The following is a 57,671-nucleotide window of genomic DNA, read 5'->3' on the forward strand; positions in this document are numbered from 1 at the left end:
GTTCCAATTGCCCAGATCATCAAGCAGCTCGCGGACCCAGCCGGCCTGCTGCACCAGGTCGCCGGAGTCCAAGCGGACCCCGCCCAGCTCTGGGCCGGCAACCTCGACGGCGGTGCGCACGCCCTGCTCGACATCGTAGGTGTCCACCAGCAAGATGGTGTCCTTGCCCAGCGAGGCGATCTGCGCTTCGAATGCGGCGCGCTCGGTGTCGTGCAGCAAGGTGAAGGAGTGGGCCGAGGTGCCCACGGTCTTCAGGCCGTAGCGTGCTCCGGCCTCAAGGTTGGAGGTGGAGCTGAATCCGGCAATCATGGCGGCACGGGCAGCGGCTACCGCTGATTCCTCGTGGGTGCGGCGCGAGCCCATTTCAATGCAGGGGCGCTCGCCGGCCGAAGCGATCATGCGTGAAGCAGCCGAAGCGATGGCCGAGTCATGGTTCATGATCGACAGGAGGTAGGTTTCAATCACGCAGGCTTCAGCGAAGGTGGACTCCACGGTCAGCAGCGGCGAATTCGGGAAGTACAGCTCGCCTTCGGCATAGCCGGAGATGTTGCCGGTGAACCGGAAGTTCTCCAGGTACTTGATGGTTTCGGCGTTGACCACCTTGTTGTCGCTGAGGTAGCGCAGCTGCTGGTCATCGAAGCGGAAGTCCGCCAATCCTTCGAGCATGCGGCCAGTACCCGCGACCACGCCGTAGCGCCGGCCATCGGGCAAGCGGCGGGCGAACGCCTCGAAGACGGAAGGGCGATGCGCGGCACCGGATCCCAATGCTGCCTGAAGCATGGTCAGCTCATAATGGTCGGTGAAGAGACTGGTGCGCAATGTGACGCTCCTGGTGATCGAAAAGGCCTGAAGTGAGGCTGCTTGGGAAAGCAGACCGATTTTACTGTATAACGGCTCACGCTCAAGGTGATATTTACCCGGTTCGGTGTTGCATTCAGGTTCCGCGCGTAAAATGGAGCTCATGACCGCAATGCCCGATGTAATTTCCGAATTTGAAACCCTGGAATCCCAAGACAAGCCCTGGCGCTTGATCGTGTGGAATGATCCGGTGAACTTGATGAGCTATGTCGCCTACGTCTTCCGTTCCTACTTTGGTGTCAGCCCGGAAAAAGCCGAGAAGCTCATGCTGCAGGTGCACCATGACGGCTTCTGCACGGTGCGCAGCGGCAGCCGCGAAGCCATCGAATCCGATGTGCAGGCGATGCACGGGTTCGGCCTGAACGCAACGATGACCCAGGGGGCCTAAGCGTGGCGAAAGCCTTCAAGAATGGTTCCAAGGGCATTACCGGAACCCTGCACTCTGCCGAGCGCAAACTGATTCGCGAACTATTCAATGATGTCATTGCGATGCTCGACGAGCGCGCGCAGCTGCATCAGCTTCCCGAAGACCTGGATCCGCTCTACGCCCTGACCGGCATGCGGCCCGAGTCCATGGATCTGCCTGAAATCTCTGATCCTGCGCTGGCCAAGCTGCTGCCCAATGCCAGTGACGATGCCGCGGTGGCCGCCGAACACCGCCGCTTGAGCGAAGCGGATCTGATTGCGCAGAAGATCGGCCGCCTGCGCGAAGCCCAGCTGCTGCTGGAAACCGACAAGCTGGTTCTGGACCAGCACAGCGCGACCCGTTTCGCCCAGGCACTGAACGACGTGCGCCTGGTGCTTGCCGAACGTCTGGAGATCCGCGATGAAGCCGATTCGGCTCGCGTTGCGCAGGTGCTGGATGCTTCTGAGGTCCAGACTCCCGAAGAGTACATGTCTTTGGTGTACAACCTGATCTCATGGGTGCTCGATACCTTGATGAGCGCATTGATGGATGCGGAGTTCTAAGCACGTGAATTCCTATTTTGCTACCGGCCAGGTCTCGGCTCCGGAAGCCAATACACCCATTGGCATTTTCGACTCCGGCGTTGGCGGACTGACCGTAGCCCGCGCCATCATCGACCAGCTGCCAGGCGAATCCTTGGTCTATGTCGGGGATACCGCCAATTCTCCCTATGGCCCTTTGCCCATTGCCCAGGTGCGCGCCAACGCCCTGGGCGTGATGGATGAATTGGTGGATGGCGGGGTGAAGCTGCTGGTGATCGCCTGCAACTCGGCCTCTGCCGCCGTCTTGCGCGATGCCCGCGAACGCTACACCGCACGCTATGGCATCCCCGTGGTCGAGGTCATCCAGCCGGCAGTGCGCCGAGCGGTCGCCGGAACCAAGAACGGGAAAATCGGCATTATCGGCACGCAGGCAACTGTCGGCTCGCGTGCCTACGAGGATGCCTTCGCCGCAGCCCCGAATCTGCAGGTATCCACCGTGGCCTGCCCGCGATTTGTCGAGTTCGTGGAATCGGGCATTACCGCCGGTGCCGAGCTGCTGGAAATCGCGCAGGAATACCTGGCGCCGTTGCAGGCTGCGCAGGTGGACACATTGGTTCTGGGATGCACGCACTACCCGTTGCTGACCGGTGTCATCTCCTACGTCATGGGGGATTCGGTCACTTTGGTCTCCAGTGCCGAAGAAACCGCGAAGGACGTTTTCCGCGCGCTAACACGGCATTCATTGGTCCGCAACGACGGAGCCGCGGCGCGTCATGAGTTCCTAGCCACAGGCAACGCTGATAGTTTTGGTGTACTGGCGCGCCGATTCCTCGGACCAGAGGTGTTGCAGGTGCGTCACGTGGACCATGTAGCCGCCCACTATCCGACCGGAGCGATTGCGCGAATTACCCCGCAAATGATTGCCGCGTCGAAAGCGAGTAACGAATGAAGCTGACCATCATTGGATGCACCGGGTCATTCCCAGGTCCGGGATCACCCGCGTCCTGCTACTTGGTGACGGCCTTTGATGGCACCCGCGACTGGAAGATCCTGCTGGATCTGGGTTCCGGCGCGTTGGGCGTGCTTCAGCGTTACACCGATTTGAAAGACATCGATGGGATCATGATTTCCCATCTGCACCCGGATCACTGCATGGACTTGTGCGGCCTGCACGTGGCGATCCGCTGGGATCCCACTGGCTGGGGCCGGGATCGGATGCTGGTGCATGGTCCCGAAGATACCGCCGAGCGCATTGAGACGGCCTACTCCCTGCCTGATGGCGACACCATGGCCAAGGACTACGACTTCCAGGTCTGGAAATCGTTGAAGCCAGTGAATATCGGTCCATTCACCATCACCCCTTACCCGGTGCGCCATCCGATCAAGGAAGCCTACGCACTGCGCGTGGAAGCCCACGAGCCGGGCCCTGACGGGGAACTGCTCACCAGTGTGCTGACCTACTCGGGGGATACCGATTCCTGCGACAGCTTGGTCGAAGCTGCCCGCGGTGCGGACATGTTCCTGTGCGAAGCGGCCTTTGAAGAGGGCCGCGATGACCATATCGACGGGGTGCACCTGACCGGCAAGCGTGCCGGCGAAGCAGCGGCCGCGGCCGGTGCCGAGCGCATGCTGCTGACCCATATCCCGGTATGGACCGACATCAACAAGGTCGTCGAGGAAGCCAAGGAAGTCTACGACGGCGGAATTGCCGTAGCGGTTTCCGGGGTGACCTACGGGGTGTACTCGGGCAGCTTGAAGGACGAGAAGGATCCGGCCTTGTTCAAGGGGGAGCGCGGATCGGACTACCTGAAGACCTTGACCGGCACCATGCCGACCATCAAATACGAGAAGACCCGCAAATTCCCGCTGCTCAAGCGCAAGCGGTAGCACGCGGTAGTTGTGCATAGGACATCGGCCAGCAGTTTTGCTGGCCGATGTCCTTTTGTCCATGCCGTGCCTTGAGGGCGCCAAGCAAGAGTCAATACCTGGCCCCTTGCCGCCGGCCTATTGCAGCTCTGCCAGGGGAGTCGAGGCATCTGCAAGCTTGGACAGGTCAATGCGCTGGCCCAGGAAGAAGTGTCGGTGAGCTTGCCAGCGCGCAACTACCGCCTCTTAGGCAGCCTGCTGGCCAACGCGGCCAGCGCTGATGCCTCCGGGGTCGTGCTCAAGGCGCTGCACCAGGCCGCACGCGAAGAGGGGAAGAGCCTCGGACAGGGCAGCGGAGAACTGCTCCCGCTCCTCGATGAGTTGGGCTACGAGCCGCAAGCCGATGCCCAAGGCGAGATCACCATGGGAAACTGCCCCTTCCACATGGTCGCGCAGCACCAGACCCAATTGGTCTGCTCGATGAATTTGCAGCTGGTTTCCGGTGCCTTGGAAGGATGCCAGATGGACTGCGGCCTAGCTGAGCTGAGCCCGCGCCCTGGCCGCTGCTGCGTGGTAGTGCATCCGCACTAGCCTCCAGCGGTGCGCCGCGAGGCGTATTTCACCGTAACTCGCGGGCTCGCCCGTACGGATCGGGGTGCCCGCGTGGTTAGGATGGAAGCATGACTTTACGCGCTGACGGCCGAGGAGCCGCGCAACTTCGAGACATTACCATCACCCGCGGCTGGTCCGCCCAGGCCGAAGGTTCGGCACTGATCGAATTCGGCAATACCCGCGTGCTGTGCACCGCGTCCTTCACCGAAGGCGTGCCACGCTGGCTCAAGGGACAGGGCACCGGTTGGGTCACCGCAGAATACGCAATGCTGCCCCGTGCCACCAATACCCGGAACTCCCGCGAATCGGTCAAGGGCAAGCTCTCGGGCCGCACCCACGAGATCTCCCGCCTGATCGGCCGCTCGCTGCGTGCCGTGGTGGACACCAAGGCACTGGGCGAGAACACCATCGTGCTGGACTGCGACGTGCTGCAGGCCGACGGCGGTACCCGCACCGCAGCCATCACCGGTGCATACGTGGCACTGGCAGAAGCCATCGCCTGGGCGACCTCGCAGGGCATCGTGAAGCAGAACGCGAAGGTGCTCACCGATTCGGTCGCCGCGATCTCCGTTGGCATCATCGATGGCACCCCGATGCTGGATCTGCCGTACGAGGAAGATGTCCGCGCCGAGACCGACATGAACGTCGTGGTCACCGGCTCCGGCGACTTCGTCGAGGTCCAGGGCACCGCCGAAGGCGTTCCCTTCAAGCGCGCGGAACTGGATGCGCTGCTGGATCTGGCCCTGGGCGGAACCAGCGAGCTGGCCGAAATCCAGCGCGAAACCCTGGGCAGCACCAAATGAGCAAACCGGTCCTGGTCCTCGCTTCGCGCAACCAGGGAAAGCTGCGCGAGCTGCGTGAACTGCTGCGCGGGCAGGTGCCGGGCCTGGATGTCGACACCCAGGTCGTTGATGCGGCCACCGCAGGGGCCGGCGATCCGGTTGAAGACCAGGTCACCTTCCAAGGCAATGCACTGAAGAAGGCCCGGGAAATCTCGGCCTCCACCGGGTTGGTGGCCTTGGCTGACGACTCGGGCCTGAGCGTAGACGTGCTCGGGGGAGCGCCGGGGATCTTCTCCGCGCGCTGGTCCGGCGTGCACGGCAATGACGAAGCGAATATCGACCTGCTGCTTGGCCAGCTTGGCGATATCGCCGCAGAGCACCGCGGTGCGCAGTTCGTCTGCGCTGCCGCACTGGCTACCCCGCAGGGCGAGGAGCACGTGGAGCTGGGCAAGGTCCAGGGCGTGCTGCGCACCGAGCGTTCGGGCGAGCATGGCTTTGGCTATGACCCGATCTTCGAACCTGCCGGTGCCGGCAAGACGATGGCCGAGCACACTGCGGAAGAGAAGAACGCGATCTCGCATCGCGCTCGTGCCTTTGCAGCGCTTCTGCCGGCGATCATTGATGCCGTAGGCAAGGCCTTGGCCAAATAGCTTCCGAGCTCTGGACAGAACACGAATGCCAGCAAATCCTGAATTGGATTTGCTGGCATTCGTGGTTTCATCACCAGAAACTATTCGTGGTGCACCATCAGTTCCGGGTAGGCCAGCTCACCGGCATCGGCCACGAGGTATCGAGAGCTGCAGGCGCGGCATTCCCACTGCGCCATCGGCCCCATGGGCAGTACGCAGCCGGCCACCACGAAATCGTCGGGGTCGGGAATGAAGGCGGGCATGCCCCAGATGATCTGGCGCGGATTGCGTTCCCCGCACTTCGGGCACGCTGGCCTGGCATAGTTCCGGAGCTGCTGCAGAGTTGGCTGGTGGGCCATGTCGTGGCAGTCGCTGCACATCAGCACCGCCTCGTCGACATGCTCCTGGATCTCCCAGCGCAAGCCGTGCTGATCCACATGCGGCAGGTGGGCCTCGGGCTCATCGAGGATCTCCCGATCGCAGATTCGGCATTCCAGCTGTTCCCATGGCGAACCCTTCTGGAGCACGGCCAGAACTGAGAGAACCTCATTTGCCTGCGCAGACTGCAGTGCATCGCAAGGCCCGGCGGTGATGAAGATCGGGCGGGGATCGGCAATGAGCGCACCCATGCTCTCTAGCAGTTTTTCGGCCAAAGGCTGCTTCAGATACTGTGAGCGTCGCGGAAGCTGCGCTCCGATCAGGTGCTGGGCGTCAATCACTGAAATGGGATCCGAGAAGATCGCCAGGTTCCGATAGGTGATCTCCTCGTTCTCATCCTCTTCGATAACTTCCAGGCTCACGATCAACGGCGGAGAGCTTTCCAAAGCCGTCACGATCAGATCTCCTGGCTTCAGCGGATGGCGCAAACTCCACTCGAAGTCTTCATCGCCGCGCGCAAGCGCCGCCGCGGAAGCCAACGGGTTTTGCTGGCGGCACCAGTAAACCGCGTGATCGTTGGATCCAGCGAACAAGCCAGGGTTGATGACCTGAGGATGCCGGCGGCGCAACGGGTAACCCTGACCCTCGTATCCAGAAACCCGCCGGGCTCACGACGCGAATTGCGGATCAAGTCGATCAATTCGCGACGGGTTGCCTGCGCCACCTCTTCATCGGTGCAATCGGGGAAAAGCGCTTTGTGCAGTTCAAGCAGAACCAGGCGGTCAAGTGATCCGAGGACTGGATCTGGAGCGTCAAGGCTATTGAAAAAATCCTGTATGGTCCCTCCCATAAAGGACTGCGGCACGTGGGTTGCAGTGGATTCCGCGCGTGCGAGCAATATTTTTTTTGATCAGATCCGGCAAAATGTTCGCCTTCGGCACCTGCTGGTTCCAGGTTTCAAAAGCTCCTCGAATTGGCCTGGTCTGAAAGTTCCAATTCGGTGTTCACTGGTGTGAATGCAACATCCTCAGCGTGCTCGCGCAGCGGGCTTCGCTAATTAGTTTCAGCATAGGGGCGGTGGCGGACAGTTTGGTTTCCGGCTCTGCTGCGCAAATTGTTGGCATTCGGCTCTTGTGCGGAATCGCTCGTAGGTTCTATGGTTAGTTACATGAGTAACTAACTCACTAACTAACCAGTGGGCCTGAACCGGAGAGGAGCCAGCATGATTGATGATTCAAAACCGATCTTCTTGCAGATTGCTGAGCTGATTGAGAACGACATCATCTCTGGAGTTCTAGCTGAAGAAGCGCAAGTTCCATCAACCAATGAATTCGCGGCCTTCTACCGGATTAATCCGGCCACCGCAGCCAAGGGCATCAATCGGCTGGTGGAAGACGGGCTGCTCTACAAGAAGCGGGGGATCGGCATGTTCGTCACCAAAGACGCACCACGGCGGCTGCGGGAGCAACGCCGCCAGAAATTCCAACAGCAATTCATCACTCCACTGACCGCCGAAGCAACAAAGCTGGGCATTGGACTCGAAGAACTGGTCACCATGATCAAAACCGGTTCGGATTCTTGAAACATCTCAACTAAGCGGGGAGGAACGACATGTCACGAACGACAGCAATCGCGGTACGCGAGCTGAGCAAGACCTACAAGGATGTACGAGCGCTCGATAACGTCACCCTGGATCTGGAACCAGATCGGATCTATGGGCTACTTGGACGCAATGGAGCGGGCAAGACCACGCTCATGTCCATATTGACCGGTCAGAACTACGCAGACCACGGTACCGCCGAAATTTTCGGCCATGCCCCGTTCGAGCATGATCCGACCCTCTCGCGCATCTGCTTCATCCGCGAATCGCAGAAATATCCTGATGACTTCAAGGTGTTCCAGGCTTTCAAATCCGCAGCCCTGTTCTTCGAGAACTGGAATGAGCAGCTGGCCCAGGATCTGGTCCAGGCATTCGACTTGCCGACCAAGCGCAGGATCAAGAAGCTCTCCCGTGGACAGCTCTCGGCGGTCGGTGTGATCATCGGCATGGCATCGCGAGCCGATATCACCTTCTTCGATGAGCCCTATCTCGGCCTGGATGCGGTAGCGCGACAGATCTTCTATGACCGCCTGGTCGAGGACTTCGCGGAATATCCACGGACCATCGTGCTCTCCAGCCACCTGATCGATGAGGTAGCGAACCTGCTTGAGCACGTCATCGTGATCGACAAGGGGCGAATCGTCATTGACTCAGATGCCGAACAACTGCGTGGCACGGCGGTAACGGTGACCGGCGACGCCGCCAAGGTCCAGGAATTCGCCGGATCCGCCCCGGTGATCCATCGAGACGCACTTGGCGCCCTGTCCAGCGTCACTATCCGGGCGACACTGGATTCCGACCAGCGCGAACAAGCCAAGCTCATGGGCCTGGACCTGAGCCCAGTTTCGCTCCAGCAGCTGGTGGTCCGCAGCGCATTGAGCAATACCACCGAACGAGGGCTCGACGAACGGACGGAGGCAAGAAAATGAACCGCATTATCAAAGTTGCCCGCATGCAACTGATCAACAAGGCTACTTTCATTGGAATCCCGCTGATAATCCTGGGTGCATCATTCCTCTTCACCCTGATCATCTGGTGGCTGGTACGGCGCAACGGCGCCGAGGGGATCATGTACGGCGGCGGTGCCCAAGCACCCATGTGGTACTTCCTGGCCTTGGGCATCCAAGCGCTGACCTTGACCTTCCCGTTCTCCATGGCGATGAGCATTTCGCGCCGGTCCTTCTACCTGGGGACGGTGGCGCTGTTCTCGGTCTGCGCCCTGGTGCTCTCGGTCTTCTACTACCTCATGGGGCTGGTGGAGAAAGCTACCGGCGGATGGGGACTGGACGGACGATTCTTCGCCCTGCAGTGGGTTGCCGATAACAACTGGTTCATCCAGATCATGTTCTACTTCGTGCTCATGCTGCTGCTGTTCATGGTCGGATTCCTGGTAGCGACCATCTACATGAGGTGGCGCACCACAGGCATGGTGGTCTTCTTCGTCGCCCTGGGCGTGGTGGTGCTGGGAATAATCGCGCTGTTCACCTTCAGCGACTACTGGGATCAGTTCTGGAGCTGGGCGCTCACCTGGACCGCAGCCGGAGTCACGCTGTGGGGAGGGCTCGTTGCCCTGCTCATGGCCGGCGGATCCTATCTGACCCTGCGCCGGGCCACCGCTTAGCCGCAGTCGAATAGCCAAGCACGCAACGCAGCTCCTTCACCCTGCCAAGGGCCACGAGCTGCGTTGCGTCATGCCGCGGCAAAGAAATCGGTGAACGGACGGAAGCCTTTTGCTATTCTTCAGGGACTGCGATCCACGGTGCGTGAACCGCCGGCCACCAGCGAATAGCAGGAACAACAGGAGAGCAATCATGAGCGCCATAGCGACAGGAACCCGAACCGCACACGGAGCACTGGAATTGCGCCGCGAGTTCACCGAATCTCCGAGCAAGATCTGGCGCTATTTAGCCGACTCCGAGTACTTGGCGCTCTGGTACGGATCGTGGCAGGGCGACCCGGAACGCGGCGTCGTGGACGTGGTGCTGCTGGCCGAAGACGGGGCGCCTGCCGAGGAAGTCCAGATCCTGCATTGCGATGTGCGCAACCACCAGCTGCAGGTGCGCCTCGGCACCGATCAGACGGCCTGGCAATTGGAGCTGATGGTGGAAGCGGCCGGGATGGGGAGCCGCTTGGTTTTCCAGATGCTGGCACTGGACCCGCAACTGGCCGGTTCGGTCGGGCCGGGGTGGGACTACTACCTGGATCGCCTGGTGGCCGCGGTCAGCGGAAATGACCCCGCAAGCGTGGAGTTCGAACCCGACTACTATCCGGCACTGAGCCCGTACTACGAAGAGCTGTTCCGCAATTGAACCTTTGGCCACGGGCCCGACTCGCTCAATGGCACCGGCGCGCAGTGTGAGATGCCCTGCCCTGAAGGCGTCAGAGCTGGACCGCAGGGGAACCGATTGATGCAGGTCAAATCCGGGTACGTGGAAACAAGGTGCCACCGAAATACGCACGGCGCACACCGGAGGGACGTCACGGATGCCACCGCCGCAGTTTAAGCGAGTAAGCTATTGGGCGTGGCATTGGACTTCACAGCAATAGATTTTGAGACTGCAAACGGTTTTATCGGCTCCGCCTGCTCGGTGGGCCTGGTCAAGGTACGCTCGGGACAAATCGTGGAAACCGAGCAGTGGCTCATGCAGCCGCCAGCCGGTTTCGACCACTTCGACCCGCGCAACATCTCGATCCACCACATCACCTCCGACATGGTCAGTGATGCGCCACGAGTGAGCCAGAAGCTTCCGGACCTGCTTGAATTCATCGGATCCGACGTACTTGTCGCCCATAACTCGTCTTTCGACTCCGGTGTGATCCGCGCGGCTTCTGAAGCCAGCGAACTGCCAGTGCCGCAAATCGCGCACCTGTGCACCGTCAAGCTTTCCCGCAAGGCCTACGACCTGCCCAGCTACTCGCTGCCATTCGTCGCCGAAGAAGCCGGGCACCCAATTGAAAACCACCACGAAGCCTTGGCCGACTCGCTTGCCTGCGCGTGGGCGATGATCGACATCGCACAGCGCAGCGGACGCCAATCCGTGCTGGAGACCGCCGATCACTACGGTGTCCGCCTGAGCCTGACCCAGTCCTGGCAGCCAGGCGATGAGCTTTCCCGCGCCACGCGCGACGCCCAAGGCTGGTTGGCCGCTGGAAACCAGATGCCACCGCAGGACGCCTTCAACAACTGGCCGCAAGAAGGCCCGAATCCAGACCCGAACCAGAACGCGGATCCCAGCCACCCGCTGTTCGGGCAGACCATGGTCTTCACCGGCAACTTGTCCATGCCGCGGCCCAAGGCCAAGGAATTGGCGGCCGAGCATGGAGCCCAGACCGCATCGCGGGTCACCCGTGCCACCACCGCCCTGGTGGTAGGCGATGGCTTTGTGCCGCAGGACCTTGCCAACGGACGGCTGACCAACAAGGCCAAGCACGTGCTGCGCCTGCGTGAAAAGGGCCAACGGGTCAGCATCATCTCCGAAGGCGAATTCATGCAAATGGTTGGCGGTTTCGGGCTAACCGCCTGATCAAGCGGAAAAGAGTTCGACCCGCACAGATTGAATCTGTGCCGGCCGAACTCTTTTCGTTTTCGCGGGAGTACCGGTGCTTAGACCAGCAGGGCCATCCAGCGGTCATGCAGCTCGGAGATGATGTCATCCAACGCGCTGGCCGGGCGCTCGCCGACAGCTTCGGAGCCGTACACCGCTGCCAGCAGTGCTACCGCGTAGGCATCGACCTCTGGATCGCGGGCGCTTTCTTCCTCGATTGCAGCCGGTGCGGCTTCAATATCGGATTCTTCAGCCTGCTCCGGAGCGTTCTCGCCGAAGTAGGCGTTGTACGCATCTTCGGAGGACAGGGAGATATTCTCGCTGATCTTGGCCACGACTTCACGCAGGGCATCGGCCGAAGGGCCTTCCAGATCGGCAAGCAGCTCGGCCCACAGTCCGGCGGCTTCCTCGGAGCGTTCCATCGCCAGGCGGATGATCTTGGCTGCGGCGATGGTGGTCTTGGCGGCCTGGGCATCGTGGGTCAGGAACGCTGCGGCGCGAGCCAAGGTTTCGGTGGTGCCCATTGGGACACGGCCCAGCAGTGCGGCTACTGCTGCGCGCGGCAGCACACCGGTGGTGTCGGTGCCGGGGCCGGTGGGGCGTCCTGGCTGTCCCATGTCGGCGCTGTCCAGGCCGGTGAGGTTCTGCGGATCGCCGTCCTGGATCTTTTCGAAGATCTCGACATGGGCGAATTCCTTGTCGATCCAGCGGCCCAGGGGTTCTGGGGCGCGGTCCGGGAAGGAGCCGGTGATCTTGTTGTAGCCGCGCAAGGCCGCAAGCCACATGCAGGCTGCCTCGTCGCTGGCCACACCGTCATTGGCCCATTCCAGTGCTTCTAGAAGGCCATCGGCCAGATAGAGCGGGAGGATCTCGGTGGCACCGAGATCAATGTCGTCGCGGGCGTGGGTTGCGCCATCGGCTAGGCCGAGCAGGATCGCAAACACCTTGTCTGAGTAGTTCTCTGGCAGGAGTGCAGTTTCACCGGTTTCATTCACAACTCCATTCTAATGTCCAAGTTGTCCTGGGGATTGCATAAGGTTGGACACATGCGATTGCTTCACACCTCAGACTGGCATTTGGGACGCACCTTCCACGGCGCCTCCCTGATTGAAGCGCAGCGTGCCGTGCTGCAGGAAATCATTGACATCACCATCAACCAGCAGGTGGATGTGGTGCTCATTTCCGGAGATATCTATGACCGGGCGCTGCCGCATGTGGACGCAGTGCAGCTATGCAACTGGGTGCTGCGTGAATTGCGGGCCACCGGTGCAACGGTGGTCATCACCAGCGGCAACCACGACTCCGCCTCGCGCTTGGGCTTCGGCGCAGACCTGCTGGATAGCGCCGGGGTGCACATCATCGCGGATCTTGAGCGCATGCTGCGCCCGGTGATCTGCCAGGCCGAGGACCACCAAGTAGCCATCTACGGCATTCCCTACCTGGAACCGCGCATGGTGATGGAACGACTGGGCGCCACCCACGCCAGCCACGAGGCAGTAGTCAGTGCCGCCATCACGCGGATTCAGGAAAACTTGGAGCAGCAGCGCCAGGCCGGCACGCCGGTAGTTTCCATTGCCATGGCCCACCTCTTTGCTGCCGGTGGCATCGGCTCGGACTCCGAACGCGAACTGAGCACCGGCAACCTCGATGTGGTGAGTGCAGAACTCTTTGAGAACTTCGACTACTCCGCCCTGGGACACCTGCATGGCCGGCAGAAGGTCAAAGACAATGTGCGCTATTCCGGATCGCCGCTGGCGTACTCCTTCTCGGAAGCAAAGCAAATCAAGGGCGTGTGGGTTATCGACACCAGCGCGCAGGGCATTGAATCCATCCAAGAAGTCTTGCTGGCCGTGCCAAAGGACCTGGCGATCCTCAAAGGCAACCTCGAAGACCTTCTGGACGACGAGCAGTTCGAGTACGCAGTTGCGGCCTGGTGCCAAGTGACGCTGACCGATAGGGAGCGTCCGGCCGATGCCATGGCCCGGGTGCGAACCCGCTTCCCGGACACCGTGGTGCTGAATTTCGCACCAGAAGGCGGCGACGAAAACGAAGAGCCATCGACCTACGCCGAGCGCATGGCCAAGGCCACCAGCACCGAGCAGGTGGTCGGTGACTTCATGGAACATGTACGCGAACGCGCAGCCGATGAAGCAGAACGCGAAGTCATCACCTCCGTTATCCGCGCCACCCGAGAGGCAAAGGTCAGCCAGTGAGAATCCATAAGCTGCAGATCCAGGCCTTCGGTCCCTTTGCAGGCACCGAAGAGATCAACTTTGATGAATTAGCCGAAGGCGGCCTGTTTCTCCTGGATGGCCCCACCGGTGCAGGCAAGTCCAGCATCTTGGATGCGATTTGCTATGCACTGTACGGCGCGTTGCCCGGCAGCCGCACCGGCAGCAGGCAGATCCGTTCGGACCACGCACCAACAGGGTTGGCACCAGAAGTCAGCTGCGAATTGACCATCGGTGACCGCCGCTTCGAGGTCACCCGCTCACCGGCGTGGATGCGTCCATCCAAACGCGGCAAGGACAAGACCACTGAACAGAAGGCTTCCAGCCTGTTGCGGGAATTCACCGCTTCGGGTTGGAACGAACTGTCCACTCGCAACGACGAGGTGGGGCATGTTTTGGGCAGCCTGCTGGGTCTGGACCGCGAGCAATTCACCAAGGTCGTAATGCTGCCGCAGGGCGGCTTTGCCGACTTCCTGCGTGCCAAGGCCAAGGACCGCGAAGATCTGTTGGCGAATCTTTTCGATACCAGCGACTATGCGCAGATTGAAGAGGAATTCTCCGCCCGGCTGGCCGAAGAGCGCCAGAAAACCGAAAGCCTTGAAGCCCGGTTGAGCGCCAGTGAAGAAGCCATTCATGCCCAAGCACAGTCCTTCCTTGCCGGCCGTGAATCCAACGCGCAGGACGAAGCATCCGAAGACACCGAAGATAGTGCCCAGGCGGCGCACGCCACGGTGGCCGAGCAGTTCGCTGATTACCAGCGCCGGATCTCGGTGATTCATCAGCGTGCGGCCAGCGAAGCGGCGGCCTTGCGCGCGCAGCGGACCGGGTTGCGAGAACAGGTGCAGAGTGTTGAAGAGCGCCAGCGGATCTTTGCCCGGCTTGCCGAGCTGCGCAGCAAGCAGGCCGCCTATGCCCAGCAGCATGAGGCAGCCCTGAGCGCAGGGGCACGCCTGGAAAAAGATGCCAAGGCTGGCGCCGTACGCGCCTACCTGACCCAGCTGAATGAAGCAAAGGCCACTGAACAAAAGATAAAGGACACCTGGCTTGCCAGCCAGCAGTGGCTTGAAAAAGAGCAGGGGCTGGCTCCCCGCATCGATATCGCAGGTCTGGAATCCTTGCGCCGTCCGGCCCACGAGGCAGCTGAAGCATTGGCAATAGCCAAGGCAGCGCTGGAAGATGAGAAGCGCCGGGAGGTACTGGCCGCCCAAGGAGAAAAGGCCGCCGAGTTAGTTGGTGTCCATGCCAAGACCCGCACCGAGGCTGAAGAAGAAGTCCTGCGGCTCAAGACTGAACGCGAAGCGTTGGAAGCACAAGACCTCGACCAGGGCGCTGCCACCGAAAAGGTCCAGCAAGCCAAAGACCGAGTGCTGGGCCTGGAGACCAAGATCGGGCATGCAACCGAGCGCGATGGCCTTGAAAAGAAGGCCATGAGCGCACGGGAAAAAGCCAGTGCACAAGAGCTGAAGATTGTTGATGCCGCCAATTCCTTGCTGGATCTGCGCACCGAGCAGCTGGCACAAAGCGCTTTGCGCCTATCCGCCGCGCTAGAAGATGGCAAGCCATGCATGGTCTGCGGTTCTGAAGAACATCCCGCCCCGGCTCAGGCCGATGCAGGTGCGCCGCTCATTGATGATGAGCAGATCCAGAAATTGGATGCCATCGTGGCCGCCGCACGCGTTGCCGGCCAGCAGGCCGCGCAGACCCGCGACACCCTGATGGCCAAGTTGCAGGCTGCCCAGGAAGCAGCCGGTGACCAAATGGTTGCAGAACTGCGCGTTGAACTTGAGGCAGCGCAGGCCGAACTTGAGCAAGCACGGCAGAAGCACAATGAGATCTCTGTGCGCATCAGCAAGCTGGATAAGGTGCGCCGACGCGTCGAAGAGCAAAACGCCCGTGCCGCCCAGGCAGTCCTCGAGCACTCAGCCGCGCAGCACAATGCGCAAACGCTGCAGGCCCAGTTGGAAGAGCTGGACGCCAAGCTGGTCCAGCTGCGCCAGGGGAAGAACAGCCTCAGCGAACTCGTCGAGCAGCAGACCAAAACCTCTAACGGCCTGGGCAACGCATTCCAGAATTTGCGCCGCCTGCTTGAAGCCAGCCAAGCCCTGGAAAGGGCAACGGCCACGTGGGATGCCGAGCGCACCGCCGCAGGATTTGCGCAGCTGGCGGAGTACGAAGCGGCACTGCTTGAAGCTTCACAGCGCGAGCAATTGCGCCAGCTGCAGCGTGCCGATGCCGATCTGGCCAGTGCCATTGCCACGCTGGAAAGCTCCGAAGACTGCCGTAAGGCCCAAGAACTTTCTTCCCAGGGAATCCAAGCACCGGGCGAAGACGAACTGGTCGAAGCGCGATTGCTGGCCACCGCGGCTGATGAGCGTTTCGAGGCAGCACGTGAGCAAGAAGTGCTGGCACTGACTCAGTTGACCCGCCACGAGCAGGCAACTGGGGATCTTGAACGCCAGCGGGCAGATGCCGGGCCGGTCATCGAAACCTATCGCAGGCTGCGCGGATTGGCTGAAGTGATTCGCGGCGGGGGAGAGAACCTGTACAAGATGACGCTGAGCACCTACGTGCTGGCCGCACGCTTGGAAGAAGTGGCCATCGCCGCCACCCAGCGTCTGGCGGTGATGTCCGCAGGACGCTACTCGCTGCATCATGATGATTCCAAGCAAGGCAACGCGAAGTCCGGTCTCGGACTCCAGATCCTCGATTCGTGGACTGGCAAGCGCCGCGAAACCCAGACCCTCTCCGGAGGCGAGACCTTCATGGCTTCGCTGGCCCTGGCTTTGGGCCTGGCAGATGTCATTTCACATCACTCCGGTGCTGTGGACATGCAGACGCTATTTGTTGATGAGGGCTTTGGCTCGCTGGATGCCGAAACGCTGGAAGAAGTCATGCAAGCGCTGGAAAACCTGCGTGCCGGTGGCCGCACCATCGGCCTGGTTTCGCACGTTGCCGAAATGAAGCAGCGCATCACCAACCGGGTCTCGGTCATCAAGACCCAGCATGGTTCAACCATCGCACGCGAAGGCACTGTGATCTTGGCCGGATAGATTGGACTTGCCTAGGGGCAGTGGCTATCTTGAAAGTAGTGCCATTTGGCATGTCTGGGAAATTTGTGCGTCGGGGGGTGTGGGACGACGCACGCTTCGTCATGGAGTTTTGTTGACTCAGCATACTTTGTCGAAGGAAGACCACGAGGGATCCGAAAAAATGTCCGGATACTCAGCGTTAGTTCCTTTGGTGGGAGCACCATTCCTGCCGCTCACTTTCCTTGCACGCCTTCCACTGGCGATGCTCACCATCGGGTCGATGACCCTGGTAACCGCCACCACCGGCTCATACGCCCTAGGTGGTTTGGCCGCTGCCATGGTTGGCCTCGGATCCGCCGTTGGCGGTCCGAGCATCGGCTACCTCGCTGACCGCATCGGCCAGCGCCCGGTCTTGACCACCGTTGCCCTGATCCACACGATCTTGCTGGTCGCCCTGACCATTTTCAGCAATTCCAGCCCCGAGATGTCAGTAGCGATGCTCTCGGTCATGTGCCTGGCCGCCGGTGCTACCGGCCCGCAGGTTGGGCCGATGTCCCGCGTCCGCTGGATCGCGATGACCCGCCAGCAAAAGAAGAACCCCAAGGTGCTTTCTGCCGCGCTCAGCCTGGAATCGATGTTCGATGAACTGGGCTTCGTTTTCGGTCCGGTAGCCGTTGGGCTGCTGGCTTCGCTGGTGGATCCGGTGCTGCCGCTCTACCTGGCTGCCTTGCTGACGTTGGTGCTGGTGCCGGTCTTCGCCGCGCACCATACCGTGGGTGCGGTCAAGCCGGTGAAAACTGCAACGCATGCGCCGAAGGTTGCGATCAGCCGGGCGCAGGTTGCCGCAATCAGCGCCCTGGTGCTGGGCATGATGGCTCTGGGCACCGTCTTTGGTTCCTCGGCTGCCGGCACGCTGGCCTTTGCCGGGGCGCAGGGCGACTCCAACCAAGGCGGCTTGCTCTATGGTGCGATGGGCTTCTCCAGTGCGATTGCCGCGATTTCCGTGGCGGCCTGGCCTCAGGCTTTCAGGCAGATCAACCGTTGGATCCTGTGCGGTGCCGCGCTCACCGTGCTCAGCTTCGGATTGCATGTGGCTTCCAATGTTCCGATGATGCTGGTTGCCCTGTTCATTGCTGGCTTTGCCGTAGGTCCGGTGATCGTCACCGTGATGACCCTGGGTGGTGAAGTTGCTCCACCGCAGCGCCTGTCTACCGTGATGACCATGCTTTCTGCGGGCATTGTTGTGGGTACTGCCATTGGCAACGGCCTGGCCGGTGTCTTCGCGGAATCCCTGGGGTACCTCGGCGCCTTCTGGGTGTCCACCGGTGGTGCGCTGGTGATCTTCCTGGCGGCCGTGGCGATGAAGGCTATCGTGGCCAAGGCCCCGTCGCTGGCGCGCGTGCGCTAGGCCAAACCCGCCTCAGCTGCCGCGCTGAACGTGCGTAAAAAAATCTCGTTGTCCTTCACCGTTTTGGTTGAAGGGCAACGAGATTTTGTTTAAGCAGGACAGCAACTAGTGCGCGAGCTTTTCGCTGATGCGTGCCGCTGCATGCTGGAGTTCCTCGATCGTCCGTTCGTAGCTATCCACGGTACTGGTGGCGAAGACGACGGCCAGAGCAGCCGGGGTCTGGCCCGCGTGCTGGATAGGAACGGCAATGGAGGTCACGCCCTGGATCACTTCATCGGCACTGGTGGCATAGCCAGCCTGGCGGGCGGCGATGGCAGGCTCGCGGTATTGGATTCGGGTATCCAGCGCGTCCCATTCGGCCTTGGTGTAGCGCGATTGGATGGCGATGCCCGCAGCACCCACGTCCATGCCGTGCACTGAGCCGGGGCGGTGGACAATGGCGCGCTGGGAGTTCAGCGGCGAGACCGACTGCAAGGTGGTGCACAAGTCATGTTCCCAGACGGCAACGAAGGTGGTCATTGACAGTTCGTTGGCCAGCGCTGTCAGTTCCGGGGTGGCTGCAGCCTGCAGGTCGCGCTGAACCGAGCGGGCCAGCACGGCTAGGCCCGAGGCGGAGCGGATGTGGCCGGCCTCGTCGCGGTTGAGCAGGTGGTGCTGCTCCAAGGTGCGGATGATGCGGTAGGCAATGGATCGGTGCACTTCCAGCTTCGCCGCGATTTCAGCGATGGAGAGGTTTACCGGGGAGCTAGCGACGATTTCGAGAACACGGATTCCACGGGAAAGCGTCTGTGAGGTAGGCATGGATCTTCAATCTGGCCTGGCGGAGTCGTTAAAACACCGTCGAAGACCTTCGTAGTGAGCCTGGGAAAGCAAGGTCGGTAATCTAAATACGAGTTTAGTCGTTCTCTATTAGAACACCGAATTCTCTGACGTCGGTGGCAGCGCGCATGCCGGCAGGTCATTGGTGGAAGAAACTTCTTGTGATCCGCTTCACTTCCAGCATATGATGGTGTTCGACATAAACCGTCCGAACGGTCGGTAATCAACTCGCAAAAGGTCTACACATGTCATCGACTGCTTCTCGCACTCAGGAAGAGCGCCGGGTTCTCGCCGGCACTCTCGTGGGCACCACCATCGAGTGGTACGACTTCTTCATTTTCGCCCAACTCACCGCAACCCTGCTCACCCCGCTGTTCCTGGAACCTCTGGGCGAAGCGAATCCAGGAGTGGCGCAGGTTCTGTCCTTCGCCATGATCGGCATCTCCTTCTTCTTCCGCCCATTGGGCGCCGTCGTAGCCGGACACCTGGGGGACCGCTACGGACGCAAGCGCATTCTGGTGCTCACCCTGATCTTGATGGGTGTCGCCACCGCGGCCATCGGCCTGCTGCCAACCTATGCTTCCATCGGCATTGCCGCACCAATCCTGCTGGTGCTGCTGCGCGTGATCCAGGGCTTCTCGGCTGGCGGCGAATGGGGCGGCGCAGCCCTGATGGCAGTAGAGCACGCACCTGAGCACCGCCGCGGCTACTTCGGGGCCTACCCGCAGATCGGTGTGCCAATCGGCATGATCCTGGCGACCGGCCTGCTCTACATCCTGCGCGTTGCGCTCTCCCCGGAAGCATTCACCGCCTGGGGCTGGCGTATTCCGTTCCTGCTCTCGATCGCGCTGATCTTCGTGGGCTACATGATCCGTCGTGCTGTCGAAGAATCCCCGGTCTTCAAGCAGCTCTCGCTGCGCAAGGCTTCCGAGCACACCCCGCTGCGCGAGCTGATGACCGGCCACACCAAGCAGGTGCTGCAGGCAGCACTGATCTTCATCTCGAACAACGCCGCCGGCTACCTGGTCATCGCGTTCTTCATCTCCTACACCACCAAGGTGTTGGAAATGCCATTGGCACCGATCCTGCTGGCTACCACGATCGGTTCGGTCGGCTGGCTGATCTTCACTCTGGTCGGTGGTTGGCTCTCGGATAAGATCGGGCGCCGGGCCACCTTCGTCATCGGCTATGCGCTGGTCTTCGTCTGGATGATCCCGATGTTCCTGCTGGTCGACACCGGAAATATTGTGCTCTACGGTGTTGCGATCTTCGTGCTGACCGTTGGCCTGGGCCTGTCCTACGGTCCGCAGTCGGCAATGTACGCCGAAATGTTCCCAGCACATATCCGCTACTCGGGCATCTCCATTGGCTATGCCATCGGTGCCATCCTCGGCGGTGCCTTCGCGGCTACCGTAGCGCAGATCCTGCTGGAGACCACCGGCGCTTCGATCTCGATTGCCATCTACATCATGGTGCTGACCGTGATCTCCGTGGCAGCGGTGCTGTGGGTTGGCGAAACCCGCGGACGTAACCTGCACGTGGAAGAAATCGAGGGCGAACAGGCCGAATCGCGCGTGGCGCACTAGTTTCGCGGCAGTACAATGCCCGCGGAGGCAAGCGATCAAGCGATCCTGGCCCGCGCGGGCATTTGCGCGTCTGGCGACCGGTGGTTTGCCGATCAGTGGGCGGATGCGGCGGTGGGAGTCCGCTACAAGATCGCTGGGCCACAAGGAATGCTCCCGGAACTTGGACTGTGAAATTGCCCCCACGATCGCAGTGGATTTTCATGCGTGTACGCGGTATTACAACCCAGAAACCACGGGATTAGCTAGTTGAATCATTCGAGGACATCCGTCGCATACTGGGTTGCATCCCGCTAGCTGACTTTAACCGCTATCTGGAGTTGCGAATGACCAGATTTTGCAATCTGCTTGTCGCAGCAAATGGATGGTGGTTGTTCGACTGCTGAGCACGCCAAGGCTTCTTTCCGGATCAGTGATAGACGCCGTAGCAGAGAAGGCTCCACTTACGAGCTGGTCGGACAAGTGCCGAGGGCTTCGTAAAGAGCATGTCACCGTTCTGAGAAATCACGGTTGCGCTGTTAAGGCTTCATAGTTAAATACATCAAATTCGTTGATTGTGTTGCTTTTTAGTCGCTGACAGTCTGACATGCTTGTTTTAAGGTAGAGATCTGTATATGATTCTGCAAGTTGATATATTTCGATAGTGGAGAGCCTGCAACCAGGCTATGGGGCACCGACCTATATTGACACACTCGCAAACGGTAAGCACGTTTGCTAGGCCCAATGATGAGTCTTGGGCCATGACAGAGAGTCTTGGTATGAATAATCAACGCCGAAAAAAAGCGCGGCAATAAGCCTGATCGTTGCGCTTGGAATAGCAATGATAGGCACGTCACCCGCTATCGCAGGTGAAAAATCTGGGAAATCCTGGGAGGCTCAGATAGGTACGACCGCGCCTCTTACGGCGGACCTCTCGGATTATGACAACGTGACCGTCACACCCGAAGAAGAACGAGCTTTCATTGAGCAGTCGGCAAAAGAATTTGCGGAATTGGATGCTACGGGAGGTGTCACGCTTCCTGACGGTTCTTTCTACAGGATGGACGTAGATCAACTTGTTCAGAAACTCGCTATGGTTGAAGATGGTTTGAGCGTCAGTTCAAGCCAGATCGCTGCCGGAGGTCAAATAGGTCGTGCTGCCGTATCCTGGGATTGGAATTCCTTCGGTTCGTGTGTTGCGAAAGAAATGGGAATCAAAGCCGCAGTTGAGCTTGCCAAAGTATTCGCAGAACCAAAAGTGCGCAAGGCACTCAAGAGTAAGCAGTGGCGGAAAGCTTCATCAATTGCTTACGCAAGACTTAAAAAAATTTCTCCTAAGGTTGCCAAACTGATCATCAAGAAGGCGGCAAATTCAGTGCTTCCCGGTGGCATCGTGACGGTCATCGCAATACCGGTAGGAAAATGTGCTATTAAGGAACTTTTCTAACTCCTGAAGGGATAGACGAATGACAGATTTTTTCCGGTCGTTGTCGAAAAGAGCAACTGCGATTCTCATTGCTTTTGTGATACTCGTCCTGATTGCAGTGCCAACGGCATTGTTGTCTGGGCTCCTCAGCGGAGTATTCGAAAGTCCTGCTGAGGGCATGCGCGTATTCTTCATTATGGTTGGTGCTGGCGTGCTATTCCTGATTGTCGAATTGTTCATCGAGAACGGCCGCGAACGCAGGAAGAAGAAAGCGTCATCAGCCCAAAAATGAACTAAGCTTCGAGACTTGGATTAGCCACAAGGCTATAACCGAGCTGTGGGGCATGGCAACGATATTCCATCGTTGCCATGCCCCTTTGATCATTTTTAGCAGTTTGCCCAGCGGCTAAGAGCGATGTAGGACAACGAGAGGTCAGCGTCGATTTGGCAACCGGCATGCGGGACCTGGGAATTCCTGGGCCGGTTACTGGGCGGGGCGGGTGGTGGAGGAGCGCACGATCAGCCGATGGCCCAACTCGTGGGCCTGCGCCGGTTCCTCGCCGCGGATAGCGCGCAGCAGCATGGCGACCGCCAGCTGCCCCTGCTCATGCGGCCGCTGCTCCACCGTGGTCAAGCCAAAGAGTTCGGCAAGATCGTGGTTATCCACGCCGATTACCGACAGGTCGCGAGGCAATTGCAAGCCCAGATCGCGGGCGGCCAGAATCGCGCCGATTGCCATCTCATCGCTGGCGGCAAAGACCGCGGTAGGCCGGGAAGCAGGATTGCCCAGTAGCTGCTTGGCCACCGCATAGCCCTGGGTCATGGAGAAATCGGCGCTCACGATCAGCGACTCATCGATAGGCAACCCTGCCTGCTCCAGCGCCTGCTCGTACCCGGCGCGGCGGTGGGTGGGAATCATGAAGTCCACATCGGTTTCCGCGTTGCCGCCAATAAAGCCAATGCGTTCATGGCCCAAAGAAATCAGGTGCCCGGTGGCCAGAGCCGAAATCGCTTCATCATTCACGTGCAGCGTTGGCACCCCTGGAAGCGGGCCGCCGACGCCAACCAATGGCTTGTCCACAGCCAGCAAGGCCTGGACCTCCTCATCGGCTAATTCGACGTTGACCGCGATTACCGCGTCAACGCGCTGGCGCAGCAGGAAATCGGAGAAGACCTTCTCGCGCTGGGCACTGTCCTGGGTCAGCTGGTAAAGGGTGGTGTCGTAGCCCTCATCCATCAGCCGGCTGGAAATGCCTTCCAGCACGCAGGCATAGAACCAGTGGTTGATCACCGGAACGAGCACACCGATATTGCGGGTGCGCCCCGAAGCCAGACCGGATGCAGAGGAAGAGACCACATAGCCCAATTCGGCGGCGGCGCGCTGCACTGCCTCCTGCGCAGCAGCTGAGACCGAACCACGTCCAGATAATGCGCGTGAGACGGTGGCAATGGATACTCCAGCGGCTTGTGCGACGTCTTTGATCCCGGCCACTTATCTTCCTTCCTTCAAGGGCGAAGCCGTGGCTGGGGGGAAATGCTTCCCATAGTCACGGCTACTGCCCAACAATACCCGGTGCGGCTGGTGCCGGTACTCTCAGTTACCGACTAGTCCAGCTGGAACCAGATGGTGGTTTCGCCCGGAATCATTCCAGCTTCAGCCGAGTCCAGCTCCTGGCTGCGCACCAGCTCGGTGGCTGCCTGCGCCTCAGCTGGCAATGGCAGCGGGTTCTGTGCGTAGTTGGCTACCACCAGCACGTTGCCGTTGGCGAAGGCCAGGACATCGTCCTCGGTGCCTTCGACCCAGTTCAGCGAACCGGTGCCCAGTGCGTGATCCTGGCGCAGCTGCAGCAGGCGGCGGTACAGGTTCAGCGTGGAGGACTTGTCATCAACCTGCGCGTCGCGGGCGTAGGAATCCCAGTTCGCCGGCTGCGGCAACCAGCTTTCGCCGCTGTCACTGAAGCCATAGGCTGGCTTGCCGTTTTCCCATGGAAGCGGCACACGGCAACCGTCACGGCCATAGCGTTCGCCGTTGGTACGGAACCAGGTTGGGTCCTGGCGTGCTTCATTTGGCAGGTCGATGGCTTCTGGCAGACCCAGTTCCTCGCCCTGGTAGATGTAGGCGCCACCCGGAAGGGCAAGCATCAGCGAGCTCGAAGCACGCGCACGGCGCAAGCCGACTTCAGGTTCTGGCAGGTTTGGAGTGCGCGGGCCGATGCCATCACCCTGCGGGTTATCGGCGCTCAAGGCCAAACGGGTGGCGTGGCGCACCACGTCATGGTTGGAGAGCACCCAGGTGCTCGGGGCTCCGACCTTGCCGAATTCTCCCAGGGACTCATCGATGGTGTGGCGGATCTGCTGGGCATCGAAGTCGCAGGAGAGGTACGGGAAATTGAATGCCTGGTGCATTTCGTCATTGCGAACCCACTTGGCCATCAAGGACAGGGGATTGACCCAGGCCTCGGCGCAGAGCACGCGATTGCCCTCGTATTCGTCCATGACCTTGCGCCAGTCGCGGTAGATCTCGTGCACGCCTTCCTGGCCCCACCATGGAGCCAGTTCCTCGGTGCCGCCCATGGATGCGGCGGTGGGGTCCGGGGTGAAGTCCGGAAGCCCATCGGCCTTGATCAATCCGTGGGCCACGTCGACGCGGAAGCCATCGGTGCCGCGGTCCAGCCAGAAGCGCAGGACATCGCGGAACATTGCGCGTACTTCCTCGTTGTGCCAGTTGAAGTCCGGCTGCGAGGAATCGAAGATGTGCAGGTAGGACTGGCCGGTGCTGCCATCAGCATTTTTGGTTTCGGTCCACATCGGGCCGCCGAAGACGGATTCCCAGTTATTCGGGTGGCCGGTTTCCGGGGTGTCCTTGAAGACGAAGCGATCGCGTTCAGGAGAGCCCGGAGCTGCCTTGAGTGCGGCCTGGAACCATGGGTGCTGGTCCGAGCAATGGTTAGGGACCAAGTCGATAATGACGCGCAACCCCAGTTCGTGGGCTCGGGCCACCATCGTGTCGAAGTCTTCCAAGGTTCCGAACAGCGGATCAATGTCGCAGTAGTTCGAGACATCGTAGCCGCCGTCCTTCTGCGGGGACGTGAAGAATGGCGAGAGCCAAATGGCGTCGACCGAAAGCTGAGCGATGCTTTCCAGGCGCTGGGTGATGCCACGCAGGTCGCCCATGCCATCGCCATTGGAATCGGCGAAGGAACGCGGGTAGATCTGGTAGATCACCGAGGAGCGCCACCACTGGGAATCTTCGGGCTGCACAGGGGAATCTGCTGTGGAAGGAATTGAAGTCATGACGGTAATGATAAATGATTCCACGAAGAATGTAAACGTTTGCAATTTTACTTGCAGATAGACCTCGATGTGAGGTCTTGTCTATATTCACTGGGTGTTTAAAACTGATTTCATCGGCGTTCTTGTCAATTTCCATGATCTGTGACACTCTGTAAACGCTTACAATAAATGTGTAGCTCGCATCACACTTAGACCCGACCGGCGAAAAAGCGGAACACGCTGCCAGACAGGTCCCTCAGGACGCAGTTGTCACGAAAGGACATCCCATGAAGGTGAATAAGAACCCTTGGCTTCTCGGCGGAGCGCTCACGGCCATTGCCGCACTCTCGCTCACCGCTTGCGGCGGGTCTGGCTCCAACGCGCCAGCAGCTTCCTCCAGCCCCGCAGCGGCTGAATCCTCGCCAGCTGCGGCCTCCGGCGGCAAGCTGACCGTCTGGGTCGATGCCAACCGCGAGCCAGTGCTCAAGGAAGCGGCAGCTGACTTCGAGAAGCAGTCCGGGGTCAAGGTTGACCTCGTGATCAAGGACTTCTCCAAGATCCAGGAAGACTTCCTGCGCCAGGTTCCAACCGGCAAGGGACCGGATATCACCATCGGTGCCCACGACTGGCTGGGCAACCTGGTCAACAACGGCGTAGTCCAGCCAGTTGAGCTGGGCGACAAGGCCGGCGAATTCCAGGACGTCGCCGTGAACGCGATGAGCTACGAAGGCAACACCTACGGCGTTCCCTACGCCACCGAGAACCTGGCCCTGCTGCGCAATGCGGATCTGGTCAAGGAAGCTCCCAAGACCTTCGATGACATGATTGCCGCCGGCGAAAAGGCCGACACCGAATTCCCATTCCTGGTCCAGGTCTCTGACGTAGGCGATCCATTCCATGCCTACCCATTCCAGACCTCCTTCGGCGCACCGGTCTTCGGCACCGATGAGTCCGGGGCCTACGACCCGGCAGACCTGCAGATCGGCAATGAAGGCGGCATTGAGTTCGCCAAGTGGCTGGCTGAAGAAGGCGAAGAAGGCAACCTGAAGACCTCCATAGATGGCGATATCGCCAAGGAGAAGTTCGTCTCCGGAGACTCGCCGTTCTTCCTGACCGGACCATGGAACGTTGAAGCAGCTGAAGATGCTGATATCAACCTGGAAATCGATCCGATCCCGTCGGCCGGTGGCGAAGAAGCCCAGCCATTCGTAGCCGTCCAGGGCTTCTTCGTTTCGGCGAAGACCGAGAACCTGCTGGCAGCTACCGAGTTCCTGACCAACTACATCGGTAACGAAGAAGTCCAGACCGAACTGTACGAAGTGGGCAACCGTCCGCCAGCAAACAAGGCAGCTTTCGAAGCCGCGAAGTCCGATGAAATCATCGCCGCTTTCGGTGAAGTTGGCGCCAACGGCGTGCCCATGCCGAACATCCCGGAAATGGCTGCCGTGTGGGAGTTCTGGGGCGTAGCCGAGGCTGAGATCATCACCGGCAAGGCTGATCCAGCTAAGCGCTGGAAGCAGATGACCGAAGATATCGAAAAGGCCATCTCCAAGTAGTACCGCCTGCCACCAGGCCCAATATTCAGTGCTGGAGCCCGAAGGAAAGCCTTTTGGCTCCAGCACCATGAATTCACCAGCACCATCTGCACTTGATCGACAGGGACATCTTCACGATGACAAAGACTGCCCGCCAGGGCGCGCAATCCGGCACCGAGACCCAGAAGCCGCCGCTCTCGCCCACAGCCCGGCGTTTCGCCAACTCCACCAATACTTCGGTTGGCGCCATGCTCGCCAAGATCATCCTGGTGGCGATCGTTGATGCGACCGCAGTGTTCGCGATCTTCACCGCCTTGGGACGCGAAGCCTGGGTGATCGCCTCGGTCATCGCGGTGATTACCGTGGCTATCAACGTGGTCTACTTCAAGCGCGGCTGGTTGCCGGCAAAGTACCTGCTGCCGGGCACCATTTTCCTGCTGATCTTCCAAGTGTTCGTCATCGGCTACACCGGGTACATTGCCTTCACCAACTACGGTTCAGGGCATAACTCGGACAAGGACGATGCAATCAGCGCCTTGCTGCAGTCCAACCAAAACCGCGTCGAAGGATCGGCCGGCTACCCGGTGTCCATCCTTGAGGGGCAGGACGGGCTGGCCATGCTCATCGAGCGCGATGGCCAGCAGCTGCTTGGCGATGCCGATGAACCATTTGCCCCGGTAGACCCGGCGGGACTGGGGGACTACAGCGAATTGGCTTTCGCCGATTTGCTGGGCCGCCAGCAGGAAGTGACCTCGCTGACCGTTCCCTTCACCGAGAACCCGGCAGATGGCACCTTGCGCACCAGCGATGGCCGCACCGCCTACCAATACACCTCGTCCATCAAATACGACGAGACCGCCGACACCATGACCGACAAGGCCACCGGTGTGGTGTACAAGGACACCGGAGTCGGCGCCTACACCGCCGAAGACGGCTCGCAGCTGATGCCCGGCTGGTCCATCAACGTCGGATTCGATAACTTCACTCGGGCGATCACCGATTCCTCGATTCGCAACGCGCTGTTCTCGGTCACCGTGTGGACTTTTGCCTTCGCTTTCCTCTCGGTAGCCACCACCTTCTTCCTGGGACTGTTCCTGGCGATTGTCTTCAATGACATGCGCATGAAGGGACGGAAGATCTACCGCGTCATCTCGATCCTGCCCTACGCATTCCCTGCGTTCCTCGGCGGCCTGGTCTGGGCTGGCATGCTCAACCGCGACTTCGGATTCGTGAACCAGGTGCTCTTCGGCGGGGCCGAAATCCCCTGGCTGACCGACCCCTGGCTTGCGAAGTTCTCGGTGCTCTGGGTGAACCTGTGGCTGGGCTTCCCATACATGTTCCTGGTGTGCACCGGAGCCTTGCAGTCCATCCCCAATGAACTCTCCGAGGCAGCCACCATTGACGGTGCCAAGCCTTTCCAGATCTTCCGCCTGATCAAGCTGCCGTTGCTGCTGGTCTCGGTCGCGCCGCTGCTGATCAGCTCCTTCGCGTTCAACTTCAATAACTTCAACGTGATCTACATGCTCACCGAGGGCGGCCCGCGCTTGCAGGATGCGGGATTGAACGTGGGTTCCACCGACATCCTGATTTCCATGGTCTACAAGGTGGCGTTCGTTGGCTCCCAGCGTGACTACGGGCTGGCCAGCGCGTTCTCCATCATCATCTTCGTGATCGTCGCCATCATCTCGATCATCAGTTTCAAACAGACCAAGGCACTAGAGGAGCTGAACTAATGAGCACCGAAATCATCGGGAAGGAAGCAGGCAGTGCACCGGCACCGCGTGCACCACGCCAGAGCTTTGGCAAATGGTTCACTTCCACCGGCTGGCGGCACCTGATCGGTGTGGCGCTGTGCATCTACGCGGCCTTCCCGCTGCTCTATGTACTCTCCGCTTCGCTGAACCCCAACGGCACCTTGCTCTCCTCCAATGGCTTCTTCAGCACCATCGGCTTCAACAGCTATGTGGAGCTGTTCCAAAATGAGCAGCGTCCCTTCGGCGCCTGGTTCGTGAACACCTTGGTGATCGGCTTGACCACGGCGGCTGCCTCGGTGTTCCTCGGAGCCCTGGCCGCCTACAGTTTCTCGCGCATGCGCTTCACCGGACGCCGCGTTGGCCTGGTCAGCTTGCTGATCGTGCAGATCTTCCCGCAGCTGCTAGCCGTGGTGGCAATCTTCATCCTGCTGACCTCCCTGGGAGATGTCTTCCCTGTCTTGGGCATTGATAACCAGATCGCACTGATCATGGTGTATCTCGGTGGCGCACTGGGTGTGAACACCTACCTGATGTACGGATTCTTCAACACCGTCCCGGTGGAAATCGACGAGGCGGCAAAGATCGATGGTGCAGGCCATGCCCGCATCTTCTTCACCATGATCCTGCGCCTGGTCGCTCCGATCCTGGCTGTTGTCGGGTTGCTGTCTTTCATCTCCAGCACCTCGGACTTCGTGATCGCCTCGGTCATCCTGGTCTCCCCTGAAAACCAGACCCTGGCCGTGGGACTGTACTCCTACGTCTCAGAAGAATTCACCTCCAACTGGTCGGTATTTGCCGCCGGCGCGGTCTTGGCCGCGATCCCGGTGATGGCACTGTTCCTGTTCTTGCAGAAGTACATAGTCGGCGGGCTGACCGCTGGTGCAGGAAAGTAGGCACGCGCACCATCAAGTTTGCGTGGAAGTAGGGCAACATCACTGATGTTGCCCTATTTTTATGCCTCGGTGCCCGCGGCGAAGCACGTAGAGTAAACGATATGAAGCCCCACTTGCCGCGTGCCGCCCGCAACTATCTGGAGCAACTTCGCCGTGCCTTGGATTTCCTCTCCGAGCAGGAACGCCGTGAAGTTCTTGAAGCTACCAAGCAGGAGATTTTCCGCCTGCCTGGCGGTGGCCGGCGCAAGCGCGATCTGATTCGTCTGCTCGGCGAACCAGAGGCCCGGGCGCTGAAATTCGAACGCCACGAACCGCAGGCCCTGGAAGTGGGCAGCGGCAAGCACTTCTTAACCCGTATTTTGGCGTGGCCCATTTTCGCCTTGGCCTTGCTCACCGTGATGGTGGTGCTTTTCGCACCGCCCCAGGCGGCACAGATCGACGAGCAAGGATTCGGTTATGTTGCCGGGTCGACTGGCGACCTGCTGGCCCAGCTTGAACTGCTGATCGGCTCGCAACTGATTTGGATAGCCTTCATCCCGGTAGTCATCAGCCTGATTCCGCTGTGGCTGCCGAACATTGCTGGCACCATCATCCAAGTTATTGGCGCGTTGATCATGAGCGTGATTTGCGTGGCCGGCGGGGGACAACTCTCGCTCTTCTTCATCCCGGTCACCTTGCTGCTCTGGGCCCAGGTCTTCACCCCGCTGCTGATGATGCGCGGCTCGATGGCGAGCCCCGGTCCGGCCTGGCTGATCTGCGCGGCCGTGCTTTTGATTGCGGTCGTTGGATATGCCACCGTGCGGGGCCTGGCCCATTTCAGCGCTGAACCATGGCTGATCCTGGGTCCCGCCGTGGTGCTGGCCGTGCTGGCGTTGCTGCTGCCCTTCCGCTGGAACAGCGTGCATATTGCGCTGGTGGCAGCTGGCCTGCTGGTGATGGTTGCCGGATTCATCGCATCGCTGCCCGGAACCTACTCGGCGGCATTGGCCTGGCCATGGCTAGCTGGTGGAACGAGCTTCGCCGTTGGCCATCTGGCGGTAGCTGCCGGGATGTGGCATGAGCGTGCCAGAAAGCTTCTGGCGCTGTTCTAATATTTTTCGTAGCCGCATTTAGTCATTACATTGAAATCGCATATATCCTCTAGGCATGTCAGAGAATAAGGAAACGTCCACCTTTGAACCCGTAAAGCGCGGACGAGGGCGTCCGCGCAAGGACTCTGAATTTGTCAGTCTCAGCAAAGAGCTGATCGCCCAAAAGGCCCTGGAAATTGCCGGTGCTGAGGGTTATGACGCGTTGACCATGCATCGGCTTGCCGCAGAATTCAAAGCCACCCCGCGCGCACTGTATAACTACGTCACCGACCGCCAAGAAGTCATCAACCTGGCAGTTGAACGCTTCTTGTCGATCAACCCGCTGATCGAGTTCGACTGCACCGACTGGGAGCGCGGCGTGCGTGAAGCCTACAACGCTACACGCAACGCTTACCGCGCCTACCCCCGCGCTTCGCAGATGACCATCGATGAGAAGCTGGTCGTCAAGCCCGGGCCGATGCGCAATCGGCTGATCGAGCGGATCTTGCAGTTCTACGTGGATATCGGACTGGAGCTGAAACAGGCAGTGGCCTTGGTCCGGGCCCTGGAACGCGACGTCCTGGGATTCGTGATGCACGTGGATTACTACTACGACCGGCGTTCCGCCAACGCCCCGGACTACATCAGTTCGCCGGTTCCCGTCCAGCAGCTGGAAGCCTATCCAGAGGTTTCCACGCCCTTGGCACGCCAGGCGCTGGAATTGCCGCAACAGGATAGCGATGAGCTGTTCGAGGAAGTCATTGAACTGCGCTTGTTGGCTATTGAGCGCATGCGCGAGATCAATGGCGTTGCTGGACAAGAGCAAGAATGAAATAACGTCCCGACAGGGAATATTAGCGCGGTAGCCAACGCTGTACGTTGCGGGGCTGCAGGATTCTCCTGCGGCATCGCATTCTTTTGAAAGTTGGCATATGTCCCAGAGCGCGCCGAACACGGCACCCGTTGCCCCAGAGCTCTCCGCCAGCGCCCGCTGGAGGCTGCTAGGAGTCCTGCTGGCGGCGATGTTCATGTCGCTGGTCTCGGTGAGCATCGTCAACGTGGTCTTGCCGGCTATCGGTTCCACACTGCACGCGACCGAGGCCGACCTGCAGTGGGTTCTGGCTGGCTATGCCTTGACCTTCGGCGTGGTGCTGGTGGCCGCCGGGCGTGCCGGCGACTTGCTTGGCCGCGGCGTGATGTTCATCGCCGGTGTCGCAATCTTCACTGCCGCCAGCATCTTGGCCGGCGTGGCCGCCGATCCGCTGGTACTCAACATCGCCCGCTTCATCATGGGTATCGGCTCTGGCCTGCTCAACCCCCAGGTGATGGGCATGATCCAACAGCACTTCCGTGGAGCGGCCCGTGGCCGGGCCTACGGTTTGCTGGGTACCGCAGTGGGCTTCTCGGTAGCTATCGGACCGGTCCTGGGCGGATTATTGATCAACTGGCTCGGCGAAGACGCTGGCTGGCGTTGGACATTCTTGATCAATGTCCCGGTTGGCGTGCTGGCCATTGTCCTAGCGCTGCTGTGGCTGCCCAAGCCGCTGTTCAACAAGCCAACCCATAAGGTGGATCTTGACCCGGTAGGCGGCGTGCTGCTGGCCGTTGGTATTTTCGCTCTGCTGCTGCCTTTCGTCCAAGGACGCGAAACCCCGTGGCTCTGGTCGCTGCTGGCCTTGGCCGCCGTGGTCCTGGTGCTCTGGGTTTGGTGGGAGAAGAAATACAAGGCCCGAGGACGCGAACCCATGGTGGAACTGGCCCTGTTCAAGATCCGCAGCTTTACCAATGGAACACTGATTGCCGGCTTGTACTTCATGGGGGTTTCCAGCGTATGGGTGCTGGTAGCCATTTACGTCCAGCAGTCCCAGGGCTTCAGCGCCCTGCAGGCTGGACTGATTTGCCTGCCTGCGGCTCTGCTCTCGGCATTCAGCTCTGATATTGCTGGGCGCTATGTGATGACTCTAGGCCGCAAATTGGTCATTGGGGGCATCCTCAGTGCACTCTTCGGCCTGCTGTCCACCATCGCCGTAGTGATCTTGGAAGATCGCGGGGTGCTGGACATCTGGTGGATGCTGCTGTCGCTGGCCTTCATCGGTGTTGCGCAGGGCTTCATCATTTCGCCCAACCAGGCGTTGACCCTGATGGAAGTTCCCGTGGCCAACTCCGGCAGTGCCGGTGGCTTGATGCAGACATCCCAACGCGTGGGCACCGCGGTGGGCATTGCAGTGATCACCGCTGTCTTCTATGGAATGAACCATGTGGCCGGATATTCGGTGGCTATGTCGCTGTCATTCGTTGCCATCTGCGTGTTGGTCGTGGCTACCTTGCTGGTGGGCATCCTTGATCTGCGCCAGGGTCGGCGCACGCCCAGCAAGGCTGGCGTGGAAGAAATCATCCCGGTAGCCCCCGGAGTCCAACGTACGGTTACCGGAGCCATCGATATTGTAGGACCGAAAGAGCCAACCCAACCTTTGGATTCCCAGCTCTAATTCGGCACTGGTCAGCGATCTGCTGAAGGCCTAGGCTGGGGCCATGGAGAGATTCTTGCTGCGTAGCGCGGCATTGGCCACGGCTTTCACAGCAGTGTCCTGCGCAGCTACCTCGAACGACCCAGGCGCCAGCAAACCTATTGAGAGCGAGACCAGCGTGATTTTGCAAGACCCGGTCGGTTTGTGGGGAAGCAAGGAACAGGGCCAGCCATGGCTGGAGCTTGCCGAAGATGGCAAGCTCACCGGAAGCGATGGCTGCAATCGCCTGACAGGATCCTGGAATGCATCCGAAGACCTGCAATTCGATGCGCTCGCTTCGACCAAGATGTTCTGCGAGGGCGTGGATGACTGGCTCTCGCGTGCTGCCACCGCAAAGCTGGAGGACGGCAATACGATGCTTGTCCTTGATGCCGACGGAAAAGAGCTAGGAACCCTTGCCTTTGGCGGCAAGGGTTCCTAGCTCTTTGCGATTCGGGTAGAAGCTATGCGCTAACGCGGTAACCGGAGATCATCGGGCACTCGAATGGATCGCGAGCCGAGAGGCCGACCTTGTTCAGGTAGGTGATCACCTGTGCGTAGGATTCGCGGACGCTGGCTACGGTGTACGGCACCTGGTGCTCGGCGCAGTACTGGCGAACGATAGCCGAGACGCCGGCCAGGTTAGCTCGTGGCATGGACGGGAACAGGTGGTGCTCCACCTGGTAGTTCAAGCCGCCGTAGACGTGGGAGAGTACGCGGTTGCCCCAGCTGGATTTGGCCATGACATTACGTCCGGTCAGTACCTGGCGGGAGAAGAAGTCGATGCGGGCGTTCTGGGGAACCATCGGCATGCCCTTGTGGTTCGGTGCGAAGGATGCGCCCATGTAGATGCCGAAGACAGCCAGCTGCACGCCGAGGAAGGCGAATGCCATGCCCACCGGCAGGAAGTAGAAGATGACCGCCAAGTAGATGGCGATGCGCAGGAAGATGCCGGTCATTTCGCGCTTGCGGTTCTTGACCCGGCCAGCCTTGAACAGGTACTTGATCGAGTGCATATGCAGGTTCAAGCCTTCCAGGGAGAGCAGCGGGAAGAACAGGTAGCCCTGGCGGTTGGTGATCCACTTGAGCACTCCGCGCTGGCGCTTGGCATCTTCGGTCTGGAACGAGATGGTGTCCCACTCGATATCCGGATCCTTGCCCACGGTGTTGGGCGTCGCGTGGTGCTTGTTGTGCTTGTTCATCCACCACTGGTAGCTGATGCCCACCACGATATTGGCCAAGAACTGGCCCAGCTTGTCATTGCGCTTGTGCGAAGCGAGGATCTGGCGGTGAGCCGCCTCGTGCGCCAAGAAAGCGAACTGGGTAAGCAGCAGGCCCAGGGCCCCTGCCATCAGCAGCTGGAACCAGCTGTCGCCCAGAAGAATGAAACCGGTGACGGTGCCGGCTAGCAGCACGGTCAGCACAATGCCCAACCCAAGGTAGTGTCCGCGGCGGCGGCCGATCAGTCCGGCTTCGGTGACCAGCTTCTTGACGTGGAAGAAGCTCTTGGGATCTCCCGGCTTGACCGTGGGTCCTTGGGAATCGAGTGTTGCAGTGCTGCTCAAGAAAATATCCTTGGGTACTAGGCGTCGACTTTGCAGTCGAAAGAACTGAAAAACTCGGCTCCCTTAGTGCCAATACTACGTTGGATAGCTGTGAACTTACTAGTGCAATAAACGCCCAAGCCAGAACCTAAAAATGGGTGGTTAGTTGGCCTTCTTCAACTTCCCATCTGGCCGCTAAGGTGACATTTTCAAGTAATCGGCGATCGTGGGTGACCAGAAGCAGTGCTCCGGTGTAGGCTTCCAAGGCTTCTTCGAGCTGCTCGATGGCCGGAACATCCAAATGGTTGGTCGGCTCATCGAGTACCAGCAGGTTCACCCCGCGGGCCTGGAGCAGCGCCATGGACGCGCGGGTGCGTTCGCCGGGGGAGAGCTCATCGACCAATGCTGAGGACTGGTCGGCTTTCAGGCCGAACTTGGCCAGCAAGGTGCGTACTTCGGCGGCTGAATACTCGGGAACTTCGTGTTCGAAGGCTTCGCCCAGCGGCAGGTGGCCTGGCAGCTGGGTGCGCGCCTGGTCGATTTCGCCGATATTCACCGAGCTGCCCAGCGAAGCGGTGCCGCTGTGCGGGGCCAGCTTGCCCAGCAGCAGGTTCAGCAAGGTGGACTTGCCTGCGCCATTGGGGCCGGTAATGCCAATGCGATCCCCGGCATTGACCTGCACCGAAACCGGTCCGAAGGTGTAATCGCCGTGGGATACCGAGGCTTCGTTAAGCGTGCAGATGACCGAGGAACCTCGTGGAGCGGCGGCGATGGAGAACTGCAGTACCCATTCCTTGCGCGGTTCTGCCACCTCGTCCAGCCGGGCAATGCGCGATTCCATCTGTCGCACCTTCGCGGCCTGCTTCTCCGAGGACTCGGAGTTGGCGCGGCGGCGGATCTTGTCATTGTCCGGAGCCTTGCGCATCGCATTGCGCACGCCCTGGGATGACCATTCGCGCTGGGTGCGGGCGCGGGAGACGAGATCAGCCTTCTGGTTCTCGAACTGCTCATAGGCTTCACGGGCATGGGAACGGTTGATGGCTCGTTCGGCGAGGTATGAATCGTAGCCGCCTTCATAAGTGGCAACCTGGTTCTGCGCCAGGTCCAGCTCGATGATGCCGGTGGTGCACCGGGCAAGGAACTCGCGGTCATGGGATACCAGGATCACTGGTGCACGCAGAGAATTGATGAAATTCTCCAAGTGCTCCAAGCCTTCAAGATCAAGGTCATTGGTCGGCTCATCGAGCAGTACTGCATCGAAGCGGGAGAGCAGCAGGGCTGCCAGTGCCACACGGGCCACCTGTCCGCCGGAAAGTGCTGTCATCTCGGTATCCACTGGAAGGGTGAAGCCAAGCTTGGCCAATACCTCGGGGATGCGGTCTTCCAAATCCATGGCCCCGGAAGCCATCCAGTGGTCGAAAGCCGCGGCGTACGCGTCATCCGCACCGGGCTTGGAGCCGCCCAGATCTTCGGCAGTGGATTCCATGGCGGTGGTGGCCGCGGCGCAACCAGTGCGGCGGGCCAAGTACGCGGTAATGGTTTCGCCCGGGATGCGGTCGTGTTCCTGGGGCATCCAGCCGATGAATGCCGAATCCGGGGCGGTGCTTACCGATCCGGCCTGCGGGTCAGCAGCTCCGGCCAGCAGTGAGAGCAACGTGGATTTGCCGGCGCCATTGGCGCCCACCACGCCATAGACATCACCGGGTGCGGCGGTGAAGTTCAGATTCGAGAAGAGGGTTCGGTGGGCGTGGCCACCTGCGAGGTCTTTGGCCACGAGTGTTGCAGTCATGGCTTCAATTCTAGTTCCAGTTAGGCACCGAGGAATCCTGCTGTGGCCTAGGCAATACCCATCAAGAGTATTAGTCTATTAGCATGCATGCAGATAATAATATTTATGCTCCGGATCCCTCCACGGAATTCGTTGAGCTGGCCGCCGAAGTCTTCGGCTTGCTCTCGGATGCAACCAGGATCCGCATCGTGCTGCATCTGCGGCGGAACGGAGAACTCTCAGTCAATGCGCTCGCCGAGCTAGTGGAGAAAAGTCCCTCGGGAGTCTCCCAGCATCTGGCGCGACTGCGGATGGCGCGCATGGTGACCACCCGCCAAGACGGAACCAAGGTCCTCTACAGCCTGACCGATGACCACCCGGCGCGGCTGGTCAGTGAAGCGATCAAGCAGGCAGAACATTCTGTCTCCAATGGCCGGCTGCCATTGCACCACCGCGCTGCGCAAAGCTAGCGCCAAAAGCCAGAGAGGCGGCAACGATGCTGAGCGTACTAGGAAACCAGTCCTACGCCAGGCTTTTCAGTGCCCAGATGATTGCCCTTCTGGGTACAGGCCTGCTTACCGTTGCCTTGGGCTTGCTGGCTTTCGATATTGCCGGCAGTGACGCGGGACTGGTCCTGGGGTTAGCAATGACCATCAAGATGGTCGCCTATGTCGCTGTGGCCCCTCTGGTCAACGCGCTGGTGTCCCATATTCCGCGCAAGCCCGTGCTCATTGGATCCGACATTGTCCGCGGGCTGATAGCGCTCTGCTTGCCACTGGTCAGCGAAGCGTGGCAGATCTACATACTAATTTTCATCCTGCAGTCGGCCTCGGCGACTTTTACCCCGGCATTCCAAGCAGTGATTCCCTCGATCCTTACCGAAGAGCGCGACTATACCCGCGCGCTATCGCTGTCCCGACTGGCCTATGACGGCTCTTCGAGTTTAAGCGTGGTGCAGGATGCTCAGCACGGCCGTAGCCCCGCCGTGTATAACAATATCCTGACCCGGTAATGACCATGATTCCGATAACCCCGACCGATCCGTTTCAAGTTCTTCGCCGTCAGGTTCGCCGCCTCGCTCCGAGCATTCGTCAACCGCGTACGAATGAACACCAGCAACTCGCGCCTCCACGCAGTCAGCGTCCGGAACAACGACTTCGCTTCCACCATTTTCGTTGTCTTCACCGATTTCTCCAGCACCGCCCACCTCGATTGAAAATCATGGATATCCCTGGTTTTCAACAGCTCCCGCACGTGTTCCTTAATCCCATAAATCACGCCCAGCTCAGGATCTGCTTCAAGGATCAACTTCAGCCGCTCAACTTGCCTAATCGACAAGTTCTCCAAATTGCAGGTCAACAGTTTCCGATACTTGTAGGCCGGATCAGCGGCCCTTCCTCGGCGCTGGAGCACCTCGTGGGAGCGACGCCGGCGCACCTGAGTAATCATGAGATTCGCCCGCTGAATGACATGAAAATGGTCCACGCTGATCTTTGCTTTCGGCAGGTTCTCCCGCACCGCTTTGCGGAACTCAGCAGACATGTCAATGGCCACGTACTGTACTCGTTGACGCCAGTACCGTGGCCGGGACTTCAACCACTTCTTCACCGCTGCACAGCGTCGTCCGTCCACAATATCTAGAATTTTTCCGGTATCCAGGTCGGTGAAGACAATAGACCACGGCTCAATACGGACCACTTTCCCGGTGCGGCCGCGTGCGTAGCGGACCTTACGAAAACGGTGCTCATCAATACCGAGGCGGCGGATGAACATGCGGTCCACGTTGCCTACAAGCTCACCGACCATGTTCGCTCTTGCCATCACGGTTGGCCAGGAAACTTGGTACGCAGAAGCGACCCTGGACACGGCTCGCAGTTCGCAGCTCATCTCGTCCACGAGCTTTTGAGAGAGCCTGGTAGTGATTCTGGCCCTCAACGGTAGCTGTTCGGTGGTTTGCACGAACGAGCGGCGTTCGCAGGCGGTCTCTTGGCAGGCCATCCGGCGTTTGCGCACCAGGACCTTAATGTCGTTGCCACCGGTTGGGAGGTCTTTGACCCGGTGCACTGGTCTGGCGTGGATGCGGGTGGTGATCACCCCACAAGTTGGACAGGCTGCCTCTGTGGCTTTGGGCTCGATAAGGACTTGTCGTCCGGCTGGTTCTTGGGTTGCGTCGATGACGCGGTAGTCAGTGAGGTTGAGAAGAATCGACGCAGCGTCGTTTCCACCGGTATCTTTAAACACGGCTCGTAGTTCCTTGCTGATGGTTTGTCTAGACAACATCCATTTTCGCAGAGGACTGCGGGCCTTACTTATTTTTCGGGCTCACCACGCTAAAACTTGAAGAGCCCCTATGACATGGAATCATTGGCCAGCCCCATGCTCGCCGCAGCGCTACTGACCATCACCAGCTATCACAACCTCTTCATGGGGACCGTTGTGGGGTTTGCCGGTTCGGCGCTCTTGGTTTCCTCCACCAAATTCCCTGTGATCGCGCCACCGCAGAAGGCGAAGTTCTTCCATCGCCTGACCGGTGGAACCCGAGCCTTCTTCGCGGCCGCTGAATTGCGCAGCCTGATGGGCTTGAACCTGGTGGTGGCCTCGACCTCGGCGATGGTCATCGTCAATACCGTCGTGCTGGTCAAGGCAGAGCTAGGGCGTTCCCAGGTGGACGTTGCCCTGCTGCTTGGCGCCTATGGAGCAGGCTCCATGATTGTTGCCCTGAGCATGCCCGGACTGCTGGAGCGCATTGCCGATCGCACGGTGATGCTTGTTGGCGGGCTACTCATGCCGTTGCTGCTCTTGGCTGGCGCGGGCTTGATCTTCTGGGGCGAGGGGAGCAGCCAATGGGCGGCAATCCTCGCGTTGTGGATGCTGCTTGGTGCTGCCACGGCAACAATCCTGACGCCCTCCTCCCGATTGCTTCGCCGCAACAGCACCGAGCAAAACCGGCCCAGCGTATTCGCCGCGCAGTTTTCGCTGTCCCACGCCTGCTTCTTGCTGACCTACCCGCTGGCCGGCGCGCTGGGAGCAGCGATCGGCTTGGCTCCAGTCGCTGCAGTACTGGTGATTGTGGGATCGGCTGGAACCGTGCTGGCGTACCTTTCGTGGCGCCCTGATGTAGTGCCGGTGGCAGTGGAACAGTGAGACAAGGGAAGTGGCTGTGGGGCCGGCTCGTCCAGTGGCGGAATCTAGTCTTGTAGACGCAGAAGCTGCAGCGCACGCGCCTGATTGATCTGGGTGAAGTCCCGGTAATACGCGCCCACGGCGCCGAAATTCTCTGGCGTCCAGACCGCGTATACATGCTCAGTAAGCGATTCGAGCTCTTCCACTGACTCCCGTGCGGCGACGGGTATCGCAATGACGATGGACTTCGCTTCCAACCGCCGCACCAATTCAACGGAGGCTTTCATGGTGGCGCCGGTCGCGATGCCGTCATCGCACAGAATCACCGTTTGCCCGGTCAAACCCGGGGAGTAAGCCCTGAATATGTCGGCCAGCAGCATCAGTTCCGAGTGCGTCCCGTATTCCAAGGAGTCCAGTTCATCAGCGCCGAAGTAGCGAAGTGCCCGGCGGTAGATCTCCTCATTGATGTAGCGTCCGTTGCCCGACGCGTAGTGGGCGATAGCGCCGAATGCCAGTTCAGGATTGCTCGGTACACCGAGCTTGCGAACTGCCAAGGCACCCAGACGCGCCTTGAGGATCTTGGCAACCTCATAGGCGATCGGGACACCGCCGCGCAAAAGGCCCAGTACCGTGTAGCTGCCGGCGGGCAGCTCCAAGGCCAGCCGCATGCCCAACGCCGCGCCGGCGTGGCTGCGATCATCAAACTTCAGGCTCTGGTCAGTGGCCATATACCCAGTCTTGCCCAAAGCCCGGGAAAATCAAGGGCACCCAAGGATCCTGAAGATGGGTTCCACAGAAACGGGAGCTCTGAAGCGACCCCAGATACCTTTTACCTTCAGTTGGAACTTGTCGGAAGCAGAGCCACGAGTCCGGCTGTGTTACCGGCCCGGAGTCCTGCGGTGGCATGAGTGACAATCCTGTGCTGGTAGCCTAACTCGGTGACTGAACTATCTAGCAGGGTCAGGGTGCACCGACTCGATGTAGCAAAAGGCGCACTGATCATTTTGGTTGTCCTAGGCCACCTGTTGGAAGCGACCGCAGGATGGGAAGCTCGAACCACCAGACTCCCGCTGACGGCCATCTATATGTTCCATATGCCGGCGTTCGTTTTTCTTGCAGGAATCACCGCCTAGTCCACGCAGCTTCCTCGGCGAATTGGCGTGTTCCTCGTCCTGCTGGTCGTATTCCAGACGCTCTATTTTTCGCGGTACCACTGTTAGGTTTAGAGCGAACCTTCTCGCTTGTCAGACCCTTTTGGATCCTCTGGTTCCTTTTGGCCATGTGCTGGTGGCAGTTGCTGACGCCTCTAATCTCCAAGTTCCCCAAGACATCCGTGGGCCTATCATTTCTCATAGCTAGTATGTCGGGCATTTTTGAATAGATCGGCTACGACTTCACCTTCTCCCGTGCCGTCGTCTTCGTGCCATTCTTCGTCGTGGGTGCGACCCACGGACAGGTGATTCTCCGCACTGCAGGTCGTATTGCCGTCCAGTGGAAAATTGCAGGAGTTGTAGCGCTGGCCGGAGCGTGGTTGTATCTGTATTATCGAGACACTCGGCCTGGATGGTTGTACGGCAGTTTCTCCTTCGAACGCCTGGATACTCAAGACCCTCAAGGAGTGCTCTTCCGCATTGGTCTGCTGTTCATTGCGTCTGCCGCGATATTCGTATTCCTATCTCTGATGCCGGACAAGGATGGCATGCCAGCTATGCTCGGCCGGCGAAGCTTGGCGATATATCTCATGCACGGTTTCGTAGTTCTCGCTATTACTCCGTATCTTCCCCTGATCCTTGACCAAACAAATAGCATCGTGGCGTTCGTGGCTGCGGTTCTCTTGACCGTGCTGACAGTAGCGCTGTTCGCATTGCCTGTCTTCGACCAGTTGATTCGGTGGTTCAGCCAATTCATCGTCAGACAGATATCTAAGCCCGTGGTGTTGGCGTACCAGCGACTTTGGGTACCGCGCAACTAGGCACGTCGAGATCTTTGGCGGTTACTGGTCTACTGCTGGCCTGATACGTGCTTTCAGCTACCACTGTTGAGGAGATTGGTCATTCATAGCGAACTACTGCTGAAAATAAGAAAATCCCGGGTCCTTCGCGATAATTTCGCGAAGGACCCGGGATTTTGCGTAGCAGCTCAGGGAAGCTGCAAGCTCACGTCCAGAGGTTGTTCGGCTTAGACCTGGTTGCCCAGCTTGAAGCCCTTGGAAGCCTGGCCGTGGTACGAGCCATCTTCGTCACCGGCACGGGTGAAGGAGAAGCCGTCGGCGCCGATGGTGACTTCCAATTCGGAGTCGTCGGTGCGCTCGATGACTTCCTGCACGTTGCCATCCAGGTCCAAGACCTTGGAAGCTTCGGTGTACCAAGAAGGAACAACCGGGTTGCCCCACCAGTCACGGCGCTGGTTATCGTGCACGTTCCAGGTGATGGTCGGGTTGTCCGGATCGCCGGTGTAGTAATCCTGGGTGTAGATCTCGATGCGGTGGTCATCTGGATCCAGGATGTACAGGTAGAACGCGTTGGAGACACCGTGGCGGCCTGGGCCGCGCTCGATGCGATCCGAAATGCGCAGTGCACCCATCTTGTCGCAGATCTGGATGATGTTGTGCTTCTCGTGGGTGGAGAAGGCCACGTGGTGCAGGCGCGGGCCGTTGCCACCGGTCAATGCGGTGTCGTGCACGGTGCCCTTGCGGTGCATCCATGCTGCGTAGGTGGTGCCTTCGTCATCCTGGATGTCCTCGGTGACGCGGAAGCCCAGGTCCTCGAGGTACTTGCGGCCGCGTGGCACGTCCGGGGTGACCTGGTTGAAGTGGTCCAGGCGGACCAGTTCGCCAGCCGAGTACAGGTCGTAGCGCATGTGCAGGCGCTCTACGTGGGTGGTCTCGAAGAAGAACTCGTATGGGAAGCCCAGTGGATCCTCAACGCGCACGGCGTCGCCGATGCCCTTGACGAAGCCTTCCTTGCGGCGCTCGGTGCGGCAGCCCAATTCCTTGTAGTAGGCCTCGGCCTTGTCGACCTCTTCGGTGGAACGCACGCGGAAAGCCATGGCCTTCAGTGCGGCGACCGGACCCTTGGTCAGAACCAGGTTGTGGTGGATGAATTCTTCGAAGGAACGCAGGTAGATCTGGTTCTCGTCTTCGTAGGAAACATGCAGGCCCAGAACGTCTACGTAGAAGTTGCGGGAGCGCTCCAGGTCGGTGACGACCAATTCAGCGTAGGCGCAGCGCAGGATATCCGGTGCTGGAACCGAAGGGGTTGGGATCGGGTTTGCGATCTCTTTGCTCATGATTTGCTCCTTTGCAAGCAATAAAAACTAGTGGGTGGAAGCTGAAGCTTCTTAGACGCCGAACTTAGGGGAGTGCGCTTCGTTCAAGGTGATCTGGATGGACTGCTGGGTGGTGTAGAAGTCCACCGAGCGGTAGCCGCCTTCGCGTCCCAGGCCCGAAGCCTTCACGCCGCCAAATGGGGTGCGCAGGTCGCGGACGTTGTTGGAGTTCAGCCACACCATGCCCGAATCGATCTGGTGCGCGAAGTTGTGTGCACGCTTCAGGTTGGAAGTCCACACGTAGGCTGCCAGGCCGTACTTGGTGTTGTTGGCCAGCTCCAGTGCTTCCTCGTCGGTGTCGAACGGGGTGATGGCCACAACTGGGCCGAAGATCTCGTCCTGGAAGATCTGTGCATCCGGTGCCACGTCTGCGAAGACGGTCGGTGCAACGTAGTTGCCTTCTTCGAAGCCTTCGGCGCGGCCGCCGCCGGCCAGCAAGCGGCCTTCGGTCTTGCCGATCTCGATGTAGCTCATGACCTTTTCGAAGTGGTTCGGGTGCACCAGGGCGCCGACTTCGGTCTTCGGATCGCTTGGCAGGCCAACGCGGATGTTCTTGGCGCGCTGCGCGAACTTGGCAACGAAATCATCGTAGATATCGCGCTGTACCAGCACGCGGGAGCCAGCGGTGCAACGCTCGCCGTTCAGCGAGAAGACACCGAAGACGGTGGCATCCAAGGCTGCTTCCAGGTCAGCGTCGGCGAAGACGACTGCTGGAGACTTGCCGCCCAGTTCCAGGGACAGGCCCTTGAACTGCGGGGCTGCAGCGGTGGAGATGGTGGCGCCGGTGGAGGAGTCGCCGGTGAAGGAAACCAGTGGCACATCCGGGTGCTTGACCAGGTAGTCGCCGGCTACGGAACCGGAACCGAAGACCAGGTTGAAGACGCCTTCTGGAAGGCCTGCCTCGCGGAAGATTTCTGGCCACAGTCCTGCGGAGAGCGGGGTGTAGCTTGCAGGCTTCAGGACTACCGAGTTTCCGGTAGCGATGGCCGGAGCCAGCTTCCAGGATTCCTGCATGAACGGAACGTTCCATGGGGTGATCAGTGCGGCCACGCCGATTGGCTTGCGGTTCACGTAGTTCATCTGGCGCCCTGGCACGCGGAAGGTGTTGTCCACCTGTGCGACGATCAGGTCAGCGAAGAAGCGGAAGTTCTCTGCTGCGCGGCGAGCCTGGCCCTTGGCCTGGGTGATCGGCAGGCCGGAGTCGTAGGACTCGAGCAGCGAGAGCTCTTCATCGCGGGATTCGACGATGTCAGCGATCTTGTGCAGCACGCGGGAACGCTCGCGCGGCAGCATCTTGGACCATGGGCCTTCCTTGAAGGCCTTGTTTGCGGAGGCAACAGCCAGATCCACGTCTTCAGGCTGTGCCGAGGCGACGGTGGCGTAGTTGGTGTTGGTGACCGGTTCCTGCACGTCGAAGGTTGCTCCGCCGATGGAGTCAACGAATTCGCCGTTGATGTAGTGCTGCAGGTGGGTCGGAAGGTTTTCCGGTACGAAGTGCTTGCTCATGGCAATTCCTTTCGTGCGTTGTCCCGGTGTTTCCACCGGATGGATTTGGGCAAAACTATGGGTGGTGCTGGTGGCTAGATGGCGCTCGGTGCCATGCCGGCAGCCTTGAGGTAGGCGTTCAGGGTGTGGGCGCGGTGCTCGCGCGCCGCGGCCTCGATCTGCGCCGGAGTGGCATGGGTTCCGATCAGATCCAGCAGCTTCTCATGCTCCTGGACCGAGGCGCGGGCCCGGTTCGGGATGTGCGTGAAGGAACTCGCCCGCATCGCTGCCAGCCGGCGCCATCCGCGCTGGACCAGGTCCAGGATGTGCGGATTGGGGCACTGGCCGTACAACAGCTGGTGGAACTCGGTATTCATCCTGGTGAAGGCCACCGGATCGAAGTCCTCCAGGCACTGGCGCATCTTCTCGTTCAGCGCCCGTGCCTTGGCAAGCCACGCGGCATCCATGGAATCGGCGGCCAGCGCGGTAGCTGCCGGTTCGATGACCATCAATGTCTGCATGGTGTGCAGGTACAAGGTGGAATCCACGTGGGCTACCGTCGCCCCGACATTGCGGGTGAAGTGGACCAGGCCTTCGGCTTCCAACCGGCGGATCGCCTCGCGCACCGGAACCACGGAGCAGCCCAGCTCATCGGCGATGGTGCCCAGCACCAGCCGATAGCCGGGGGAGTACGCCCCGTTGACGATGCGTTCGGAGACCAGCTGGTAGGCCGCCTCGGACTTGGATGCGGTCATTACAGCGACCATGAGTCCAGATCCGGGCTGCCTGCGTCCTTCCAGGCGTTGTACTTGGTCTTCCATTCGGCGTTCATCGGGAACAGGCCCTCGATGCCGTGGCCGCGCTTGACCATCGCGAAGATGAATTCATCATTGGACTCGGTGACCATTGCCTCGGCGGCAACTTGTTCCACCATCGCTGGCGGGATGACCACGATGCCATCGGAGTCAGCCACGATGACATCGCCTGGCTGGACCGAGACGCCGCCGCAGGCCACGGTGATGTCCTTGTCCCAGGCCACGTGCTTGCGACCCAGAACTGCCGGGTGCGCGCCGTTGTAGAAGACCGGGATGTCCAGGCCGGAGACTGCGTCCAGGTCGCGCACGCCGCCATCGGAGATGATGCCGGCAGCACCGAGCTGCTGGGAACGCAGGGCCAGGATGTCGCCCAAGGTGGCCGAACCGGTTTCGCCGCGGGCCTCCATGACCAGGATCTCGCCATCGCCCAGCGAATCGATGGACTGCTTTTGCATGTTGTAGCCAGCGCCGTGGGCCTTGAACAGGTCCTCGCGGTTCGGGATGTAGCGCAGGGTGCGGGCGGTGCCGATCACGCGCTGCATGCCCTTGGTGGCACCTGGCACTTCGATGTTCACGTTGTTCAGGCCGCGCTTGCGCAGGGTGGCTGAAAGGGTTGCGGTGGCTACCGACGCCAGCTGTTCGCGGACCTTGTCGGTCAGCACGTCCTTGCCGGTGAGGATTGGTGCCATGCCAGCGGTCTCGCGGTCGCCGTAGGCATCTTCCTTGTCCTTGTCGGTGACCTTTGGCTGGTTGCCGAAGGCGGCGAAGGTGGCGGTGCCCTCGGTGGCGGTGGTCTTCAGCTTGCCAGTGGTGGCGCCGGTGACCAGGTCGGTCACCTCGACCTCGACGACATCGCCTGGGAAGAAGACGGTGGAGCCGGCAGGGGTGCCGGTGAGGATGATATCGCCTGGCTGCAGGGTCATCTGCTGGGACAGGTCGGCCACGATGGTGGCGAAGGAGAAGAGCAGTTCCGAGGTGTCGGCGTCCTGGGTGATCTTGCCGTTGACCCAGGTCTGCACGCGCAGCTTGGCTGGATCCAGAGTGGCCGCTTCCAGTGCTTTCGGGCCCATCGGAGTGTAGCCGTCGCCGGACTTGGAGCGGATGTTCGAGCCCTTGTCCGCGTACTTCATGTCGTGCACGCCCAGGTCGTTGGAGGCGGTGACCGAGCCGACGTAGCTCCAGGCGTCCTCTACTGAGACGCGGCGGGCGGTCTTGCCGATGATCAATGCGATTTCGCCTTCAAAGGCGAGCAGTTCGGTGCCTGCTGGGCGTTCCACGGTGGAACCGCTGGCGGCCAGCGAGCTGGTGGCCTTCATGAAGTAGCTAGGGAACTTGGGAGTACGGCCGCGCTGTGCTGCGCGCGAAGAGTAGCTCAGGTGTACGGCCAGGATCTTGCCTGCCTGGGCGAAGGTCTCTTCGGTTACTGGAACAATGTTGCTCACCGTTGATCGGCCTGCTTTCGTCATACATCAAGTCGTACATCAAATCGTATACGATCAGTGTGCTCTCAATCTCAAACGCTGTCAAGTGCACCGGAAAATTTTTTCCCATGGACGGAGCATAGGCCTGAAAATCCGCTGAATCACGGGATATTATTAAGAATAGTCCGGGAGTCCAAACCGGTGCCATTGGGGCTCATAAGGCCATGTAGGCCAGCGCACAATCGGTGGTTCAAATACCTGCCAGTCAGTGGATTTGATATCAGATCTGATATTTCTGCCGGGAAACGCAGAGCAAAAAGGCGTTGGCCGAAGAAAATATCTTCGGCCAACGCCTGAGCATGTCCAGCAAAACTCGCGTTTGCCGGTTCCAAGTCCTAGACGCGAATAGCATCCACAATCTTGACTCGGGCTGCCACCAGCGCAGGAAGCACACCGGTCAGTGCGCCTACGGCGATGGAAACTCCCATGCCAAGTAGGGCCGCACCGATAGGGAATGCAGGCATTTGATCCAGCTCGGTAGCCATCACCATATTCAGCAGAGTCTCGTTGGAGACCAAAGCTACGGAGATGAGCACGCCAATGCCACCTGCTACGGCCGTGGCTACGACGCTTTCCATCATCACCGAGAAGAATACGCGTTCGGTTGTTGCACCGAAGCTGCGTCGGATACCCACTTCGCGGATACGCTGCTTCATGGTCACCATGGCAACATTGAGCAGACTCAGGGAACCAAGCAGCAAGATGATGATTGCGATCCCGGCAACCACCATGGTCAACATCTTCAAGCTCTCATCAGCACCCCACATCAGATAATCTTCGCGGTGCGCATCAACTGTGAGACCAGGAAGTTCTGCCTGCATTTGCTGGCCGAAGTGCATGGCCAGCTCTTCGGATCCCTCAATGGGCACCCACAGCTTGTAGCTGACCTCATTGAGCGGAGCTTGGCTGCCGAACCAGTGCTCATAGGTGGCTGGCAGCATCCATAGCCTGCCGCCCATGCCGTAGCTGGTGCCCTTGGTAGTTCCGATGACCGTAACCGAGACGGCCTTGCCATTGCTCATCAAGTCCACGGTTAACGGCAGCCGGTGGCCTTCCAATCCCAATTCCTTCATGAAATTTCGGTCAACCACCGCCGCTGGTGCAAGATTCCGGGCATCTTCGGCTTCCAACCAGCGGCCTTCAGTAACAACCAGCCGGTGCATTGGTGCGTAGTCGGGATCAACCACCATGACCTCGGCATCAACACTCATGCCTTGGGCTGAAGCCGTCTGCTCGTAGTTGCGTCCCATCATGGTGGTGTACTCGACCTTGAAACGGTCACTGGTCTTTTGAAAGGCTTCGTCAATTTGGGCGTTGCCCGCAGGGCCACCGTCCGAGTTCGGGTCGAAGGCGTAGACAACGATCATTGCTGGACGACCCTCGCTTTCAAGGTTTTCGGTCATCATCTGACGCGCCATGCCAGCTCCGGCCAATGCGGTAGTCAACGAGGCCACGGCGATGGTGACACCAACCAAGGAGAGCAAGACGCGCAACTTGTGAATACGCAGTTCCTGCCATGCCTCCAGCAGTGCAGCCGCAAAACCGGTCCCTAAGCGGGTTAAGGATTTCATCTTGCCGCCACCTCACTGAGCGGATGCAGCCGCCCGCCATCCAATTGCAGCTGTTCTCGGGCCAAGGCCGCAACATTGCTGTCGTGCGTGATGGTGATCAGGGCTGCGCCGGAATCAACCGTGGCGGAATCCAGGAGATCCATCACTGCCCGTCCGGTAGTGACGTCCAAGGCACCGGTGGGCTCATCGGCCAGTACGACTCGTGGCCGGCGGACCAGCGCGCGAGCGATGGCCACACGTTGCTGCTCACCGCCGGAGAGGGTCTGGGGCATTGAATCCAAGCGTTTGCCCAGTCCTACGCGCTCCAAGGACTCGGTTGCTAGCTTGCGCCGATTCCAGAATTCATGGCCACTGGCGTACATCAGTGGAGCCATGACATTTTCCAGGGCAGTGCGTCCTGGCAGGAGGTTGAACTGCTGGAAAACGAAACCGAGGTCGCGCCCGCGGGCATGGGCCGCCTGCTTGGCGCTGAGGCGAGTGGCATCCTTGCCTCGCCACTGCAGGCTGCCGCTGGTGGGGCGGTCAAGCAGGCCAAGGATGTTCAACAGGGTGGATTTACCGGTGCCGGAACGACCTACGATGGCAATATGATCGCCTTCGGAAACACTGAGATCAATCCCGTTCAGGATGTGCAGCTCGCTGTCATCGGGCAGCAGGACGCTGCGGGTGACATTCTCAAGCTCCAGTAATGGCTCACCACTCATCTGTGGCGTACTCCATCCCCATCATGTCTTCAGGCGACGGGGTGGAACCTGGAACGAAGCGGAGCACTTCGGTTTCATCCTTCAGCCCTGAGATCACTTCGATGACCTTTCCGTCGGTCACGCCAAGCTCGACTTCGGTGCGGATTTCCTTGCCGTTTTCATCCAGCTTCCATACCGCGCCCTGGCCAACCAAACCACGAACAGCGGATACTGGAACGGTCAATACGTCTTCGGCGGAACCAGCGTCAATTTCCATGGTCATGTTCAAGCCATCGAATACTACGGTCTCCGTGGGTACAACACAGGAAATCTCGCTGCTTGAATCACTGTCAGCAGATTCATCAGCCACCATCGGGCCTGAGAATGAACCCATGTTCTGGTCCTCGGTGCTGCCGCTAGCCTTCTTTGACGCGCTATCACCGAAGTTCAAGTTCTTGCAGGTAAAAGGCTCCGGGCCACCGTCAATGGTGATCGTGGCTTCGAGATTTTCATCAAGCAACCGGTAGCGATCCAGTGGATCAACCGAACCAACGGCCAAGAACTCCTGGGGCTGAATGCTGCCGAGCGCTGTGCCCTTCGTGGTGTCGTCGCCGACCTCAATTTGGAAGGCTCCGACCTTGCCTGTGGCCGGTGCATATACGTCGTGGTACTTCATGACCGGTGCGGCAGCTCGTGGCTGTTGTTCGTCCTGGGGTTCTTCATCTTCTGCGCTGTCGGTCTCTGCAGAATCCGGCTGGGATTCGACACGGATCTGGAAAATTCGATCTCCGAGGGAGACATTGTCGCCGGGCTTGACGAAAGCCCAATTAACGACGCCGTCAACCGGTGCATTCAGCTCTTTTGATTCGGTGAGTTTGATGGAACCACCGATGGATAGCTTGTTCTCGACAGTTGCTTTCTCGGCGAAAACTGTCTCGGCCGGAATTTCGCCGGTCGGATACAAGTCGTCGTCGCTGGCAGCGGATCCGCCGGCAAATGCGAGCTTAACGAGGCTCTTCAGGATTGAGGGTGTAAACGCCGTCTAAACCCACCGGTCTCCAACAACGACCGGGCGATATAGTGCGCCAGATTCTTGAACCCCAACGCGATACCTCGCAGATGCTCCAACCTGCCATTCAAAGCCTCGGTAGGACCATTCGAACTACCAATATGATCAAAGTACGCGAGAATGTCCGTCTTCCTCCTGCGCAGGGTGCCGCCGAGCTTTTTCAGCTCCGGCAACCCTTTCGGTACCTTCGTGCCAACTTCGTTGATCAGTTGCTCCAAGGCCCACCGTCCGACCTCGGGCTTCGGTTGCCGGTAGGCATCCACCATCTTCTGATACACGCTCCAGACCAATTGAACCGGCTCATACTCCGGCTCCTTGAACAGGTCTTCAAGCTTGGTCTTCTGCTTTTCCGTAGCCAAGGATAGTCCCGTGGTCAGCGTTCGCCTGCACTTGTAAAGCGGGTCATCCTTGCGTCCTCGACGCCCATGTTGCTCACGTTGAATCCGTTGCCGGGTCTGGTCCAGCGCCTCGGAACCTAGTTTGACTACATGGAATGGATCCAACACCTCCACCGCGTGGGGTAGCTCCTCGACGGCAGCTGTTTTGAAGCCGGTGAAACCGTCCATTGCGACGACTTCAATGCCCTGTTTCCATTGTTCTTCTTGATCAGCCAGCCAGGTTTTGAATACAGCTTTGGATCTTCCAGGGACCATGTCGATCAGTCGTGCGGTACCGGTGCCGTCACGCACCGCGGTGAGGTCCACAATCACGGTGACGTATTTGTCGCCGGTTCGGGTATGCCGCCAAACATGTTCATCGACTCCCAGCACTTTGACCCCGTCGAAGCGGGTTGGATCATCAATCAGTAAGCGTTGACCTTCAGCCAGCACAGCCTCATTGGCGGTATTCCAGGTGACGCCGAGGCCTTCGGCAATTCGGGAGACTGACAAGTGGTGGCAGACCAGTCCAACCAGCGCCCAGCGTAGCCCGGTCCTGCTGATTTTCTGGCGTGGCGCTACTGCTTGGGACAGCTCTTCACGCCAGACTCGTTGGCAATTGGCGCAACGGTAGCGGCGGTGTTTGATGACTAGGACAGTGGGACGCCAGCCCAATGGTTCGTGGGCGAGGCGGCGAGTGACGGTATCGCGTGGAATGCCTGCTGCTCCGCAGGTTTGGCACCAAGGGATCGGGTTGGTGACGTGGCAGAGGATTTCGGCTTTCGCTGCGCTCAGGTGTTGCCCGATTGCGGTCAGTCCCAAGCCGTCAAGATTGGTGAAAGTGGTGAGGTCTGGTGCGGTGAAGGTAGGATTGAGCAACGTCGAGGTCTTTCGAAAATGGCTAGTGTAGTAACTTCCATTCTTCTGGAAGACCTCGACTTTTTCGTGCTCGGCGACATGCCCGGGAATCGGGGTGTTGGTTTCAGGTGGTTACACTCTTATTCCTGAAGAGCCATTTTCCCTAGCGGTGGAGGCATGTGGGGGTGGCTCCACCGTTACCTACCTCTTAAGACGGGAAGTCCGGATGCGCTCCGGTATCTCCCTGCGCGAAGGCCTATAGCGGCAGCGTTCTGGTGCTGGAGACGCCGGCTAGGTTGACGTCAACGGCTCCACCTCTTTACGCGTCAGCGTTTGGGAACTTTCATCTTGGACGGACTAAGGCATCCGGTGGGGCTGCGGCTCAAGGAGCCGGTCACGTGTGACGCAGACGCTGTTCCCAAGATATCTGATGGCCGAGTCCCGCATCAGAAGTATTCATTCTTGAGCATAATATGCATCAAATATGGGTTCGAAAGCGAGGCCTTCGACCTTGAAGATGGCTTCAGGTCAGGTCGAAACAGTACCGGCTTATGTGCCTAGATCTTCGCTAAATGAAACGGAAAGCGGCGCATATTGATTCGGCATTTGAGCCAGATGATTCGTCGAATCGTGGTTCGTCACCCCAGATTTTCATGCTTGTCCCAAGTTCTGCCACTCTCGATCTAACGTACTCTTTGGCCGGCACAAAGCTGACATACAAGCCCAACGCACGTCTAAAGCCAGGCGCGGGGCTGAAAGAGCATCTGCAAAGGCGTGTGCTCTAACCCGGGTATTTCATGAAGGCCGGTAGTCATTAACTGACTTAAAAGATGAAAAGGTGACCTGAACTGGGAAAATGGGAGTGTCTAAGCTTCCAAAATACCCGTTCAAAGGATCACCTTTTCAATGAACCATTCTACCCACGTTTTCCCTGCCTTCTCGACCCAACTCACCGGCCAGGCCCTGGTCTCTCATGCAGGGTTGTCGGTGCTGACCAGTTTCCTGAATGCCTTGGACTTCCGCAGCCTCTGCGAGAACCGGTTCAGCCAGTTCGTGCCAGCCACCGCAACCCACCGTCCAGGCAAGATCCTCGGAGCACTGGCTCTATCGTTGGCGGCCGGCGGTGAACAAGCCACAGATATTGACCAGCTACGCACCGCACCAGAACTCTTCGGCTCCGTAGCTTCTGATGCCACGGTCAGCCGATTCATGGGCCGGATCAAAGAACAGCCAGAAGCTTTCTCCTACGGGTTCGCCACCATGACCCGCAACCTGCGATCCAAAGTCTGGGCGGCAGCCGGAGCACGGAACCCCGCCCGGCTGGCCACGCCAGCCAACCCGCTGACCATCGACATCGACGCCTCCCTGGTGCAGGTCCATTCCGAAAAAGAATCCAGCGCAGGAACGTATAAAGGCGGATACGGGTTCTCGCCGATGATCGCGATGGCCGACTACGGCAAAGCCAATGGAACCGGCGAAGTCCTCGCGGTCCAGTTGCACCCGGGAAACCGGGGCGCGAATTCCGCCAAATCCCACATCGACGTACTCAACCAAGCGCTGGCGCAGCTGCCTGATGATTTCTACGACGAGCACGGAAACCTGTATCGAGAGAAGATCCTGGTCCGTACCGACAGTGCTGGGTCCTCCCGGGAGTTCTTGCACTACCTGGATTCGTTGGGGATCCAATTCTCCACCTCGTACTCGCTACCGGTCATCAAGGAGCGGTTCATCCGGTGGATCGATGAGAAGAAATACTGGGAACCAGCGCTGACCGCTGACGGGCAGGAACGTGATGACGCGTGGGTGATCGACGCGAGCAAGGTGATCGAGCTGAAGGACTACCCTCCAGGAACCCGGATCTATTTGCGGGCCGAGCCGTTGCATCCCGGCGCGAAAGCGACCTTGTTCGATACGGACGGGAATAGGGTGACTGCGTTCTTGACCAATAGCCCGCGGTTCAACGTGGCGTTCCTCGATGCCCGGCATCGTGCGCGTGGCCGGTGCGAAAACAGGATCAAAACCCTGAAGAGCGCAGGGTTGGGCAAGCTGCCGTATTGGTCTTTTGCCGCGAACCAAGCATGGGCTGATCTGGCGATGTTCGCACTGAATCTGGTGTCGTGGCTGCAGCTGGCCGTGCTACCCGGTGGTCATGACGCTTCGGTGTGGGATTTGAAGCGATGGCGGCACGGATTGCTGGCCGCCTGAACTGGTGATTGTCCTGTTGTTTCTTTGGTTGCGAATGGTCATCACAATCCAGGCAAGTGGAGCCTGGCCCCCAGCGCCGGTGCGTCAAGGCGCTATTTGGCATGGGCGGAATCAGTAACGGCCGCCGGGAATCCTGGGTATCGGAATTCGGCGGCCGTCAGAGTCCTCATGAAAAATTTGGGCTAACGCTAACTATCCGGACGCATTGTCCATCGCATCAGTTGCAGGTGCTAAGGGAGCCCCGATTATCCTTGTTCCACGCAACGGTACCCTGCCTGCGGTGGTCGCAGATGAGCTGAGAAGGTTGCAGCCAGCCAGCATAGTGATTCTCGGTGGCAACTCGGCTGTGGCTACGTCCCTGGATCCGCTGGTGAATCCACTAGTTGCCAACGGCACATACGTGATTCCGGATATCGCCACAGATGAGGGGCTTTCGGCATCAGCCACCAGCCTATTCACCATCTTTGGCCAGTTCTTCGATCACGGGTTGGATCTAGTGTCCAAAGGCGGAAACGGCACAGTTGTTATTCCGCTGAAGGAAGATGATCCGCTATTTGTCCCAGGGGCGAGGACCAACTTCCTGACCCTAACCCGTGCCACCATTGATGACACCGACGGGCAGCGAGAACACGTCAATCGGACCACTCCATTTGTGGACCAGAACCAAACCTATGGTTCGCACGCATCACATCAGGCATTCATGCGAGAGTACGCGCTTGATGACAGCGGTACGCCGATACCGACCGGGCGAATCCTCAACGGAGCAGACGGAGAAGGCCTGCCCACATAGAAGGACGTTAAAGACCAGGCCCGCAACGTTCTCGGCATTGCGATGGACGATTTCGACGTGCTGGATGTTCCCCTGCTTGCTACCGATCCATACGGAGCACTGATACTCAGCGGCGGCGGACAAGCCCAGCTGGCCTTTGCCGACGGATTGCGCTCCGGCGACCGGAACAATCCGCTGTCTACTGACGACGTGCTCACCGCCAATGCGTCCTTCCTGGACGACATTGCACACGGTGCCACGCCGCTACCAGATACGCAGAGTCCTGACGGGACGGTCATCCCGGGCTACGACAACGCCGCCCTGGAAGCTCATTACATCACCGGTGATGGCCACGGAAACGAGAACATCGGTTTGACTGCGGTTCACCATGTATTCCACGCGGAGCACAACCGAGTGATGGAACAGATCAAGGACGAGCTGGAGAACAATTTGCCAGCATCGTTGCTGGAACGGTACCAGAAAGACAGCTTCTGGAACTACGGCGAACGGCTCTTCCAAGCGGCTCGATTCTTCACCGAAATGCAGTACCAGCACTTGGTGTTTGAGGAGTTCGCCCGTCGAGTTGCCCCATCCATCGATCCAACGGTATTGAACGAGAACTCGTACCAGCCGAATGTGAACTCGTCCATCAGGGCAGAATTCGCCCACGCTGTCTACCGTTTCGGCCACTCCATGTTGCGGGAAACCGTTCCACGCGAGTACAACGGTGAAATCACCGAAGTGCCGTTGCTGGACGCATTCCTGAATCCAACGGCCTTTGCCACTGCTCCTGACGGGACAGCGCTCAGTGCTGCCGACTCGGCCGGCGGTATTCTCAAGGGCCTGGCGAATCAAACCGCGAACGGCATTGATGAGTTCGTGACCGATACGCTGCGCAACCAGCTGCTCGGCCTGCCGCTCGACTTGGCCGCGATCAACTTGGCTCGCGCTCGCGATACCGGTGTGCCTTCACTGCAGACCGCGCGCGAGACGTTCTACAACGATTCCGGTGATTCCCAGCTGGAGCCATATAGCAGTTGGGAAGACTTCCGGCTGTCCATGAAGAACCCCGAGTCCATCGGGAACTTCTTGGCTGCCTACGCCAACCATGCATCCGTGACCGACGCAACCACGTTGGACGCCAAGCGGAACGCAGGACAGGCGCTGGCACAAGATGCGGCATTCATGGCGGCGCCTGCCGCTGAAACGGGTGTCAATGACATCGATCTCTGGATGGGCGGTCTAGCGGAGAAGCCGTATATCTTCGGCGGAATGCTCGGATCCACGTTTAACCACGTGTTCGAGATTCAGCTCGAAGACCTCCAGAACGGTGATCGCTTCTACTACCTGACCCGCAACCTGGGCAACACCCTCTTCCACTCGCTGGAAGGCAACTCGCTGTCCCAGATTGTCCTGCGCAACACCACTGCGGATCGTGTCCCGCATGACGTGTTTGCCTCGCCGCAGCTGACATTCAACCTTGATACGCCTCAGGCGGAACTGAACGCAGCCGGCCTCACCGGATCTGCGGCAGGCGGTTGGAGGTTCACCGGAGCCGAGCACATCGTCATTCAAGACAATGACCAAGCCAGCACCATTCGGGGCGGTCTAGGCGATGACTCCATCTGGGGCAAGGGCGGCAACGATCGGATCGAAGGTGACGACGGCAATGACGCCCTGATGGGTGGCGATGGCGATGACATCATTACCGATCTCTTCGGTGACGCAGACCGGCTCCAAGGAGAAGCCGGCAACGACGTGCTGAACCCGGGGCCTGGAGTCGGCGACCTGACCTTTGGCGGTTCGGGCAACGACTACATGCTCGGAGGCCAGGACAGGGTGACCGCCCACGGCGGCCTAGGCGATGATTTCCTCTTCGGTTCAACCGGGCCTGATGTCCTCTATGGAGATGAAGGCAACGATTGGCTCGAGGGCGGCGGCGGTGCCGACCTCGTCCAAGGCGACATGGGCAACACCATGTTCAACGACCCGAATCTGTACCATGGCGGTCACGATGTGCTGATCGGCAACGGCGGCAACAATGACCTTGACGCCGAAGGCGGCGATGACATCATGGTCGCTGGCCCCGGGACCGATAGGTATTCCGGAGTCCTCGGCTTCGACTGGGTGACCCATAAGGGCCATAACAACCCGGTCAATGCCGATATGGGATTCATCGTCGGCATGCCGCAGGATCTGACCAGCATTCGGGACCGGTTCTTGCAGACCGAGGCGTTGAGTGGATGGAATGGCGATGACATCCTGCGTGGTTCACGTGGGGGCATCGACCTGACCTTCGACCCAACCGGCGGGCAGCTGGGCTACGGCCATAAGCTGACGCAAGATCACCTGGATCGGGTGGACAACTTGCGTGAGCTGCTCGGTGGCGGAGACGTCCCACAGTATGCTCGTCCGTTCCTTGAAAATGACCCGGTGGTCTATGACGGAGACTTCAATAACAATCTCCTGATGGGGGGCTCCGGATCGGATCTGATTGAACCCCGCGACGGCCGAAACTTCGTTGACGGCGATGCGTGGTTGAATGTCCGGCTCGAGTATCGGCCTGCGAATGGGGATCCCGAATCGCGTGATTCGATGTCCTTCTTCAACACCAGGCTGCTCAACGGCACCATCAACCCAAGCGAGCTCCATGTGGTCCGTGAAGTGCTCCAGCTGGAGAACGAAGCGAACAATATCGACACAGTGGTCTTCGAAGGCATCGCTGAAGACTACACCGTGACGGAGCTCGAAGCGGGCGTGGTCAAGGTCGTGAATGTCCTTGAGGGCGAGGAAATGTCAAATGTTCTTCGGAACATTGAACGGATCCAATTCAATGACCAGGTTGTTTGCCTGCCGCTGGGCACCGAGCAAAATTGTGGCCAAGCCAGCGGTGAAGTAGTGCTGAACTACGAGGATCCAATCAGTGAGGACAATGAAATCACCACCGACGCCAGTGGGGTCGAAGACCTCGACGGCATCGATTCTGGATTCACTTACTCGCTGCAGTCCTTCGTTGAAGCCGGAACTGACCCGTTCACCAACTCCTGGGTTACCACCCAGACTAATGAAACGGGTACCTTCACCCTCACCGACGCAGAAGTCGGCGCACCGGTCAGGGTTCTGGTGACCTACATCGATGGCAATGGAACGCATGAGCAGATTGCCTCGGCCGGAACACCGGCCGTAGCAAATGTGAATGATGCACCAGTTGGGCCAGTGATCGCTCCGCAGGCTACAACAGTCGGGGACGTCCTGCGCATCGTGACCCATATGTCGGATGAGGACGGAGCCGAATCAGTGCTCGAAGAACCAGGTGGAGTGTACACCTGGCAGCAGAGTGCCGATGGCCAGTCGTGGACAGACATCGACGGCGCAACCGGCGACGGATCGAATATGGTCAGCTTCATGGTGACCGCAGGGCAGCAGAACCACCACGTTCGCTTGTCCATCGCGTACACCGACGATCAGGGCCAGGATGAAGTTGCCTATTCGAACGCTACGGATTTGATCCCTAGCCCACAGAATCCGGCCCCGGCTCCATAATTACCGTCAGGAAGGAGAGCCCCCCACTCCGACCCGCGAGGCGTCGGAACCGGACAAGGCGGGTGCCGCTAGAAGCCATTCAGGCTGAAAGCGGCACCCGCTGCTACGTGCGCCGAGTCTGCTACTTCAGGCTGAGATTTCCATACACGGTGAAGTACGGGAGAGAAATATTCTTCTGGCGGACCCCGAGCCTCAGCAAAATCGAAGATTGACCTGAGCCCATCCGCACGTAAATATCCAGCGGGCCGTCAATCTGCCCGCTCTCAATTGCGGCAGCTGGAATGGCGAACGTCGCTTCGCCCGTAGAGCTGCTTGAAGGATCTAGCCG

General features: G+C 59.5%; 50 protein-coding genes and 2 pseudogenes (2 of these 52 only partly in view). 33 read left to right on the top strand and 19 right to left on the bottom strand.

Annotated features, from left to right (window positions below; all coding sequences use genetic code 11):
* A protein-coding gene (locus AARI_RS07055; protein WP_102598412.1) for a nicotinate phosphoribosyltransferase crosses the window boundary here: on the bottom strand, positions 1–780 show its 5' portion. 480 nt of this gene lie to the left of the window's left edge; the window shows 780 of its 1,260 coding nt (coding positions 1–780); the start codon lies at positions 778–780; its stop codon lies beyond the left edge, outside the window.
* A gap of 181 nt (positions 781–961) precedes the next feature.
* Between AARI_RS07055 and clpS the strand changes: the two genes are divergently transcribed.
* From clpS to rdgB, 7 genes and pseudogenes are all read left to right on the top strand, one after another.
* Complete coding sequence (gene clpS, locus AARI_RS07060; RefSeq protein WP_013348643.1) at positions 962–1,246, top strand: ATP-dependent Clp protease adapter ClpS; 285 nt, start codon at positions 962–964, stop codon at positions 1,244–1,246.
* A gap of 2 nt (positions 1,247–1,248) precedes the next feature.
* Complete coding sequence (locus tag AARI_RS07065; protein WP_013348644.1) at positions 1,249–1,827, top strand: DUF2017 domain-containing protein; 579 nt, start codon at positions 1,249–1,251, stop codon at positions 1,825–1,827.
* Complete coding sequence (gene murI / locus AARI_RS07070) at positions 1,814–2,755, top strand: glutamate racemase (RefSeq protein ID WP_049862592.1); 942 nt, start codon at positions 1,814–1,816, stop codon at positions 2,753–2,755. Before AARI_RS07065 ends, murI begins: the two co-directional genes overlap by 14 nt.
* Positions 2,752–3,546 (top strand): annotated as a pseudogene (locus tag AARI_RS07075) (MBL fold metallo-hydrolase); the annotation flags it as partial. The gene murI and the pseudogene AARI_RS07075, both read left to right, overlap by 4 nt.
* A 342-nt stretch (positions 3,547–3,888) precedes the next feature.
* On the top strand, positions 3,889–4,263 hold the full coding sequence (locus tag AARI_RS07080; protein ID WP_134780461.1) for a helix-turn-helix domain-containing protein: 375 nt from the start codon (positions 3,889–3,891) through the stop codon (positions 4,261–4,263).
* 89 nt (positions 4,264–4,352) lie between these two features.
* On the top strand, positions 4,353–5,087 hold the full coding sequence (gene rph, locus AARI_RS07085) for a ribonuclease PH (RefSeq protein ID WP_013348647.1): 735 nt from the start codon (positions 4,353–4,355) through the stop codon (positions 5,085–5,087).
* Entirely contained in the window at positions 5,084–5,716 is a 633-nt protein-coding gene (rdgB, locus tag AARI_RS07090) for an RdgB/HAM1 family non-canonical purine NTP pyrophosphatase (RefSeq protein ID WP_013348648.1), read from the top strand. Before rph ends, rdgB begins: the two co-directional genes overlap by 4 nt.
* Positions 5,717–5,796: 80 nt before the next feature.
* On the opposite strand, the gene AARI_RS07095 is transcribed toward rdgB, so the two are convergent.
* Positions 5,797–6,702: a hypothetical protein gene (locus tag AARI_RS07095; RefSeq protein ID WP_013348649.1), complete on the bottom strand. Its 906-nt coding sequence runs from the start codon at positions 6,700–6,702 to the stop codon at positions 5,797–5,799.
* Between the two features lie 593 nt (positions 6,703–7,295).
* On the opposite strand from AARI_RS07095, the gene AARI_RS07100 reads away from it, so the two are divergent.
* The 5 genes from AARI_RS07100 (at position 7,296) to AARI_RS07120 (ending at position 11,197) form a co-directional block, all read left to right on the top strand.
* Entirely contained in the window at positions 7,296–7,655 is a 360-nt protein-coding gene (locus AARI_RS07100) for a GntR family transcriptional regulator (RefSeq protein ID WP_013348650.1), read from the top strand.
* Between the two features lie 29 nt (positions 7,656–7,684).
* Entirely contained in the window at positions 7,685–8,602 is a 918-nt protein-coding gene (locus tag AARI_RS07105; RefSeq protein ID WP_013348651.1) for an ABC transporter ATP-binding protein, read from the top strand.
* Complete coding sequence (locus AARI_RS07110; RefSeq protein ID WP_013348652.1) at positions 8,599–9,294, top strand: hypothetical protein; 696 nt, start codon at positions 8,599–8,601, stop codon at positions 9,292–9,294. Before AARI_RS07105 ends, AARI_RS07110 begins: the two co-directional genes overlap by 4 nt.
* A 190-nt stretch (positions 9,295–9,484) precedes the next feature.
* Positions 9,485–9,982, top strand: a complete 498-nt coding sequence (locus AARI_RS07115; RefSeq protein WP_013348653.1) for an SRPBCC family protein — start codon at positions 9,485–9,487, stop codon at positions 9,980–9,982.
* A 213-nt stretch (positions 9,983–10,195) separates the two neighbouring features.
* Entirely contained in the window at positions 10,196–11,197 is a 1,002-nt protein-coding gene (locus AARI_RS07120; protein WP_013348654.1) for an exonuclease domain-containing protein, read from the top strand.
* 80 nt (positions 11,198–11,277) lie between these two features.
* Here the strand turns inward: AARI_RS07120 and AARI_RS07125 are convergent, their stop codons facing one another.
* Positions 11,278–12,213 (bottom strand): hypothetical protein, encoded by a 936-nt coding sequence (locus AARI_RS07125; protein WP_013348655.1) that lies wholly within the window; start codon positions 12,211–12,213, stop codon positions 11,278–11,280.
* A gap of 51 nt (positions 12,214–12,264) precedes the next feature.
* Between AARI_RS07125 and AARI_RS07130 the strand changes: the two genes are divergently transcribed.
* The 3 genes from AARI_RS07130 to AARI_RS07140 all read left to right on the top strand — a co-directional run bounded on the left by AARI_RS07130 (position 12,265) and on the right by AARI_RS07140 (position 17,886).
* On the top strand, positions 12,265–13,431 hold the full coding sequence (locus tag AARI_RS07130; protein WP_013348656.1) for an exonuclease SbcCD subunit D: 1,167 nt from the start codon (positions 12,265–12,267) through the stop codon (positions 13,429–13,431).
* Entirely contained in the window at positions 13,428–16,499 is a 3,072-nt protein-coding gene (locus AARI_RS07135) for an AAA family ATPase (protein WP_013348657.1), read from the top strand. Before AARI_RS07130 ends, AARI_RS07135 begins: the two co-directional genes overlap by 4 nt.
* Before the next feature lie 112 nt (positions 16,500–16,611).
* Complete coding sequence (locus AARI_RS07140) at positions 16,612–17,886, top strand: MFS transporter (RefSeq protein ID WP_013348658.1); 1,275 nt, start codon at positions 16,612–16,614, stop codon at positions 17,884–17,886.
* 105 nt (positions 17,887–17,991) lie between these two features.
* Here the strand turns inward: AARI_RS07140 and AARI_RS07145 are convergent, their stop codons facing one another.
* On the bottom strand, positions 17,992–18,687 hold the full coding sequence (locus tag AARI_RS07145) for an IclR family transcriptional regulator (protein ID WP_013348659.1): 696 nt from the start codon (positions 18,685–18,687) through the stop codon (positions 17,992–17,994).
* Between the two features lie 263 nt (positions 18,688–18,950).
* On the opposite strand from AARI_RS07145, the gene AARI_RS07150 reads away from it, so the two are divergent.
* From AARI_RS07150 to AARI_RS07160, 3 genes are all read left to right on the top strand, one after another.
* A complete protein-coding gene (locus AARI_RS07150; RefSeq protein WP_013348660.1) occupies positions 18,951–20,291 on the top strand; it encodes an MFS transporter in 1,341 nt (446 codons plus the stop codon).
* 925 nt (positions 20,292–21,216) lie between these two features.
* Entirely contained in the window at positions 21,217–21,714 is a 498-nt protein-coding gene (locus tag AARI_RS07155; RefSeq protein ID WP_013348661.1) for a hypothetical protein, read from the top strand.
* A 19-nt stretch (positions 21,715–21,733) separates the two neighbouring features.
* Positions 21,734–21,985: a hypothetical protein gene (locus AARI_RS07160; RefSeq protein WP_013348662.1), complete on the top strand. Its 252-nt coding sequence runs from the start codon at positions 21,734–21,736 to the stop codon at positions 21,983–21,985.
* A 192-nt stretch (positions 21,986–22,177) separates the two neighbouring features.
* On the opposite strand, the gene AARI_RS07165 is transcribed toward AARI_RS07160, so the two are convergent.
* A complete protein-coding gene (locus tag AARI_RS07165) occupies positions 22,178–23,185 on the bottom strand; it encodes a LacI family DNA-binding transcriptional regulator (RefSeq protein ID WP_013348663.1) in 1,008 nt (335 codons plus the stop codon).
* Between the two features lie 113 nt (positions 23,186–23,298).
* Complete coding sequence (locus AARI_RS07170) at positions 23,299–24,987, bottom strand: glycoside hydrolase family 13 protein (protein ID WP_041648632.1); 1,689 nt, start codon at positions 24,985–24,987, stop codon at positions 23,299–23,301.
* Positions 24,988–25,253: 266 nt separating this feature from the next.
* On the opposite strand from AARI_RS07170, the gene AARI_RS07175 reads away from it, so the two are divergent.
* From AARI_RS07175 to AARI_RS07205, 7 genes are all read left to right on the top strand, one after another.
* Complete coding sequence (locus tag AARI_RS07175; protein ID WP_013348665.1) at positions 25,254–26,522, top strand: sugar ABC transporter substrate-binding protein; 1,269 nt, start codon at positions 25,254–25,256, stop codon at positions 26,520–26,522.
* Positions 26,523–26,638: 116 nt separating this feature from the next.
* Positions 26,639–28,234, top strand: coding sequence for an ABC transporter permease subunit (locus AARI_RS07180; RefSeq protein WP_013348666.1), 1,596 nt, complete (start codon positions 26,639–26,641; stop codon positions 28,232–28,234).
* Positions 28,234–29,148, top strand: coding sequence for a sugar ABC transporter permease (locus AARI_RS07185; protein ID WP_013348667.1), 915 nt, complete (start codon positions 28,234–28,236; stop codon positions 29,146–29,148). Before AARI_RS07180 ends, AARI_RS07185 begins: the two co-directional genes overlap by 1 nt.
* Positions 29,149–29,249: 101 nt before the next feature.
* Positions 29,250–30,239, top strand: coding sequence for an HAAS signaling domain-containing protein (locus AARI_RS07190; RefSeq protein ID WP_013348668.1), 990 nt, complete (start codon positions 29,250–29,252; stop codon positions 30,237–30,239).
* Positions 30,240–30,294: 55 nt separating this feature from the next.
* Positions 30,295–31,050 carry a TetR/AcrR family transcriptional regulator C-terminal domain-containing protein gene (locus tag AARI_RS07195; RefSeq protein ID WP_013348669.1) on the top strand — a complete coding sequence of 252 codons (756 nt, stop codon included), beginning with the start codon at positions 30,295–30,297 and terminating at the stop codon, positions 31,048–31,050.
* 100 nt (positions 31,051–31,150) lie between these two features.
* Positions 31,151–32,707 (top strand): MFS transporter, encoded by a 1,557-nt coding sequence (locus AARI_RS07200; protein WP_013348670.1) that lies wholly within the window; start codon positions 31,151–31,153, stop codon positions 32,705–32,707.
* A gap of 43 nt (positions 32,708–32,750) precedes the next feature.
* Entirely contained in the window at positions 32,751–33,167 is a 417-nt protein-coding gene (locus AARI_RS07205; RefSeq protein ID WP_013348671.1) for an META domain-containing protein, read from the top strand.
* A gap of 22 nt (positions 33,168–33,189) precedes the next feature.
* Here AARI_RS07205 and AARI_RS07210 read toward each other — a convergent pair whose 3' ends face one another.
* Positions 33,190–34,290, bottom strand: coding sequence for a fatty acid desaturase family protein (locus AARI_RS07210; protein ID WP_013348672.1), 1,101 nt, complete (start codon positions 34,288–34,290; stop codon positions 33,190–33,192).
* Between the two features lie 127 nt (positions 34,291–34,417).
* Complete coding sequence (locus AARI_RS07215) at positions 34,418–36,058, bottom strand: ABC-F family ATP-binding cassette domain-containing protein (protein WP_013348673.1); 1,641 nt, start codon at positions 36,056–36,058, stop codon at positions 34,418–34,420.
* Between the two features lie 83 nt (positions 36,059–36,141).
* On the opposite strand from AARI_RS07215, the gene AARI_RS07220 reads away from it, so the two are divergent.
* Positions 36,142–36,507, top strand: coding sequence for an ArsR/SmtB family transcription factor (locus tag AARI_RS07220; protein WP_013348674.1), 366 nt, complete (start codon positions 36,142–36,144; stop codon positions 36,505–36,507).
* Positions 36,508–36,533: 26 nt separating this feature from the next.
* Positions 36,534–36,986: pseudogene (locus AARI_RS07225) on the top strand (MFS transporter); the annotation flags it as partial.
* A gap of 14 nt (positions 36,987–37,000) precedes the next feature.
* On the opposite strand, the gene AARI_RS07230 reads toward AARI_RS07225, so the two are convergent.
* On the bottom strand, positions 37,001–38,278 hold the full coding sequence (locus AARI_RS07230; protein ID WP_013347743.1) for an ISL3-like element ISAar13 family transposase: 1,278 nt from the start codon (positions 38,276–38,278) through the stop codon (positions 37,001–37,003).
* A 114-nt stretch (positions 38,279–38,392) separates the two neighbouring features.
* Here AARI_RS07230 and AARI_RS07235 point away from each other — a divergent pair, with 114 nt between their 5' ends.
* Positions 38,393–39,181, top strand: coding sequence for an MFS transporter (locus AARI_RS07235; protein ID WP_049862594.1), 789 nt, complete (start codon positions 38,393–38,395; stop codon positions 39,179–39,181).
* 44 nt (positions 39,182–39,225) lie between these two features.
* Here AARI_RS07235 and AARI_RS07240 read toward each other — a convergent pair whose 3' ends face one another.
* Positions 39,226–39,888 (bottom strand): phosphoribosyltransferase, encoded by a 663-nt coding sequence (locus tag AARI_RS07240; RefSeq protein WP_013348675.1) that lies wholly within the window; start codon positions 39,886–39,888, stop codon positions 39,226–39,228.
* Between the two features lie 237 nt (positions 39,889–40,125).
* On the opposite strand from AARI_RS07240, the gene AARI_RS20410 reads away from it, so the two are divergent.
* Together AARI_RS20410 and AARI_RS07245 are read left to right on the top strand one after the other, a co-directional pair.
* On the top strand, positions 40,126–40,293 hold the full coding sequence (locus AARI_RS20410; protein ID WP_353744469.1) for an acyltransferase family protein: 168 nt from the start codon (positions 40,126–40,128) through the stop codon (positions 40,291–40,293).
* 287 nt (positions 40,294–40,580) lie between these two features.
* On the top strand, positions 40,581–41,132 hold the full coding sequence (locus AARI_RS07245) for an acyltransferase family protein (protein WP_157867113.1): 552 nt from the start codon (positions 40,581–40,583) through the stop codon (positions 41,130–41,132).
* A 206-nt stretch (positions 41,133–41,338) separates the two neighbouring features.
* Here AARI_RS07245 and hpaD read toward each other — a convergent pair whose 3' ends face one another.
* The 8 genes from hpaD to AARI_RS07285 form a co-directional block, all read right to left on the bottom strand.
* Entirely contained in the window at positions 41,339–42,436 is a 1,098-nt protein-coding gene (gene hpaD, locus AARI_RS07250; protein ID WP_041649587.1) for a 3,4-dihydroxyphenylacetate 2,3-dioxygenase, read from the bottom strand.
* A gap of 63 nt (positions 42,437–42,499) precedes the next feature.
* Complete coding sequence (hpaE, locus tag AARI_RS07255) at positions 42,500–43,993, bottom strand: 5-carboxymethyl-2-hydroxymuconate semialdehyde dehydrogenase (RefSeq protein WP_013348677.1); 1,494 nt, start codon at positions 43,991–43,993, stop codon at positions 42,500–42,502.
* Between the two features lie 74 nt (positions 43,994–44,067).
* Positions 44,068–44,727 (bottom strand): GntR family transcriptional regulator, encoded by a 660-nt coding sequence (locus AARI_RS07260; RefSeq protein WP_013348678.1) that lies wholly within the window; start codon positions 44,725–44,727, stop codon positions 44,068–44,070.
* Positions 44,727–46,253, bottom strand: coding sequence for a fumarylacetoacetate hydrolase family protein (locus AARI_RS07265; protein WP_049862595.1), 1,527 nt, complete (start codon positions 46,251–46,253; stop codon positions 44,727–44,729). The genes AARI_RS07260 and AARI_RS07265 overlap by 1 nt, the downstream gene beginning before the upstream one ends.
* Before the next feature lie 350 nt (positions 46,254–46,603).
* Complete coding sequence (locus AARI_RS07270) at positions 46,604–47,839, bottom strand: ABC transporter permease (protein WP_013348680.1); 1,236 nt, start codon at positions 47,837–47,839, stop codon at positions 46,604–46,606.
* Positions 47,836–48,543: an ABC transporter ATP-binding protein gene (locus AARI_RS07275; protein ID WP_013348681.1), complete on the bottom strand. Its 708-nt coding sequence runs from the start codon at positions 48,541–48,543 to the stop codon at positions 47,836–47,838. Before AARI_RS07275 ends, AARI_RS07270 begins: the two co-directional genes overlap by 4 nt.
* Positions 48,533–49,486, bottom strand: coding sequence for an efflux RND transporter periplasmic adaptor subunit (locus AARI_RS07280; protein WP_041648644.1), 954 nt, complete (start codon positions 49,484–49,486; stop codon positions 48,533–48,535). Before AARI_RS07280 ends, AARI_RS07275 begins: the two co-directional genes overlap by 11 nt.
* Before the next feature lie 53 nt (positions 49,487–49,539).
* Positions 49,540–50,847, bottom strand: coding sequence for an ISL3-like element ISAar19 family transposase (locus tag AARI_RS07285; RefSeq protein WP_013347368.1), 1,308 nt, complete (start codon positions 50,845–50,847; stop codon positions 49,540–49,542).
* Between the two features lie 885 nt (positions 50,848–51,732).
* On the opposite strand from AARI_RS07285, the gene AARI_RS07290 reads away from it, so the two are divergent.
* From AARI_RS07290 to AARI_RS07295, 3 genes are all read left to right on the top strand, one after another.
* Positions 51,733–53,031 carry an IS1380-like element ISAar10 family transposase gene (locus AARI_RS07290; RefSeq protein WP_013348683.1) on the top strand — a complete coding sequence of 433 codons (1,299 nt, stop codon included), beginning with the start codon at positions 51,733–51,735 and terminating at the stop codon, positions 53,029–53,031.
* 175 nt (positions 53,032–53,206) lie between these two features.
* Positions 53,207–53,821: a cell wall-binding repeat-containing protein gene (locus AARI_RS18535; protein ID WP_081461115.1), complete on the top strand. Its 615-nt coding sequence runs from the start codon at positions 53,207–53,209 to the stop codon at positions 53,819–53,821.
* A gap of 42 nt (positions 53,822–53,863) precedes the next feature.
* A complete protein-coding gene (locus AARI_RS07295; protein WP_049862597.1) occupies positions 53,864–57,343 on the top strand; it encodes a peroxidase family protein in 3,480 nt (1,159 codons plus the stop codon).
* Between the two features lie 121 nt (positions 57,344–57,464).
* Here AARI_RS07295 and AARI_RS07300 read toward each other — a convergent pair whose 3' ends face one another.
* Positions 57,465–57,671, bottom strand: the final stretch of a protein-coding gene (locus tag AARI_RS07300) for a glycosyltransferase (protein ID WP_157867114.1). The gene runs 1,641 nt beyond the window's last position; only the last 207 of its 1,848 coding nucleotides appear in the window; its start codon lies off the right edge, out of view; it ends in the stop codon at positions 57,465–57,467.

Origin of the sequence: Glutamicibacter arilaitensis Re117, assembly GCF_000197735.1 — a bacterium.
Lineage (GTDB): Bacteria > Actinomycetota > Actinomycetes > Actinomycetales > Micrococcaceae > Glutamicibacter > Glutamicibacter arilaitensis.

Excerpts from the sequence above, each read along its gene's own strand:
- clpS (WP_013348643.1), top strand. The coding sequence starts at position 962 with ATGACCGCAATGCCCGATGTAATTTCCGAATTTGAAACCCTGGAATCC.
- murI (WP_049862592.1), top strand. The coding sequence starts at position 1,814 with ATGCGGAGTTCTAAGCACGTGAATTCCTATTTTGCTACCGGCCAGGTC.
- rph (WP_013348647.1), top strand. The coding sequence starts at position 4,353 with ATGACTTTACGCGCTGACGGCCGAGGAGCCGCGCAACTTCGAGACATT.
- rdgB (WP_013348648.1), top strand. The coding sequence starts at position 5,084 with ATGAGCAAACCGGTCCTGGTCCTCGCTTCGCGCAACCAGGGAAAGCTG.
- AARI_RS07100 (WP_013348650.1), top strand. The coding sequence starts at position 7,296 with ATGATTGATGATTCAAAACCGATCTTCTTGCAGATTGCTGAGCTGATT.
- AARI_RS07105 (WP_013348651.1), top strand. The coding sequence starts at position 7,685 with ATGTCACGAACGACAGCAATCGCGGTACGCGAGCTGAGCAAGACCTAC.
- AARI_RS07110 (WP_013348652.1), top strand. The coding sequence starts at position 8,599 with ATGAACCGCATTATCAAAGTTGCCCGCATGCAACTGATCAACAAGGCT.
- AARI_RS07115 (WP_013348653.1), top strand. The coding sequence starts at position 9,485 with ATGAGCGCCATAGCGACAGGAACCCGAACCGCACACGGAGCACTGGAA.
- AARI_RS07130 (WP_013348656.1), top strand. The coding sequence starts at position 12,265 with ATGCGATTGCTTCACACCTCAGACTGGCATTTGGGACGCACCTTCCAC.
- AARI_RS07145 (WP_013348659.1), bottom strand. The coding sequence starts at position 18,687 with ATGCCTACCTCACAGACGCTTTCCCGTGGAATCCGTGTTCTCGAAATC.
- AARI_RS07150 (WP_013348660.1), top strand. The coding sequence starts at position 18,951 with ATGTCATCGACTGCTTCTCGCACTCAGGAAGAGCGCCGGGTTCTCGCC.
- AARI_RS07160 (WP_013348662.1), top strand. The coding sequence starts at position 21,734 with ATGACAGATTTTTTCCGGTCGTTGTCGAAAAGAGCAACTGCGATTCTC.
- AARI_RS07170 (WP_041648632.1), bottom strand. The coding sequence starts at position 24,987 with ATGACTTCAATTCCTTCCACAGCAGATTCCCCTGTGCAGCCCGAAGAT.
- AARI_RS07175 (WP_013348665.1), top strand. The coding sequence starts at position 25,254 with ATGAAGGTGAATAAGAACCCTTGGCTTCTCGGCGGAGCGCTCACGGCC.
- AARI_RS07180 (WP_013348666.1), top strand. The coding sequence starts at position 26,639 with ATGACAAAGACTGCCCGCCAGGGCGCGCAATCCGGCACCGAGACCCAG.
- AARI_RS07185 (WP_013348667.1), top strand. The coding sequence starts at position 28,234 with ATGAGCACCGAAATCATCGGGAAGGAAGCAGGCAGTGCACCGGCACCG.
- AARI_RS07190 (WP_013348668.1), top strand. The coding sequence starts at position 29,250 with ATGAAGCCCCACTTGCCGCGTGCCGCCCGCAACTATCTGGAGCAACTT.
- AARI_RS07195 (WP_013348669.1), top strand. The coding sequence starts at position 30,295 with ATGTCAGAGAATAAGGAAACGTCCACCTTTGAACCCGTAAAGCGCGGA.
- AARI_RS07200 (WP_013348670.1), top strand. The coding sequence starts at position 31,151 with ATGTCCCAGAGCGCGCCGAACACGGCACCCGTTGCCCCAGAGCTCTCC.
- AARI_RS07205 (WP_013348671.1), top strand. The coding sequence starts at position 32,751 with ATGGAGAGATTCTTGCTGCGTAGCGCGGCATTGGCCACGGCTTTCACA.
- AARI_RS07215 (WP_013348673.1), bottom strand. The coding sequence starts at position 36,058 with ATGACTGCAACACTCGTGGCCAAAGACCTCGCAGGTGGCCACGCCCAC.
- AARI_RS07220 (WP_013348674.1), top strand. The coding sequence starts at position 36,142 with ATGCATGCAGATAATAATATTTATGCTCCGGATCCCTCCACGGAATTC.
- AARI_RS07235 (WP_049862594.1), top strand. The coding sequence starts at position 38,393 with ATGGAATCATTGGCCAGCCCCATGCTCGCCGCAGCGCTACTGACCATC.
- AARI_RS07240 (WP_013348675.1), bottom strand. The coding sequence starts at position 39,888 with ATGGCCACTGACCAGAGCCTGAAGTTTGATGATCGCAGCCACGCCGGC.
- hpaE (WP_013348677.1), bottom strand. The coding sequence starts at position 43,993 with ATGAGCAAGCACTTCGTACCGGAAAACCTTCCGACCCACCTGCAGCAC.
- AARI_RS07260 (WP_013348678.1), bottom strand. The coding sequence starts at position 44,727 with ATGACCGCATCCAAGTCCGAGGCGGCCTACCAGCTGGTCTCCGAACGC.
- AARI_RS07265 (WP_049862595.1), bottom strand. The coding sequence starts at position 46,253 with ATGACGAAAGCAGGCCGATCAACGGTGAGCAACATTGTTCCAGTAACC.
- AARI_RS07270 (WP_013348680.1), bottom strand. The coding sequence starts at position 47,839 with ATGAAATCCTTAACCCGCTTAGGGACCGGTTTTGCGGCTGCACTGCTG.
- AARI_RS07275 (WP_013348681.1), bottom strand. The coding sequence starts at position 48,543 with ATGAGTGGTGAGCCATTACTGGAGCTTGAGAATGTCACCCGCAGCGTC.
- AARI_RS07290 (WP_013348683.1), top strand. The coding sequence starts at position 51,733 with ATGAACCATTCTACCCACGTTTTCCCTGCCTTCTCGACCCAACTCACC.
- AARI_RS07295 (WP_049862597.1), top strand. The coding sequence starts at position 53,864 with ATGGACGATTTCGACGTGCTGGATGTTCCCCTGCTTGCTACCGATCCA.